Raw genomic sequence first — 52048 nt, forward strand, 5'->3', positions numbered from 1 at the left:
CGCCGGTGATGTCCAGGTGAGCCGCTGCGCCCATGCTTTCCTCCGGGCAATAAAAAACCGCCCTTAGGCGGTGTATGTGTGCTGAGCTGGCCCTAGGCCTTGTCTTGAGCTTCGATGGAGATCGAGATGATCGCCCCGCCCCAGCGTCGCTTACCGATGCAGATCGGGACTGGATTGCCGCTGGCGGTGGTGTTCCTGGCGCTACCGAAAGCGTATGAGGGCTTGTTCTCTGCTGCTGCGCTCAATGATAGACCCTGAGCCTGGGGACTGAGCAGCTGGATCACGCCACCAATAGCCATGGATGCACCAACGGCAGCGGCGACACCCCATCCTCCTGCGCCAGCCGCAAATGCGGCACCGACGCCACCGGAAGCTACTGTCGCAGCAACAACCAGAGCGACTCCAATGACGGTCTGCAGTAGGCCCCCTCGCTTGCTGCCACTGATGATCGGAACAATTCGAACTTCACGTGTACCGGCGCGGGAAAACTCGTCCAGCCCAACATTCTTCCTGTTGCGAAAAACCGCAAATCTGAGGCCAAGCCTGTCCAACCTCTTGATTTCATCCTCAAACCCTTGAAGCGTGGCTTTGAGGGCCTGAAAGACCTCCCAGGTAGATCCGGAGTCAATCATTCGACGATGCAGGCGCCCAAACTTCTGGGCAAGTGAGCCCGAAAGCTTGATTGTGGTCATGGGCGTGTAGGAAATGGAACTCGCAGTCATGCTTTTCTCCAGGGAATAAAAAACCGCCCGTAGGCGGTCTATTCACAGGCAGCTGTTGACTGCCTCGATTCGTCGATTTTTCCGCCAATCCATTAGGCCTGATTGGAAGTACAAACCCACTTCAGTTCCAGAGTTTGAGCCACGGAAGTCGGCAAACTCGACTTCACCAGTGCTGATAACTGTCCTGCCTCCATCTGCAAGAGGCTGTATCGACGCGCCGTAGTGGGCTCCCATCAGCGACTGGTTTTGCCAGGCAAAAAGGACGCACTCAGCGAGGCTGTCGACAGGCTTTGCACTACTGAATGACCTGGCAGGCCCATCGGCCCGCTTCTCATTCATCGAGGCGCACCCGGCCAGCAAAGCCAGACCCAGAGCACCGATCAGAATTCGCATGTGATCCCTCCTTGTTGATGGCGGAAATCTACCACAGCCGAGCCTGGTCACCATTAGACGCAACAAGCCCGACCCGCAGTCATACCCAACAATTATTACTTCCGATAGTAGCGACGGAAGTTTGTCCTGCCGTGGTAATAGCTCTTGCAAACCTTCCGCGCGCCATATCCGGTCGCGAGGAAAACTGCTCCAAAGACTATCCAAAGTACAGTTGAGTTGGTTGTGATGAAGGTATGAACGCCTTTTGCAGCCCACCACCCCGCGACCACGCATACGATCAGGAAGAATACAGCGACACCGCGGGGAGTACCGTAGCTAATCTCGGCCTGACATCCCCTACACACACTAGCTCCCCATGGGACAGCGTTCATGCAGTGGGGACAGGTAACGGTCGATCCTGTTGTCATGAAGTCACTCCTTTGAAACATGAGCAGAAAAGCGCGGAGTCTAAGGCAAACCTTCCTGTCTTACACTCCTGGGCAAGTCATTTCGCGTCTCGATGACGCAACACAAGGCGCATCCGGTCGAGCCAAGGCCCGCCGAACACAACAATTTCTGATGGCCGCCCAAGCAAGTGGTGCAGCATGAATGGGCCGGATCCGAAGACCTCAACCGCCTCCTCTGGCAGCCGGGCGTCAGCGCCGAGGTAGATGCCGGCGTGGTTCGGGTGAGCCGTGCGGCCTACGGCCATGACGATCATGTCGCCGCGTTGCGGCTGGCTGACTTGGTAGAAGCCCGCGACCTCATAGGCCTGCTCGTAAAGACTTGGGCCGTCCACCTGCTCCCACCAGCCCTCTTCCCGGGTATAGGCCGGGAAATCCAGGCCCCACTCCCGTTTGTACCAGTCTGCGCAGACCTGCCAGCAGTCCCAGGCACCGTGCACGAACGGCCGCTCCAACAGCGGTGCGTGACCGGTGGGCGTGACGGTGCGCAGGTCACCCTCCGGCCAGGACAGGATGTACCAGGGCAACCCAGTGGCCTCGCACATGGCCAGGTCGCGAGCCGAAGGCCTGCTGGTGGCATCTGGATGCGAGTGCACGATGCCGATCACCTCACCCTGATCTTCGGCTGCGGCGTACTGCTCCGGCGAGATGCGGAACTCCTCTGCAGGATCGGTAGCCGTGTTGCCGCACGGGACATACCGCTGGCCGCGCCCCACAGCGATGAGCAGCCCGCAGCACTCCCGAGGGTATTCCGCCGCAGCGTGCGCTTGCACGGCGGCCAGGATGTGTTTGCGCATGTTCAGCTCCGTGCGATGAGGGAAACGGCCGGGAAGCCGCCAAAGGGCAGTTGGTTGCCTTGGCCAAAGCGGACGGTGCAGCCTGAGTCCAGGCAACCGTTGCACTGGTCCTTGGCTGGGTCATCCGTGGAGTTGCCGTCCAAGTCGTAGTAGGGGCCGGTGTAGCCGCAGTTCGGACCACGGTACCCGGCGGTCATCGCCCAGTGGCATAGCTGGGTCATCTGCCGGCCGATCGTCTCACCGCCCACATCGCCCGGGCTGGCCAGTTCCCAGGAGACAGTGGTGCCGTTCTCGGACACCTTCTGGTCGATGTACCAGACCTCGATGGCTTCCTCGGTCGGATCAGCCTCTGGGTTGCCTGCCGGAAAATTGACCGCATCCAGGTACCGCGCCATCGTGTGACGCATGGTCAGCTTGAACTCGAGCAGGTTGTCGAAGGCCAGGCACAGCGCCGTGATCCGGCCGTTGACGTTGCCTACGGTCAGAGTGGGCCGAACCGCCGTGCCATCCGAGTTCGCTTCGATGCCCTCGATCTGCATGGGCCAGGCGCCATACTCGTTGCCCTGCCACCAGATCGACTTGGCCGGCAGCTGATCGGCGTTCGCGCCAGCCGCTGCAAGCTCCTGAGGCGTGTGCGGTATCGCGTGCCCATGGAATCGCAGCGTGTCCGCTCCGAAATCGGAGCCGTCCAGCTCGAACAACAGGATTTCTGCGCCGGGCTCCAGCTTCTGCAGCTGAGTGATCAAAGTCATGGATGAAATGCTCGTTCAAAAGTGGCTGTCAGAACCGCCACACCGCCCGGCTTTCGCTGCTGCCGGAACGTCTCGCACCGGTACAGCCCTAGGACACCCTCAGGGTTCGTCCACAGAAATGACATGGCGCCCCGGTGCCGCCGGATGAACGCCAGGATAGGTGCGACCTCGTCAGCCAGACCGCCGAACGACAACGCCCAGCTGTCAGACTCGGCGTTCAGGCCATCGGTGGACACCTGGGCGTAGTTATCACCGAACTGTGATTTCCGGGTGCGCAAGGTGCTATCACCGCTGGCCTCGTCGTCTGGCGTCCAGGTGAAGGTTTCGATTGCCATCAGCGTCTCCCATTACTGTTTCGATAGCTCACGCCACCTGCCCGCCACGAAGCGGCAATGGCACGCTCAGCCACCCCTTGCATCTGCTGCTGGAGGTTTTGCTGAAGCGCGGTGCTGTCCAACTCCATGCCGTCTGCGCTGCGGTCTTCAACGCTTACCGAAACCGGTACGTTGAGCTGAACCACCGTGGACCCGCCGCCGCTGCCGCCAATCACCTGAACCCCGAGCGATCCGTCCGCGCCCCTGGCCAACGGCATGATTGCCTCAGGCCCAGCCTCGCCGGCCACGCCCAGACCGCCATTCGCCATACCGAAGGCAGTCGGGCGGCTCAACACGCTGTTGGTGAATGCGCCGCCCTTGGCGAACAACTGCACGCCTCCAGACCAAGCGCCGCCCAACGCCTGAGGGAAGTACGCGCTGCCGTAGCCAGCCTGCGACGCACCGAGGTTCGACGAGATGGCGCCTGCAGAACCGGGCGTCAGGCCGTTACCGGAGCCGCCGCCGAAGTAGCTGCCCACCGCAGAGACGCCCAGGCCGACCAGCCCACTCAGCAGCGAGCTTGCGGCCTGCTGGCTGGCGATCCTGGCCATATCCGAAATCACACTGCTGGCGAAGTCCTTGAAGTTGGCCTTCCCCGTCATCGCGAACTCGGCCACGGCGTCCCGAGCCGTATTGAACCCGGTGGTGAGCATGTCATCGGTTGCACCGGCGACGTTCGCGGCATCGGCCTGGATGTTGGCCCAGGCTCTTTTGGCGCCATTGCGGTAGTCCCGCTGCGCCTGCAGCCTTGCCTCAAAGCCGTCGACTTCCATCTGCAGCTCGCGGGCTTGGTAATCAGCGAGGTCGGCCAGCCGTTCCTCATAGGCGCTCTGGCTGAGGCGCCGAGAAACGTCCTCCTGTTGCTCTTCCAGCTGGCGTCGAGACTCTGCGTACTTCTGCCGTACGGCATTCAGCCTGTCTGCCTGCTCGCGATCATCGTCCCCCATTCCAACGCCCGCTACATCGGCATTGATGGCGTCCTGCCGGGTCTGGAGCACCACCTCCATGGCCTTGCGGTAGGCCTCAGCGCTGTTGCGCCGAATATCCGCCAGCTTCTTCTCCTCGTCCGTCCGCTTCTGGATGGTCGTATCGGCGTAGGCCGTGTTCAGATTCTTGATGCCGAGTTCCATCTCGGCGGCGGTGATCTTGCCGGCAGCCTGAGCTTTACGCAGACCCTGCACGCCTTCTGCCAGGTCAGCGAGTCTCTTCCTCTCCGGCAGCGCCCGGTCGATGATCGCGTCGAGGGCCTTGATCTCGTCCTTCAGGGCCTTGGTTCGGTCCTTCGTGCCTTCGGTGGCATCCTTGTTGGCCTTCTTTTGCGCCTCGATCGCGCTCGCAGCCGACAGGATGGCCAGGCGATCGCTTTCGGTGAGATCCGTATTTTCCGCAATGTAGCGGTTGGCGATCTTGGTGGCATCGCCGTTGTCCTGGAGGCCAGCCAGTTGCTTCTGCAGCGTCTCCAGATAGGTCTGGCCTGCCGTGCTCATGCCGGCTTTGGCGGCGTTGTTTGCCTCGGTGGCCGACGTGTTTTCGTCGGTTACACCGGTGAGCACCCGCAGAGTTTCCGCGATCAGGCCCGAGCGCTGATCGGCGTCGCTCACCGCGCCAGCCTGGGTAATCCACTGCTGCACCGTGCCGGCCGGCAGTTGGAGGCGGTTACCGACCTCTTGCAGGACGGGCGAAAGCCCTTGTCCTGCTGTGCGCGCTTCGTTGAGCCGATCAATCAGCCCCTGGTACTCAGCCAACTGCCGGTTGTACTGGCCGCCGGAGTCGCGCGCCGGAGCAGTGACCACGGCAGAACGGATGGACTGGGCGAGGTCACCGTAGGCGTCCTTCACCTTGTCGGTCGCGGTGACCTGCTCCTGCTGCCATTTGACCAGGGACGCTTCCCGCTGGTCCTTGTTGAGCTTGGCGAACTCGTCCCGCAGCTGCGCCACGGGCTTGTGCAGATCCTCAAGGCTGACGCCTGCCTGATCAGCGTTGTTGCTCAGCAGGAGGAAGCTGGCAGCTGCGGTGCCGGCCAACAGGGCAAGCCCCATGGGGCCGCCCAAGACGCTGAGCAGTCCTGCACTTACAGTGCGAAGGCCGGCCTGGGCTGTTGCTACTGCAACGGTCGCGGCTGCTTCGCGCTGCCGCGCTTGGGCAAGCTGGATGGACATCTGCGTCTGCACCGCCGTGCCGCGCGCCGCAGCAGCCTCCCGAGCGGCAAGGATGGTCAACGTTTCAGCCTTGCGCTGATCGGCGAGGGCCGCTTGCACCACAGCCTCGGCCTGGGCGATGCGTGCGGACCGATCGGCCAGTGCGGCCTTCACGGCCAGCCCCGACTTCGCCACGTAGTTGGTCAACGCCGCGACGCCCACGCCGCCCATGGCCACGGCCACTAGGGAGACGTTATCGGCCAAGGCAATCAGGATACTCGACAGTCCTGCAACGGCGCCGGTCTGCTCCTCCATACCCCCAAGGAAGCTCTGGACGGCGTTGCCGATGTTCACCATCGCATCCTGCACGCTGGTGGACATGTCAGCGGCAGCCTGGCGGTTGGCTTCGACAGTGCTGAGCAAGCCAGTGTTCAGATCATCCAGCGACAGCTTGCCCTGGACGCCCAGCTTGCGAATTTCCTCGGCGCTCTTGCCCGTGGCGGTCGCGATCGCCGTGACGATGGTGGGCATAGCGTCCTGAATGGACACCCAGCCATCCGCCTCAACCTTGCCGGTCTGCAAAGCCTTCGAGTAAGCGTCTAGAGCAGAGCCCGCCTTGTCGGCGGCCGCGGCGTTGGTCACCAGCAGGAAGCTGAAGCTATCGGTGATGTCGAGCGTCTGCTGGGTGTTGAAGCCCAGGCTACGCATCACGTCTGCGGTGCGGATGTACAGCTCTTGCGCCTCAGCCAGTGGCCGGTAGGTTTCCTGAGCGGTCCGGAGCAGATGTTCCTGCACCGTCTGGTATTCACCCGCGCTGCCGGCGGCGGCCTTCATGCGGTCGGACATCTGCCCGTAAGCGTCGACCTGCTGGATGATGCCGCCAATCAAGCCAGCACCTGCGACGGCGGCAAATGCGCCGCGCATCAGCAAACCGGCTTTCTCAGCGGCAACCCCGGCGCTATCGAACGCGGAGTCAACTTGCGCCAGGTTGCTGTCGATAGATTGAGTGGTGCGCGCCACCACCTGGTCAGCGCTGGCCAGCTCGCGCCGCAGCTGTGCCGTGGTGGCCTCAATCTGGACCAGCATCCCCTGGACTTGTTGGTCGGCCATGCAAATCTCCAAGCACAAAAAACCGCCCGGAGGCGGCAGGCTGTCTACTGTTTGGGCCGCCCTCGCAGGAAGCTCTTCAATTTATCCGCGACGCTTTCACGCTTCTGCGGGGTGGCCGGGGTTTGTCCCTGTCCTTGGCCCTGACCTCTTCCGGTCCAGTCGATCCGAGCATCGAGAGCGAGCATGATTTGCGGAATGGGGGTGTGCCACGCGGTGGCAGGCGGCCAGCCAAGCCAGCCGGTGGCCACGCCGAACAGATAATCGACGTAGCTGCCGTTCTTCACTGCGCTGTGCTGACCGCCTCGTCCTTTCCCCGGGCGGCCACGCTCGGTGGCACAGGGTTGAGCAGGACGGTTATGAACTCGGTCAGCTTGCCGGACACCTGGGCGACGCCGGTATGAAAGACCTCGCCGGCGATGATCGGATGCTGATCCGGCTTCAAGTCGGCGCCCGCGACAACAATGTCAGCACAAGCGGCGATGCTCATGAGGCGCATGGCCTCAAGTGCCCCGCGCAGCCCGCCGAAGCGGGCCTCAATGCGCAACGCGGCGTCCAGTGTTGGTTTCAAGGTGTAACTGCGTGCACCGATCAACAGCGTGACGGTGCCGTGCAAGGCTTCGCTCATGGGGGTTCTCGCTGAAATGGATGGGGCTTAGCCCCGTCACAGTCACGGAGTGGCTGGACCGGCAGGGATCTCGATGATGTCGGTGTTGATCCCGAGCGTGATGTTGCGGCGCACCACGTTGTCAGCAGCACCTGGAGCCACGGTGTTGTTCATCACCTTCACGCCGTAATAGAAAGTGGTCGGCAGGATCGCTGGAGTGGCACCTGGGTCACCGTCGTTGAGCGTGACCTTGATGTTGTAGTTGCCCTTGGAGCGATCCTTGTGCGCCACCGCTACGGCCTTCTGGCCAGCATCGCCGTTGTCGAGGCCCACAGTCACGGTCATGTTGCCCGCATCAGCAGTGCCCTTGTACTTGCGCACCCGACCATTAGCCAAGGAGGTGAAGTTGACAGGGTTGAAGGTGTCGCCGAACTCGCCCAGGTCTTCAATTTCGCCAACATCCACATAGGTGTCAGCTTCGTACTCGGTGAGGGTGCTCGCACCGGTTTTGCCGCCGATGGAGAGGCGGCAGCCGGCGGCTGTATTGAGGTTGTCGTCGGCCATGGGGGGTCCTCCAAAGGCACATTGGATAAAGGCCGCAGCGCGGCCGTGGGTGATTCAGTGGGTAGTGATCACGCGGACAGTGATCGAGCCCTGGTAAGTGATGCCGTCTGCGTCACGCTGGGAGTCGGCCTGCTCGACCCGGACGGAAACGGCGCGGCCAATCTCCAGCGGAAGCCGTCGTTCGTCCAGGGCGGCAATGACCTCGCCGTTGATGCGCTTGACCTCCGCTTGGCCAACGGCGTCGGACCAGACAGACAGGTACAGCAAGCGCGTTTCGCGCTTGCGGCCCGAAATGGGGCTGCTGTTGACCGAGGCCTCACGGTCGATGGAGACGTACGGCATGGCCGCATTCAGCGGCGCACCGTCGTAGATCGGGCAGCTCACCTCAGCCTGAAGCCTGGCAAAGATGGCTTCCTGCAAGGCCAGCGATGGATCAGTCATTCCCTACCCCCTGGCTTGCCTTGCGCAGCGTGCGTTGCACGGCGGCTTCGATGTCGGCCATTACATACTCCCGGTTGACGTCGATGGATGGACGAAGCCACGGATGCGCCGGTCTGGCTGGTATGTCTGGGTATTTGCCAAAGAAGTTCGTACCGTCGCTTTTGTTAGTGACACGTCGGTTTCGGTCACCAGCCCGTTTGCCACCGGTGTAACCCTTGGTGCCGTACTCGATGAAGCGCAAGTAGAAGAACCGCCGATTGTCGCGCTTGCCTCGAATCCCAATCTGGGCGTCCAGGCCACTGGGCGAGACGTACACCCGCAGCGCTGCAGCGGCCGCGCCGGTATCCTTGGGCATCAACTGCCTCTGGGCCTCCAAGATGCGGTTTGCCGCCTCCAGCATCGCCGGTTGCAGCTCGTTGTCCATCGTCTTGTGGATGTTGCGCAGCGTCCGACGCAGCCGGATATCGCCGCGAATGCTGGACCGGCGCGCCATAGCCTACTCCTTGGCCGGGGCCGGGGCCTTCGCTGGCTTTTCAGCAGAAGCGCTTTCGTCTTTGATCTCCACGGCATAGCCACGAGCGATCAGGCCTTCGCCATACTCCTTCTTTACCTCGAAGATATCGCCTTTCTCACGCTCGCCAGACGCTCCGGTCAGCGGGCCCAGTGCTTGAATTTTCATGGTTCACCTCATGGATTCGGTACCGATGAGCAAAGCAGCCTCATCAGGGTGTTCTCGTTGTCCGGTAACACTGCCTCGACCTGGTAGGTGACCCCGCGCCGCGTCAGTCGAGTCCCGGAAATGATGTCCAAGCGCGGCCTGGCAATGATTTCTGCCGTAACAACTGCACTCAGCTTTTCCGCGACTGCCGTTACGCGCCCTGTAGGGGTGCGGACTTCGCCCCACATTTCAGGGCGAGCTGCAGGAAGCCACGTCACGGTGGCTCCGCCGGACTTATTGCGCTCTTCATGTCGGTGGGTCACCTCGAGCCGGTGACGTAGAGGCCCGGCTCTCATACACCCCACCCGATACGGTGTGGGGTCAGGAGCGCCTTCGACCCTTGCGGCAGTTCGGTGGCAATGGTCCCGATCACAACGTCCTCACGGTTGGCGTAAAGGTGGCCGAGGATCAGCAAGCATGCAGCCTTGATCTGCTTGTTGCTGACCATGGGCGAGTCGCCTGCATCCCCGGCGGCAACAGCCTCATCAAGCGCCTGCTGATCCACATAGAAGCGGCGGTTCAGATAGTCCATCGCCTGACCTTCGGCCGCCTCGATCAGTAACTCCAGGTATGCGTCATCGTCGTCGGGATCCCGCAGATGATGCCGGGCGATGGTCATGCTGATGACCGGCATATCGCTACTCCTCCAGCGGCTCGAACGATGCCAGCTTCCGCTCCACCAACTCCTCTGCATGCCGACGTGGCACCACGTAGGCGGGGCCGCCGCGGCGACGCAGTTCGCCCCCATCCATGTAGGACCGCATCGGGTAGATCTGAAGAGTGGCTGGATTGGGGTTAGCCGCAATCTCACCCTCTCCAGCAGACTGATCGGCTTCGTCAGTGCTGTCGGTCACGCCTTGCCCGTTCTGATCTGCGACTTCCGATGCGACCGTGTCCGTACCGGGGGCTTCGGCAATGGTGCCCAGGTCGCTTGCGGTACCCGAGTCTGCCGGTGTTTCCGGCAGCGCCTGCTCTGCGCTCTCAGCCGAGGCTGGAGCTGTTGCGGGAGCGCCCGACTCGCCAGGATTTGGCGAGGCTGAATCACCAGGCGAAGGGGGCAAAGCCCCATCCACGGCCTGGCCTCCGCTTGTTTCAGTGGTCGATACAGGTTCCTTCGGCTCAACCGTGGACTCTGGTTTTTCCTGTTTACGTGCCATGGGAGTACTCCAATCGGGCGTCATTGCTGACGCCCCTAGTCAGAGAAATCAAGGAGTGATCAGCGGACCGGTGACGAACGCCTCATCGCGATAAATCGCAAAGGCCAGACGCTCTTCAGCACGGATCGTGGCCATGTTGTTCTCGAAGTCCTTGTCGTTCTCGGTCGAGATCAGCACTTCGATTTCCATGCGGTCGAAAATCTGAGCGCCGAGCTTGAATGCTCCGACCAGGAAGTCGTTCTGTGTCATGGCTTGGGTGGAAACCACTGGGCGATTCCAGAGTTTCGCGTTGGTGCCCTCCTGAGGCTGGCCGATGATGTAACGGCCTTCACCGTCCTTGGTCAGCTCGATGGCCGCCCAGTCGATCGGGTTGAGCACGATGCCATCCGAAGGGAACTCCGCCAGTTCGGCTTGCAGCAGCGCCAGGCGCAGGCGGTCAATCCGCTGCTCGCCCACCACCGTCACGCCAGCCGGCTGGGCGTACAGCTGAGCGACTGTCATCAGGCCTTGCAGGTTCGCGCCAGTGCCACTGCCGTAGAGAAGCTGGGCTTCTTCAGCCATGTTCAGGCCGTAGCGTGCGCGAGCGTCGATGTAGCTCTGCAGTGCCTTGGCGTCATCGAGCATCTGGCGGCTCGCTTTGAACAGGTGAGCGATGGTACGGACGTTTGCGGTCGCCAAGGCGAAGGTGATATCGGAGTACGGCTTGGCGGTGCCCTCCGCAACCGTACGCGCGTTGTTGGTGTAGCCGGTTTCACGGATGTACTCGATCGAGTTCGACTCCGTCTCACCCGGCGCCACCAGGTCGCGGATCGTCAGTCGGCGCTGCGGCGGCGCGACGACACCGGGCAAACGCTGGGCGGGAACCAGGTCGCCGCCGGTAGCAGTGGTGATAGCCGCGCGCGGCACAGAGACGCGACGCGAGCCGCGGAAGGACGAGTTCATGTCCTGCATTTCTTCGCTGCCGATCACCAGGGCACCCACCGACTTTTGCGGTTCTTCCTGATGAGTGCGGTCACGGCTCGCATTCACGAGCTTCTGCTCAGCCTCGCCCAGGCGAGCCTGCAGTTCGCCCTGCTTGGTCAACATATCATCGACCTTGGCGCGGGTTTCGGTGTTCATCTCGCCGCTGGCCTTGATCTGTTTCTCGACCGCCTCGGCCTGGCTTTTGATCTGGTCGCCAATGCCCTTGAGGCTGGCGTTGAGTTCCTTGACTTGGGCTTCAAAGTCCATGGTCACTTTCCTTTCAGAGAATTGAGGAGATTGGTTGCCGCGCTCAGAGAGACGGAGAGGTCTGGCGCGACAGCGCGGGGCTTATCGGTCGGGGCAGCGTTATGCGTGCCCCCGCCGGCAGCGCGAGGCATACCGGACTTAAAACTGGCGAACAGTTCGCGGCGCTCGGAGCGAGGCATGCCGCCCTTGGCCAGGGCTACGTCCATCGCCTTGAGCGCATTGGCCTGGGCGGCGTCTTCGGTTTCGCGCTCGGTGACCTCAGTGGACGACAACAGCCCAGTGGCCAGGCCGAGTTCCACAGCACGCTTGCCGCGGATGTAGGTTTCGTCGTCCATCAGTTCAGCCATGTCTTCAGCCGACTGCCCGCTGGTCTCGGCATAGAGGTCAGCCATGGCGGCATCGAACTCCTCCATATCGTCGGCGATATCGCGGAGGTAGTTGCGGTTGCCGGCAAGCCAGGTCCAGCAGTTGTGGATCATGAGGAAGGCGCTGCTGGCCACCTCTCGCTTCTTCCCCGCGAGGAAGACAATCGAAGCAGCGCTCGCCGCCATGCCGAGCACCTTGGTGGTGACCTCGTGGCTGTGCTCTTGCAGGCGGTTGTAAATGGCGATGCCTTCGAACATGTCGCCACCTGGGGAATTGATGTAGACGGTGACATCACGCTCGCCGATCGCCCGCAAGGCGGCGTCGATTCGTTTCAGCGTGACGCCCTCGCCATACCAGTCTTCACCGATCACGCCGTACACCGTGATGGTGTCCGAGGTGCTCTCGACGGCCGCCTGGATCGCGGGGTTCCATTTATCGAGCGCGCGCGGGCTCATCTCGCTGCGCAGGCCGCGAGACTGGATCTTGTGTTTCATGGATTACTCCCGAGATTTACTTTTCCGGCTGTTGAAGCCAGTTCATCAGTGCGGCCCTTGCGGCCTGACCATCATCTTGCTTGCCCAACTGGTCCAGCGGCACCAGGTTCGACTGAACCGTCAGCACGTCACCGCCTGGCATGTGAGGCATGTTGTCTTTTCGCCGCCCTTCGTTGCGGGTGATGAAGCCGTTCTGGGCCATCGTGCTGAGGTACGCCGCGCGCCCAGAGCTGTCGGCCCGCAGGAACGCTTCGAGCGAGAACTCCGAATAGAAGTTGATCCGGTCTACCGCCGTCATGCACCACTTGTTCACGCACTGCTCGATCGGCGCCGTGAAGGACATGATGCAGTAGGTGAGAAATGCGATCTGCTGTTGTTCCAGGCCGGTGCCCCAGTTACTGCCCTTGTCGGTCTTCATCACCATCCAGGGCGGGACGCCGAACCATCGACAAATCTCCTCGATGCTGTGCCCTCTCGACTCCAGAAGCTGCGCGTCAGCGGGGTTGATGCCGATCATCTCCGGCTTCACGCCTTGCTCAAGCACAGGGCTCTTGCCAGCGTTCAGCGCCCCGGAGATGGTCTTGACGTACTCACGAAACTCTACGCGCTGGGCCGGGTTCAGTGTCTTGTCCACCGAAAACGCGACCGTAGGCATCATGCCGTTGCGGAAAGTGCTGTTGGCCGCGTCGTCTGCCGACATCGCCGAGCCAAACACATCCGCGCCGTAGCGAATGGCCGAAAGGCCAACCCGGCCGTCCAAAGTAAAGGCCGGGATGTGCAGCACGTTCTGCCGCACAATCTCCCGGCGCGCGCCCTTGCGTGGCCTGAAGAAGTATCTCAGCCGGCCATCATCATCGAACTCGAGGTCGACTCGAGACGGCATCAGGAAGTCCAGCGCAATGACGCGACCTGCTGATCGGTGAATCTCGCAGTAGGCATTCCCCCACAGCAGCATAGAGGCAACGACTGCCTGCCAGAAGTGGAAGGCGGCCATGTCCTCGTTGGGGCTGGTGTGCACCACGTCGTACAGCGGGAAGTCCCGTGCACTCTCACGACTACCATCAGGCATCCTCCGGTAGATGCTCAGGGGCAAGCCCGCAACCGAGGTTGAGATGATGCGGACGCAGGCCCACACCGTGGAAAGCCGCATCGCCTTGTCGACGCTGACCGATTTTCCGCTACTGGACTGAGCCCCGAGAAAAGCACCCCAGAAGCCGCCATCCGACAGCTTGATGCTCTTGCCCAACCATTCGCTCATGCTGGCTGATGGCTTGGCGGCCGCAGCCCCCAATGCCTGGGATAGGGTTTTAATCACTGGTCAGCCCTCGGCGAAGGAAGCCAGCGATGCAGAAGAAGCTCACAGCCCCTGCAATCAAAGCCCAGCCAGTACCGGCCAGCACCCATACCCCAGCACATGCCAGGGAGAAAGCCACCAGAGCGCAGGCGATGAAAATGTGAAGTGCGTTCATGCGATCAGTGGGTCCCGAATGCCAGCCATGAAGTTGTCCATTCCCCCGCGCCCCTCAGGATTGAGGCTGATCAGAGAAACAGCGTTGAATGTAGCCATCAGCGGGTCGATCTTCGCCGTGCCCGAGGCTTGCTTGGTAATCAAGAAGGCGTTGGCCGACGGCACCCCTTTGGCGTTTCCGCAGGACCAGGCCATGAGCGGCTGGCCGCAGTGCAGCAGCGTGCCCTCGGCAAGTTTGCGCTCTGTCGTCTTGATCGCGCCGGTGAGCTTCCAGCCTTGAGAAATACCAACGATCTTGTCTTCCTCGACACCGGCATCGGCCAAGGCGTCGAGAACAGAACCGATTCCCGCGGGGTCGAGACCGACCTTGTCGAGCAGGCCCGTCTCGTTGATGCGCTTGACGATGGCAGCGAATTGCTCAACGTCGTCACCGATCCGCTTGACGAGGGTCAGGTCACCAATCGCCTCAAGATCCTTGAGACGCGGGGCTTCGGACTTGCGCCGTTCAAGCACTGAAGGGTGCGCCCAGGCGTGGGCCCAGTGGAACCAGCGACGGGTGCCGGCTTCTCGGCCGACAACAGCAAGTCCAAGCAAGTCATCCAGCCCGCCACCATCACCGCCGACATCGATGACTTCGCATCGATCAAGGATTTCGTCCAGGCTCAACCAGGTTGCCGCCTGGGGTTCCCAGAATTCGGCACCGACCCAAGCGTCAGACATGAGCGCCAAGCCGATTTCAATGTTGAGGTGCTTAGCCAGGAAGCCGCGCAGCTCCCCCTCCCCGTCGATCTCTGCCTGCATGAACAAACGCTCAAGCGTCGGGCGGTCGACCGAGAACCCCATGTTGGGGTTCACCAGGTGGAAGTTCTCTGGCTTGCGCGCATCACCGCTGTCGATCATCTCCTTGGAGAATTCGTAGATGATCGGCAGGAAGCGATTGTCGTTGATGCGTCCATCACGGACGCCGCGCGCGTAGTTAAGCTTCGACCGGAATACCCCAGCCGGCGGTTCGTTCGATTGCGTGGTCAACCAGATGACAAAACCTTCTGGCCTGGACAACAGGCCACCGGTCGCCTCGCGAATCATGTCAGCCGCTTTCGGGTTCTTGCCAAACAGCCAGGCCTCGTCGATCAACACGCCGACGGCCTTCTTGCCGCCGACCACATCACTGTCAGCCGCGACAACCTTCAGCGTGGCGCCGGTTTCCCGGTGAGTGATCAACCGAAGGTGCGGCTGCACATGCAACAGATCCTTCAGTTCCTCATCGTTATTGACCATGTCCTTGGCCGGCACGAAGGCGTTGTCGGCAATCTCTTTGGTCGGCGCAAGGATGATGAACTCGGCCGACATCCGCCAGTTGCGGACAAGGGCCGTCAGCATGATCGCCGCTGCAATGGTCGACTTGCTGTTCTTCTTCGGGATGCAGAGCATGAACTCCCGAATCAGGCGTTCGCCGGTCTCGCTGTTGTAACTTCCAAACACAGCGCCTGCAAAAGCCAGCACCCATGGGGCACATGCACTCTCGATAGTTGGGCTGCCTGGGGCATCGACAATGCGAAGCCCCTTGAACACCTCGAGGCTTTCTTCTGCCTCCTGAGGAAAGAGCGGCTCTGGAATAATGGATTCGCTGGCAGCCAGCCGCCGCCACCAGTCAGGGCAGGCCGTGGTCCAAAGCATGTGTCACCCCTTAACGACAGTGAGGGGCGGCTTGCTTTGGGAATACCTGCCCTTGCCCGCTACCTTCGCGGCCTCCGCCTTCTGTTCTTTCTTTCCAGCCTCAGCTTTCTTCCCGTGAATGTAGGGAACAGCCGTCTGCGCAGCGTTGCGCCGGTCGAAGACTTTCGCCCTGGGCTCGTTCATCAGCGCAAGCAACCAAACCAACGGATCATCAGTGGACGGCAAGCAGCTCAGGAATTCGCCATCGGCTTCATTGAACTCGGCTGGGTCATCCGCGAGCTCATCATCCTTCGGTTTGCCTCTGCGTTTTTTCGGTTCAGGGTTAACACTGAGCTCTGCCCGGCGAGCCAGAATTGCGGATGCGATCTTCGGATCTTTGGACCAGCGCGAACCAGCTGCAGCAGCCGTCGAAGGCTTGCTGCCTGCGGCTTCCGCCGCTTCTTTGTTTGACGCGCCCCGGGCCTTAGCGTCAACAAACTGTCGCTGTTTGTCTGTTAACACCATTAACAAAAACCTTTAGGGGGGAGAAAAATGTCTACGTGGGGTCGGAGGCGGTCTAGCTAGATGAGAATCCTTAGCTTTTGACCCCCTACCCCCTTAGCAGCACGTCATTGGCGTGCCTCTTTGCCGTTCGGATGGATTTCGACGATCCGCGGATGCCTCAGCCGCCCAGGCCGGCTGCCTCCTCGGCCTGCTTGACCGAGTCGTGGCAAGGCTTGCAGAGGCTCTGCCAGTTGGCCTGGTCCCAGAAGAGAGTCATGTCTCCACGGTGAGCAATGATGTGGTCGACCACCTTTGCGGCCGTGGTGCGGCCGTTCCGATCGCAGAAGACGCAGAGCGGGTGATCATTGAGGTACCGCTCACGCGCCTTCTGCCATCTGTAGTCGTAGCCACGCTGGGAGCTGGTCATGCCGCTACGCCAGCTGCCAGGCGTGACCACCTTGACCCTTGAACCTGCGCTCTCCTTGATGCGGGAGCCGAGCGTCTTGAGCCTTGCCATCAGTCAACCCGAACGATCTTGGCCACGTTGCCCTTGGCCCGGCAAACTAGGATGGCTACCAGCAGGTAGAACGCAGTGTTGAACCAGGATGCATCAGCAAAGTCATCGTGCAGCACCATGCGGCCGATGAGGCTGACACACTGCATGCCGGTCACGGCGCAGGCAGCCCAGGCCATGAGCGACACGCTAAGCTTGTAGCGAGCCTCGGGGTATGGCCGGTAGCGCAATCCAATCATCACGAAGATGATGGCGCAGAGCGCGGCCTGGATAACGGCAACCATTCAACTCTCCTTCCTGGCGCGCAGACGGAAGACCCATTGCAGCCAGGTAGGCATACGACCAGTCTGCATCCACTCTAACAAGCCAGAGAATGTGACGACGCAGAGCACGCCGCATACGAATGCACTGAAGCCTGCGGTCTGGGTCCAGGCCCGGCCCATAAGCTCAGCTGCACCGAAGTAGCCACCAATCCAGCCAGCCAGCAGGTAGCCGACACGGCGCCAGGTGCTGATGTCCTTGGCAAACACCACGTAAAAGAAAGCCCCACCGAACGCGCCGACCAGTGCGGCTAGATCCAGTTGAGGGAATGCAGCACCCAGGCCGACGCTGGCAAGTACGCCGGTCACTGCAAGGGCGCCGGTACTTGGCTCGGCCATAAGCACTACTCCATAAAAAACCCGCCAGATGGCGGGTTAATAATTACATTTCGGGTTCTTAACCGGGCTGCAACTCAGCGGCGCGAAGGATGAATGCGCGCCCGGAGTATCGCCTGAATCTGATCAAGGCTCAAAAGCCCCGGCTGATAGACATCAACCTGTTGATCTTTCTCTTCGAGCATCCGTTGATAAAGATCGGTAGTCGGCATGTGCGAGTTGTGAATCCGGTCTTTAAAATTCGGCCACTTGTTCAGCTCATCAGTGAGCACGTGAGCAATCGAAGAGAGTTCGTACTCGTTGTTGCCGTCGAACCCAGGGAACGTCGCGGCTCCGGCTGACAGATCAAGCTGAGATCGCTCTTCATCGCTGAGATCTGCAATAGACGCTTCTAGAAGCTCCCACAAATCCAATACATCCATGACGTACTTCACTTCCGCAGGAGTTTCGGACTGACGGAAATGGTTTGGGTATTTGTGCGAAATAGCCCAAGCATTATCTCCAAGCGCCATGCGCCTGATGAAACCCGCATCGAACGAGTCCTCTATCCCAAGGGCTCCGTGAATGTCAGCGAGCAGCGTGAGCTGCAGCAGCTCTTTGTCAGTAAATTCCATCTCATCATCTCAAAAAGTACATGGCATCAAATGGCCACGCTCAATCCTAGCGGATTGAAATGACGAGAACAAAAAAGCCCGACTCATTGGCCGGGCTTTCGAGTGTCAGTCCTCAACGTGCGCAGGAATGACAGGATGGGGATAATTTCTCTCACTCTCTCACTGATGTCAATAGGCAATTATGCGGCGTCTTTGACCAGCAGGCCTTCTACCTCAAGAATCGCCCGAACCTCCCTCAGAGAGTCATTGATCATGCCGTCCAGCTTCTCCTTGATCCCTGAACGCCAGCGGTAGCGCGTAGGCTCGGATATGGCATCCATATCCCAGGTGTTCATGTCGTAGAAGCTGTCCGGAAGAATGATCAGATCCTCAGCCAGAGCCTCTGCCTTTTTGCGTTCAGCCTGGCCAGCTGCTAAGGCAGCGTTGACCAAGTTCTCGCGCCGCCATTCAGGAGCATCAAGCGGGATATCAACCGAAACCGAGCGAGGGGCCTTTCGACGCGCCCCTTTGAGCTTCGGGATGGCCCAGGTGGTCACGGCCTTGTAGATGAACAGCTGAGGCGCCGGGCTGGCGATCAGCGGCGCGATCGCCGTGATGCCCTGCAGGCGCTTTGCCTTGTTGGTGGCGTACTTCGCATTTAGGGCGTTCCAGTGGCGAGGTATCAGCAAGTGGTGAAGGCGCGCGGCCAGCCAGTAATCAACCTGAGTACGATCGAAGCCACCTGACTGGCCTCCCAGCGAAGCCAGGCAACCACCCTCCTCCTCCGCCGATTTGTAGAGCTTCTGCCATGCCTGGCCTTTCGCAGCGCCTTTCTCTCCTGCCGCCAGAGCGGCAACTACTGCACCCGATACGCTGTTGTAGATCATGTCCTTCCCCCCTCAATCACCGGTGTAGTTGGTGCCGCCGGCGCCGCGCCGGTTGCTTCCCTGATATGTTGCCTCAGGCCCGGATGCCTGAGGGTTCTTCAACTGCTCGATCTGCCGGAGCGCTGCCCGAAGCCTCATGCTGAGCTGGGTCACCAGTTCATCAAGGGCCAGAGCCTCGCCGGTTGCAGCCGCCACAAAGCCCGAGGCATGGCAGTGGCCGCATGGCAGTTCGTGAAACAAACCCTTGGTGACCGCTCTCCCACGGCACAAAGGGCACTGAGCCAGCTCGATCACAGCCTTCTTGAAGGCTGGGCCGTGGCTCTTCCTCATGCGTTGGACGCCTTTACCCAGCGCCGCACCGACAGCTCACACCCCATCTTCAAGCAGACCCCGTTGGCCATTCCCCGATGGGTTGCCCGGCGCCCGCAGCCGCAGTTGCAGCGCCGTCGCGACTTCGATTCAACCTGTTCCTGATAGCAGATCTGCCCAGGCAGCCCGCCGACAAAACCCCAACCCTCCATCCCGCCGCGCATTGCCGCCGAGCGGGCCGCTGGAGACATCGTGTTCAAGTCGGCCATGGCTGGCCCTGGACGCTTCTCAGTCATTTCGAATCCTCGCTTATGGTGGATACCGGAAGTCCCTCGAAGCCCGCGCGCTGTGCGGCCTTGCTGAGAATCCATGAATCCGTTGATCTATCACCGGTCAAGCCGTGAACCGAGGCGAAACCCTTCTGGTCAAGGTGTGCATGCCACTTCTCCAGCGCCTCACGCTTGCGGGCCATGATGTCGGACTGGATGTACACCTTCACGTTGAGGCCCATGGCGTGGTTGATCAGGAGCTCGCCCACCAGGTGGTCAACGCCCAGGTCAGCCCAACCGGTGCGGGCCAGCTTGCGCAGGTCGTGGCTGGTCCATTCGCCCTGCCCCATGATCGCGAACACCGCCGAGGCCTTCGACTCGCTCATGGGCTTGCCCTGCCGGCCCGGGAACAAGAACTCACCCTCGTAACCCTGGTTGAGCTGGATCTCTCGGCAGGCCATCAGCAGGAAGCGCACCTGGTCGGTCAGTGGCAGGCGGTGCTGCACGCCAGTCTTGGTGTGTTCGGCGGGGATGAACCACTCCCGTTCGGCCAGGCTGATATGGCTCCAACGGGCCATGCGGGTCTCGCCCAGGCGGGTACCGTGGCACAGCATCATCAGGGCCAGCAGCCCATGCTGCGGGTTGTTGGCCAGCGTGCTCTTCATGCGCGCCATCAGGTCTTCAAGGTGCACGCCACGGAGGCGCGAAGGCTTGACCGTGACCTTGGCCTTGGAGAAGTCACGAAAGCGGATGCCGGCCATGGGGTTGGTACTGATCAGGCCGAGCTTGGCGGCCTGCCGGAAGGCCAGGGCCAGCAGCTGGAACACCAGGCGCACGTAGTCGATCGACAACGACTCTTGCAGCGGCCACATCAGCTCGCGGTCGAGCAGCGCCTTGTCGATCTGGGCCAGTGGAGTTTCGCCGAGGCGCGGCGCCAGGTGCTGCTTGATCGCCGAGGCCGCCGTGCTCTTGCGCTTGGCCGACAGGCTGCGGTCACGGGACATGCGCTCAGCGAACCAGGCCAGCAGCTCTCCGGTCAGCACCCAGCTCGACAGGCTCGACCCCTCACCTGCTTCTATGCGCAAGCGGATGTCAGGCAGTGCGGCCGCCACCTTGGCAGCGCTCAGCTCAGGATAGGAGCCGATCAGGTTCCACACGCCCTTGTGGATCAAGTACCACGACCCGCGTTCGCGGGAGCGGTGAAACCGGAAGTACAGGCCTTTGTTTCCCAAGGCGCGCAGGTCACGCACCTGGCCGGCGGCCTGCCGGCGAATCTCTGCATCGCTGATTTTTACAGCGGCGGTATTGGTCATGCTGCAACCTCCGTTCTTGGCAACAGCAGGTAGGCCCGCAGCTGCTCCATGGCGTCGAAGTGCCCTTGGCACACGATGGCGAGATAACCCTGCCCGTTCAGGCGGCGAATACATGCCTGCTGGCTGGGAGAGACGGGCGCCGGGTCAACGGTCGCCTTGAATTCGATGTACAGGCCGAAGTAGCCGCCGCGGGCCATCGGCAGGACCAGGTCGGGAATGCCCGCCTTCACGCCTTGAGCCTTCAGCTTCACAGCGACAGCCTTCACTCGGTGGCCACCGTTCGGGACGTGGTAAATCAGCTCGAAGACTTCGGGATAGCGCAGCTCAATCTCCTGCATGAGCGCAGCCTGCTCCTGCCCCTCGCGGTCGACAGGCTTGGCTCTTGGCTTCTTGGGCTTCACGGGCTTCGTGGTAACGGACTTCATTGCTCCACCTGCCCAAGCTGGCCCCGGATCTTCGCAATGCCCTCAGGTGACATGAACGCCTGGCCGCCGAACATGATCATTTCGTGGCAAGGGATCTCCTTGGCGCACCAGCGATAGCGTCGGGCAGGTGCGTTCTTCCAATGGCACCATTTGCGCTCAGTCTTCCAGCGGATGGTTTTGGTATTGGCCAGCAGGTCGCTGGCATAAACCGGGATCCCGCCGAACATCAGGGCTGGGCTTCTCATGCGGCCACCTTCCCTTCGTTCACTAGGATATCGAGCGTTCGCACCACGCCCTCCAGATGCATGAACCGCAGCTCTTCGTGGCTGAACGTGGTTTTGCTGCGCGAATCGACGGCGTCATGGCAGGAGCTGCAAGCCCAGGCCCCCTGCAGGTCATTCGGCTTGATGCCAACGCCGCAGGTGCCGGCCAGTCGGTAGTGCGCGAGGACGGTGGTCTCGGGGTTGCCGTTGCAAACGCCTGGGATGCGCACCTGGCACTCCTGGCCGCGGGCGGCCTTTGTCAATTTGGTTTGCCGCATGGGGTCTAGCCTCCTTGCAGGTGGGGTGGTTATCGGCCGGCCAAGCGATCTCGCATGGCTGCCAATGCGGACTGGCCGACTTCGGGGGTGCGCCGGGCGGCAACTTCGGCAGGAAGTGCCAATGGCATGGCTTGCAGCGGCTCGCCAGCGACCAGTCGGCGCACAGCGATCGCGTAGTTGCGCTCGAACAGCTTCGAGCTGGCATCTGAAGGGAGCTTGTTGAGGTTCTCGAACCCACACTCCTTGGCGGCATGCCAGACAGCGTCGTGACTCCACCTGCCCTTCCCCGCCATGGCCGGGTGGGCGTTGCGGCAAGCCTCACGAAAGGCCATCGCCAGCGATGGGAGCCCAAGCATTTCCGGCGACGGCTGGCACCACTGGATGAATTCTCCAGGTGGCGGGATGAACGGTGCTCCTGCCTGGCGGCAGCGCATCAGGCCAAACTGCAGCTGCTCAGGGCTGCAGATGCCTGCTTCGAGAAAGGCGGTCAGCCATTGCTGCTTGGATGCGTTGTAGGTGGCTTGGTCTGGCCATGCCTGTTTCCAGGCTGTACAAATCGAGCGAAGGTCGCGGAACAGGTCGTTGATCACCTCCGCTGTCTTCCGATTGAGCTCGGCCTTGACGTCATCGGGCAGCTTGTAGCCTGCAGGGATGTGCTGGCCGGATTGAACCTTGGCCCACAGCCCGTGCGCGACTACTGAAACAGGGTTCATTGGGCACCCCCATTATCGATCCAGGAAGTGTCGTCATCGTCGAGCCCGCCAGACTGTTGCCCTGAGCGGCCGGAGACCGAGCCTGCTGCACGTGCCAGATCACGCCTCACCCAGCCCACCAGCGCTGCGATCCACTGCTTCTCGGTTTGCACAGTGCCTTTGGCATCGTGGTGGATGACGAACCCGGAGATGGCTTCGGCCGAGAAGTTCTTCAGGGTAAGGCCAGCCATCACCGCATAGGCCTGCAACTGATCTTGATCTGGAACCCACTCGAGGAACATTTCGAATGGCTCACGCGTAGAGTGAGTAGATTGGTTCAATGACGGATTGGGTGCAGCTGCTGCACCCCGTTCTGCCTTTTCCTGCACCCCGTTCTGCTGTGAGCTGCACCCCGTGCGGTTTCCTGCACCCCGTTCAGAACGAGGTGCAGCAGATGCACCCCGCTTAAGCTGCAGGTCGTAAACGACCGGACGTCGATCACGACGATCGATGTATGCAGCAGCGATTGCCTGGTTGCCTTCGGCGATCCAGCCAGCGGCTGCCAACTCGTCCAACTTGAGGCGCACTGTGCGCTCAGACAGGCCTGTGTCTTCAGATAGAGTCCCTGCAGATGGGAAGGCGCCGCGCCCATCGCTACCCGCATAATTGGCCAGGCAGAGCAGCACATGGCGAGCAGCTGGGTTCTCCAGCGACGACTTTGGAATCGCCAGGGCCCAGGTCATAGCTTGAACACTCACAGCGATCCTCCGGCCTTCAGCTCAGCCAGCCGCGCCAGCCCCTTGGGCGTCACCAGAGGATCGAATGCAGCGCGCTCAACACCGGTCTCGGGGTCAGGCTTCAACGCGGTTACCTTGTGCTTCATGTGCCCCGCAGCGATGCGCGGCTGATAAGCAATCCAGCGTTTCGAGCCGCGCCGACGGTAAATCCACCGGTTCTGCTCAAGCCACTCGAACAGTTTCGAGGGCTGAACCTGTAGTTGCTTGGCCGCGTCCGTGATGCAAATTGCACCACCGGCAGCTGCCAAACGCTCAATGGCGGCAACCTTCGGGGCCTGCTTCTCGATTACTTGCTGAAGCTGTAGGTTCTGCTCAGCCTGATCTGCTGCAAGGCGCAGCGCCTCAGCGAAGGTTTGTGGGATCTGCACTTGGCCGACCACTCGCGCTTCAAGCTCTTGCCAGCGATCAATGATCTTGGCCCGGAGCCGGGAGCTGTATCCGGAGACCAGCACCAACGAGTCGCGCTGGCTCAGCAGGAACTCTGGGTAGGACTGGCCGTTCTGTGGATGCTGATAGGGGGTCTCCTCAGATTTGAGGACACCCTCTGCAACCAGCCGGCGGGCATCACGGAGCACATTGTCGTGCCCCTTCCCGGTCAGTTTCGCCACCTCCCGGGTAGACATGACCTGACGCGACAGATTTGGCGAATTGCCAATAACTGACGCGACAGCCCTGGTGTTGCTAGCATCGATTGCGGAGTGCATAATCGACCTCGATGTGTTGTTGAAGAAGCCGGGCTGCCACCCGGTTTTTTTATGCCTGCGATTCAGGTACTGGATGGATCAGCAGGTGTTTTGGTCATCTACTGGCGCAATGCCAGGCGAGTGAAAATGTGCTCAGCCAGTGACAGACGCTTTGGCCTCTACCAGGAGCTTTCCGTTTGAAAGAATCTGGAGCTGGTACTGGCGAGAGATCGGCACGAACTCTCCCCACATGGTCACGGCGCTGGGTTGAATGCCCAGGGCCTCAGCCAGCTTCTTCTTGCTGCCGAAGTGATTTGCGGCGTCACGCGTTTTCATTGCGCTTCCTCGATGGTGCGTTCTCGAATTTCAGCATGCTGAAGCTCTTGAGTCAACGACACCGTTAAGCGAACTGCATACTTAAATTCAGTTAACTTAAACTCATCGCATGGAAAGACACGAGCGAATTGCCAAGGCCATCGCGGTCAGCGGCCTAAAGAAGGGCGAGATTGCAGCCGCGTGCGGTGTAGCAAACTCAGCCGTTACCCAGTGGATTTCGGGCGAAAGCAAAAGCCTGAGACCAGAGAACCTCTATGCCCTTGCCAAAGCCACGGGCTTTAGAGCCGAATGGCTTGCCATCGGCGAGGGCCCCGAGACACAAGAGAGCAATGTTGCGACCGTACCTCAGCCTAATTTTCGGTACCCGGTGATCAGCTGGGTGGCTGCGGGGGCGTGGGCAGAAGCTGTTGAGCCTTTCCCGCCGGGGTTCTCAGATCGCTACGAGGTGTCTGATTACGACTCCAAGGGCGTTGCGTTTTGGCTCGAAGTCAAAGGCGACTCTATGACATCCCCGGTGGGCACCAGCATCACTGAGGGCATGATGATCCTGGTTGACACCGAGGCAGAAGCGATCTCAGGGAAGCTGGTTGTGGCCAAGCTCGCTGACAGCAATGAAGCGACGTTCAAGAAACTAGTTGAGGATGGCGGTCGACGCTTCCTCAAGCCTCTAAACCCCGCCTACCCTGTTGAAGTATGTGCCGAAGGTTGTCGCATTGTCGGCGTTGTCGTGCGCGCGATGATGAAGCTGTAAGCCTCTACGCAAGATAAGCCCGGCGATTGCCGGGCTTTTTTTTTGCCCGCGCGAGGCCGGATCTGCTGCGAATATTTACCCGTAATGCATTTTTACAGGTAGCGGCCACTTGAAAAGATCCTCAACACAGGATAACTGTATGGATATACAGCACAAGGAATTATCTCATGCTCGCCCTTGCCTTTTCTCACTCCCCCTCTCGCTCATATGAACGCCTCGGTTATCGCATCCAGCAAGCTATAGCCTCTCCTCATGTTCAGAAGCGACAGTTCGTGGAGTTAAGGCCCGCTCCTGGAGAATCGCCGGCTGACTGGCAGCGGATACTGCATGACCTCGAAGACACCTCAGGGGTGAAGGTAGAGCGAATGGATACCGGTGCTGTCCGCATCGCGTGGTGCGATTTCTCAGAACTGTGAAGGATCTCAAGCCCGCCTCAAGCGGGCATTTTTTTGCACCTCAATTTCAGATTGCTGAAAATATTTATTAAGCATGCTTGACCTATTAATTTCAGATTGCTTAAATTCACCCCATGCCGACACACATCGGCCAGCAACAAAGGCAGCTACGGCAGCCACCGCTCTTTACACATCGTCGGGAACCTCGCGGATCGATCCCCGGTAACGGGAAGCCCCTTGCGGGCATCGCTGAAAAGCGAACAGCGCGAGCAACAAATTCGATCCCCATGCCAGCTCTGGAACTGGCCAGCTCAAAGCCATGCGGCGCGCTCCCTCACTGAAAGCGTCAAGCGGGCCAAGGGTTGAGCTGCAAACGCTCCCTGCCGGGTAGCCCTCAGAACGGGCTGGTGCACTGGTACAGCGGGCCACGCCGGGGAACCGGTGGAGGCTGCAGCAAGCAAGACCACGTATTCACTGAAGCACCTGGGCGACCGGGTGCTTTGGGAATCCACCGGAGGAGCACGACATGAACCGCAAGCAATTCCGCAAAGCCCGAGTCGCCGTGAAGTCCGACCGCATCAACAACACCTGCAACTGCCTCGTTCCCGGTTACGAGAAGGCGCTGATCCTCGAGCTGATGCACCGCGACCGCACCTGACGATTTCACTGGCTGGCCTTGGCGACAGGGCCAGACGGGAAATCAACCGAGGAACCCAGCATGCAGATCAACCAACAGAAAACGGTTCAGGTCGACGTGACCGAGCTTCGCCTTCACATCAAGGTACGCGACGGCTTTGCGGCTGGCATTCAGGACGCGCAGGGCGACGAGGTGGGCAGCTATGAAGGCTACGTGCCCGACTTCTTCCCGGGCGATCACTACGGCGACTACCTGATCCCGAACATCGACTTGGAGACCGGCCAGATCAAGAACTGGAAGAAGCCGGGCGCCGCTGACATCGAGAAGATGCTGGCCCAGGGCGAGGACGACTGAACAACCAGCGCCACGTCAGCCTGACGATAACTGCCCGATCTACCTGGTTCCCCATCACCAGGCTGCATCGGTGTGTGATCTGAATGCGCAGGCTGATGCGCGGACGCGTTTCAAACAAGCCGGGAGTTTGAGCGCTGGGCTGATACCCAGCGCAGGCGGACACCCTGCGCCGGAGATCAGCACCGGCCAGATCACACACCAATGTAGCCCACCGAGGACACTTCATGGAAACGATCACTCGCGGCAAATGGACTGGCCACCTCGGCATGCTTCTGGCTCCTCGCGAGCTGGAAGCTCTGCTTTGGGTTGCCCAAGACCTCACCACAAAAGAAATCGCTCGACTGATGGAAGTCTCACCCGGGACCGTAGCCAACGGCATCGAGCGGGTAATCCACAAGCTGAAGGCAAAGCGTCGCATGGACGCCGTTATGAAGGCCTGGGATCAGAAAATAATCAGCCCCCTTGCATTGCCCTTGCCTGCCTTATCGCCATGCATGCTGTGATCGACGACAGCGACCCGATGCGCCGTGATCGCCGGGCGCCCGAGCGGCGCACTGCCCAAGTTCGAATCGTTCGCCGGGCTGAGGCCCTAGAACTCCATGCCTGACCAACACAAGGACCACCTCATGAACGCAGCCATTCGCAACAGCCAGTTGCAGTACGCGCAGACGCAGCAGCTGGCAGAAGCCGCCGCAGCCCAGTTCCGCAGCAACTCCCGCTTCTTCGTCCAGCAGGGCGAGAACAACAGCTGGGCCATCGTCGGATCCGATGACAACCGCCTGTACGGTCAGCGTCGTCGTTACTTCGACGCAGTGACTTACGCCCAGAGCCTGGAGCGCGCGGTCGAAGCGAAGAGCCTGCCGGTGATCACCGTCAAGCAAGCCAGCGACAAGGTCACACGGTGGGGCTCGCTGCTGGCCCTGCTGCTGATCATCAGCGCAGCGGTGGCACAGTCATGAGTCGCGGGGTAAACAAGGTCATCCTAGTCGGCACGCTTGGCCAGGACCCGGAGGTGCGCTACCTGCCCAACGGCAACGCTGTGACCAACCTCAGCTTGGCTACCAGTGAGCAGTGGACTGACAAACAGTCAGGTCAGAAGGTCGAGCGCACTGAATGGCACCGGGTGTCGTTGTTCGGGAAAGTGGCGGAGATCGCCGGTGAGTACGCCCGCAAGGGCTCCCAGCTCTATATCGAGGGCAAGCTTCAGACCCGCGAGTGGGAGAAGGACGGCATCAAGCGCTATACCACCGAGGTGCACGTCGACATGCGCGGCACGATGCAGCTGCTCGGCAGCCGGCCACAAGGACAGCAGCCTGGGCAAGTGCCAGATCGGCAACCCAGCCAGCAGCGGCCGGCGCGCCAGCAGCAGAACCAGCAGGCGGCGCCACCTGATCACGACAATTTCGACGACGACATACCGTTCGCGCCCCTCCATCACCTCGCCGGTGCGTAGCCATGAGGCGCCGGCAGCGTGTTCACCCGCCCGCGTACTACCTCGGTCGCGCCTGCCGCGACAACAGCCAATCTCGCGATGCTCAGCCTTACGACTGGCTCACGGTGAACTGCGGCTGGTGGCTTGCTGGCTGGTACGACCGAGACATGGAGCTATCCGCTTGAAACGCATCACCACGCGCGTCCGGCACGGCCGGCGCCAGCAGCACATCAATTTGCCGCCCAGCGGCTTGGGAGGTATCGGTCATGGCCGAGAAGAAGACCGGATCGAAGAAACACTCTGCGGACTACCGGGAGCGCCAGAAGGAGGAAGCCGAGAAGCTGGGTATCGAAAAAGTCTTCTTCAACATGCCTGAGGGCATCAAGAGGGCTATGGCTGCAGAGCTCAAGCGGCTCGGCTACAAGCAGGTGCAGGAACTCTGGCAAGACCTTGCTTTGTCATGGATCCATCAGGACCCGATAGAGCGAGGACGTCGACTGAAGAGGCCTGACGCGCCAGCTTTTTACATCTCTCGAAAACTAGCGCGTCAGTTCGAAGAAAAGAGCTTGCGCGACATCCGCCGCGACCCCGGCGACGAAATCGTCAGTCCAGACCTGTAACCCCCTTATCGACACCATGCCGAATCCGGCCACGGAGGAACCCCCATGCCCATTCGCCACGCAGTCATGCACTTCATCGACAAAAAGCCGGATGGAAGCCCGGCGGCCTTACACCTGGCCAGCAGCGACCTGCCCGTAACCGGCGCCGTCGAGAACCTGGTGTACGACGTGAACAGCGCCTACAACAGCAAGGCGGGCAAGGTCTGGGGATTCTTCCACGGAGAGTCCGGCGCCTACCCGCTCAGCGGCTGGCTGGCCAAGGTCGTCAGCGGCGAGATGAATTTCATCGACTTCACCCGCATCGCGGCCGAACACCTCTGCAAGCTGATGGAGGAATCGAATCTCGCTGTGGGCGGCCACGTGCTGTTTGCCCTCCAGTCGAATGGGCCGACTGACTACCTGACGGTGGCTGTGCTGCAGCAGGTCGAAGCCGTGGCAGTGGCATCCGATCTGACGGTGGCGACTTCGCGCCAGCTCGACGTTGGCTCGATCCATATGGGCGCACGCATCAACCTGAGCGAGTGGAAGAACAACCCCGCATCTCGCCAGTACATCTCATTCATCAAGGGCAAGAGCGGCAAGAAGATCTCAGCCTACTTCCAGGACTTCGTCGGCTGCCAGCAAGGCATCGACGGCGCAGGCGAGACGCGCACCCTGCTCAAGGCCTTCAGCGACTTCGTGGAGAGCGAGGATCTGCCGACAGACGCCGCCCGCGAGAAGGCGCAAACCCTAGCCGATTACGCCACCGCCCAGATCAAGCTGGGCGAGCCGGTGACTCTGCAAGAGCTGTCCGAGCTGCTCGACGAGGATCGCCCCCGGCACTTCGCCGACTTCATCCGAAACGCCGACTATGGCCTGTCACCAGAGATCCCGGCAGACAAGCGCACCCTCAAGCAATACCGCCGCTTCACCGGGCGCGCCGAAGGCATGTCGATCAGCTTCGAGGCACACCTACTCGGCGAGCGTGTCGAGTTCGATCAGGCCAGCGCCAGCTTGACCATCAAGAACCTGCCGACGCAGCTGGTTGATCAGCTCAAGCGTTCCGCAGCGGCCTGAGAAAGGAGAAAGCCATGATCGGCACCCCCTGCCACTACGTCCAGCAGTACTACCAGGTCCCGGCGTGCATCGGCCGCCGCGTGATCGCCTACGGCAAGCCAGGCGTCATCGCAGCCGACCACGGGCACTACATCGGCGTAGTGCTCGATGGCGACGCGAAACGCCAGGTCCGCAACCATCATCCCGAGGACGGCATCGTCTACGGAGAAATGGCGGACAAGCTGCCCAGGGCGCCCAAGCGCTCAAACTACGACCGCTTCAACGACGAGGAGTGGAACTGCGACTTTGTCGAGTATCTGGAGATCAATCACCCGCAGTTCCAGCGACGCATGGAAGACATGCCTAGTCCGCATGGTTCGCTACTACCGTGGCACGCACTACAGCAACTACCCGAAACGCGACCGGCTCTGCATTTACAGGCCTGACTGTGACGTCGAGGTGGCCGGCGAGTGGCTGGACAACAAGGCCGACGCCAAAGCCAGCTACAAGGCCGCCCTGTACAAGCACCTTGCCGAGCAACGCACCGAGAAGAAGCGCCTCGGTTACTAGTCAATTGCCGCGCACCGCTGGGGCGCCAGGGAAAAGAAGTGAAACAACAAGACCGCGACCAGCTGATCGCCCGGATCACTGAGTGGATGAAAGACCACACCTACACCCAGGTGGTCGATTCGAATGGCGTCGAGGTATGGCGCTGCAAGAAGCCCGACACCAATCACCTGGCTTTCGATATCTGCGTCACTCCGTCGTTTATGGCGATTGCCGGCGACATCGGCGACCTGCTTTTCCGCGTCGGCTCCGGCTACGGCATCAACTTCCTGCGCCACCAGTGCGATGGCTATATGCACGAAAAGCTGGCCGAGGCCTATCGCCAGGTCAAAGAGTTCGACCGGGAAAGCTTCCTAGACGATGTCGTTGATGCTGTTTGCGAACGCATCAGCACCGATGTTCCCGAGGATCTGTTGCCTGATTGGGCGGAAGAAGGGAAGCGCGATGTCAGCGCTGACGACGTGATCGAATGGCTACGGGAGCGCGCTGATGACGACGAGCCAGCTGACTTTCCGTTCGATGATGTAGCAAGTGCGCTTGAGCGCGCCCAGGAGATCGTCGGCTACGGTCGAGAGGCTGACAGCGTAATCGCGCACGACTTCCTGAGAGAGAACGAAAGTGTGCTGGGCATCAGCGACACCTTTGAATGGCACCTGGATAAGCCCACCGTCAGCATCTGGCGCCGCCTGTTCTACGTCCGCCACGCAGCCAACGCGATTATGGCCATCAAGGAGCAGCAGCAGACGGAGGTCGCATGACCGATTTCTACCTGCAGGACAGTCGCAGCCATGTCGGCGACGGCATGATGTTCTGGGCGAAGGAAGGTCGCGGCTACGTGACCGATCTAGACCAGGCCGAGCTGTTCACCTTTGAAGAGGCATGCCGCCACCGTGACACTGATATCCCCTGGCCGAAAGAGTACATCGACGCCAGGGCGCACTACGGCGTCGACTGCCAGCTGATGGAAGACGACAAGCGCATCGTGGGGCTACAGGCCGGCGCCCGCGTCTACGTGCACGTGCCAGGGGACTGGAACGGAAACGATGTTTACTGGGTCAGCGAACAGCGCGGTAAGGTGACCGAGAACCTGCAACAGGCCATGAGCATGGACCTGGAAAATGCTCAGTTCACTTATGCCAACCACGCCGGCCAAGGCACAAGAGTCTTCTGGCCGGCGACCTATATCGACGAGATCAGCAGGCGCCTGGTGCATCGCCAGAACGTGGACCATAAGTTGGCCCTGCGCGTGGCCGGCGTGAAGATGCCCAGGCTGCCCAAGGTCGCCAAGCGCCGCGAGCCGATGCTCAATTGCTGCGGCTGCGGACGCTTCATCAGCTGGCATGGCCGATTCCTCAACAACTGCCGGAACTGCGGCGCGAACAACTGCCCGTGACCCTCCGGCGCTGCCCGCCAGCGCCTTCCCCTATTCAACAATAATGCCGACTTGAATTTTCAATCTTCAGGCCCGTGTATCTCTTCAGTAGATGGGCGAGGAGCACCACTGGCAGCTGCCGATTCAAATCGACGCACTGCGATCTGGAGATGATCTTTTATTTCAGATGCAGAATCGGACCATTTTTTGTAACTCTGCCGCTTGATCCTCGCCTCGTTGTCATTCCATGACACCTGAGTGAGCCTGTATTTCACCTCAGCGGCAAATATGTGTATCAAGCCAAGAGCACGTGCAAGTCGTTTCGCTGCATGACCTGGCAATCCTAAGACCTGATAGAGATCCTCATTCGTAATTTTCAATGCAGCTGAGTCTATCTCGTCCACCAAAGCGAACAATTGGGGATCACTACTCTCGTAATCGTCATCATTAAAAATAAGCCAAGCGTGAAGTAGCGAGACTTGGGTTTCCAAGAAGCTCACAGGCCCATGCATTCTCGCAGCAGCTAGATCCGCACGATCCTTCTCGATTTTGCGGCTGTCAACAACCGCCCGGTACGAAAAACCTAATGCCACTACCACAGCGGCACACGTACCGATAGCTGAAGCAGCTTCCCAAAACTCACTCATCACTTGAGCCTCGTTTATCCTAAACCAGCTTTATCCAGATGATCAGGTCGAGCAAAACTTAGTCTGCCCTCCTAATTCGGAATGGCCGCCGCTTTACTTGGCGTACGGTAACGCTCCACATGTCTTCCTGCTTTCCAGTTGAAAGTACAATTCTTTCGTCATGACTGCACACGTACCGCACGCGGTCCTCTGTGAGATTGTTATGGCTGGCTATGACACGAGTAGATCTAAACGGTGGGCTATCTGGAATTTTCGACTGTTCGAGCATCCATGAATAGACCTTATCGGAGTCGCACCTGTCCCTGATAAAGCCATGTAGCAACTGGACACCATAGAGTGTAAGACCTGCAAAAGCCCCACCGAATGACGTTGAAATGATGTCGGCCCAGATCTGCTCCATGCAGTAACTCCCAAAATTCTAACCTTCTCACGAGCGCCACCACTGCGCCATCACTTATTGAGCGGAGGTATCCCCATGCCCACAGAAAACCGATCCAGCAACACCGAGATGGTCAGCGTGCCCGAAGGATTCATGCTGGTTGAGCGCAGCATCTGGACAGAGCAGCAGGTCGAGGCCGCTACAGCGTGCATTACGCGCCTAAAGGGCGTGCACGGCATGCGCGACCGAGACTTGGCAATGGCTGCCATAGATGCCGCCCAGTGCAAAGCGCCCGATATCGCCCTGGCCGACATTCTTCCAGTCCCTCTGCCCTACCCCGAGCCAATAGCCTGGATGGTTGGTACTGCCTTCTGGTGGACCAAAGAAGAGGCAGAGAGGGATGCGGCGGCGACTGGTCTGCAGATTCTTGGGCTGGGTCCGATGACTGGCTCCATCCCTACCGATCAGAGCCAGGACATTCCGGTGGGCGAAGTCGTGGCATTCGGCATAGGCCTGCATGAAATCGCTTGGGCAGCCGGGCGCATGCCGAATCTTAGCGCCAAGCTCTACACCAGCGCCGACCCTGGCGAGGTTGAGCGACTGAAGTCCATTGAAAGGTCATATGGTCTGCGCGAAGCGCTATTGGAACAGGTGAAGGGCGAGCGTGACCGAATGATCGCTCGCACCATGGAGCTGGCCGACCAACTGGCCGATCGGGATGCGCTGCTGGCGGAGATCGCGAAGCGGCACTGGTCCGGCGTTGATTTCGATCTGCCCGCAGATCTCGCCGCCCGGATCAAAGCCCTATCCGCCAGCGCCTAGCAAGCCAGCACGCACAAGGGCATCGATCAGAAAAACGAAAGCAGTCACCAGGTGGATCACTTCGGTTGTTCGCTTCATGGCTCGCTCCGAGCAGTTGTTTGACGCTCGAAGTCGACGATGCGCTTGCGGTAGTACTCGATGGTCTGAACAGTCAGCACGCCGCACTGGTCGTCAAATCGAACAGAGCACATTTGTACTCCTGACGCTGCAACCCCTCTCCCCTCTATTCACTGCCGCGATACTGCGGCGATGTACCCCATGCCCACAGGAAACGGTCTACCAGTACCTATACGGCGGCCACACGCAGAAACGGGCCCGTTTCAGTGAAAGGGGATGCCCGAAGATGGGTGTTACGGTTTGTGCCTGAAATAGAAAGCCAAGGCCACCACATCAACTGCCAGCACGACTGCAATCGCGAGGAGCATTAAAAAGTGGTCGCCCGGAAGCATCTAAGCATTCCCCGATTTGAGCAGTCCACTAGGTAGTAGCAATTCCTATTCCAATCACCAAGGTCTTAAGCGTTTAAAAATTTTCTTCGAGGCGGAACGATTTGATAGCACAATGATTCAGATAGCTTGCTAACAAACAAAATCAGGTTTTTAGGACACCGTGATCATGAAGAAAATCATCGCAGCGTCGGTGCTTTCCTTAGCAGCATTCTCTGCAGGAGCAACTGAATTATCAGGTGCCGTGGGAGCAACCTCCCAAGGAGGGATGACTGCCCGAGCGGGAGTAGGATTTGCCTGGGACAAAACGTGGTGGGAGTCAAATACCGGTCGACTGACAGGCTATTGGGACGCTGCATACACGTACTGGGAAGCGGGCGATGCCTCAGGTGGCGCCCATTCCCTCTCGTTCGCTCCAGTGTTCGTCTACGAGTTCGGGAGTGGCAACATCAAACCATTCATCGAGGCGGGCATCGGTTTGGCGGTGTTCTCCGGAACTTCGGCCGGGGATCAAGAGCTGGGCTCTGCCTTCAATTTTGAAGATCGCATCGGGGCGGGCCTGAAGATCGGAGAGACTCAAAGGATCGGCATTCGTGCGATGCACTACTCCAATGCCGGGATCAAACAACCGAATGATGGTATCGAATCCTACGCGTTGTTTTACAGCCATCAAATCTGATGCCGATGAGCCCGCATGCGTGCGGGCTCATCGAAAAGGCGAACGCGCTTCACCCTTGTCACCCTTCTGTACTCAGTACATCACTCCGCTTGGGAAAGCTTTCCCGCGGGGCAACCGATGAAGTATTTCGCCGACACGTTAAGCTCCCGTATCGAACCATCTACGTGCGTGCAGCTCACCCACCAGTCAGGCGTCTCTTTCGTAAGTACACCAACGGCGGTCAGCCTCAGCAATTCGGGATCTACGCCCAACTGCTCAGCTGCAGCCATCAGAGATAGAAGTGCCTGACGAATTTGAATGTCAGCTTCTCTCGCGGACGTCATGGATATGCCCTTAATCTCGTTCAGCACCCTCTAGCTGCCAAAACTCCCTCTTCCTGAGCTTTGGTAGCCAACTTTCTTGCGTAGCCGACGCCCCAGGCCAACGCCCTAGTCATCGACTCACCAGGCCGAGAGTCGAAGGCCTCCTCGTGGATGGCAATGCCACTCGCCACGTACACGCCAATGAACATCTGCGTGTTGCCTGTTCGAGACAATCGTACTTGCACATCAATGAATGTCCCGTCACTCAGCGTTTCGTCGTGAATGCGATGGTGAAGCGTCGGGTCAGCCCAAGTCCAGAAAACATCGCCACGTATTCGCATGCAGCCCTCCTGCAACTGTTGTGGAGTGGTCATTTATTCAACTTAGCCAAAGCCAAACGGGTCGCAAGCGCATTCAGCCCTACTGTGAGCTGTATCGGACAACTGGCCCCAGAGCAACCCTACCCTCTATTCACTGCCGTGATATGGCGGCCAGGGGATCAGCTTCGCACGCGCTTTACTGCTCCAGCAGCCATGAGGGCGGCGCCTGGTATCCAAAGGCCCGGCATTGAGGTGCCCAAGCCGACAGCAAGCAGTGCGATACCAACAGCAAACATAGCGTTCTCCTTAACCAAAAGATCCATTTCGAAACCACGCCAATTTAAGCACAAGCAGGTCGCAGGAGCGGCCAAGGACGAAGTCATGCCTGAAGAAAAGCAATTGATCCAGCCGGCCGCTGTCGCGCGCGATGGAAACGGGTGGTGGTGCCACCTAGGCATCCCTGACTTTGGTGGAACGGAAGACCCGGCCCCCTTCAAGGCCTGGGCGGCTGAGCAAGGCCTGGAGCTGAAGACATGGGATATGGATTCAGACCTGGTTGAGCACCCGTACTTCGACGGAGCCGGCCACTGCAACGGCTGGGAGCCTGAATCGCCTGGCCCTGAGTGGTTCCTGATGGCCATCTTCGACACGGAAGACGGCCCGCATGTGCAGTGGGCTCGCCGCGAGATGAAGCCATGAGGCTGAAACAGTATCCGCTGGACGTTCAGAGCGTCGGCAGCGACACCTACATCGCGATGAGCAAGGGTCACCACGACCTCGATGTGTTCATGGCTGAAGCTGTGAAGGAGTGCCCAGGCTGGTTCCTAGGCGGCCCGCAGCACAAATGGTGCAAGACGGTGCCGGATCGCTCGGGCGAGTTTGCGCACCGATACGTATTCGTCGAGGAAGGCACGCCAGGCGCATGGCCAGCGACCTACTGCTGGGAGTTCGGCGAAGACTACAAGCGCTACAACGCCGAGGTGCAGCCATGACCCGCCTCGCCCTCTGCCTCCTGATGCTGGCCACCGGCGCCAGCGCAGCCGAGAACGTCATCGACGTGCAGCACGACAGCCAGCGCGGCGTCACCTGCTACCTGCTCAATGGGGCCGGCATCAGTTGCATCCCCGACAGCCAGCTGCAGGCCGGCAACCAGCGCCAGCTCTCCCCGCACGAAACCCAACCCGAACCTACACCCGCTCTGGCGCCTGGGCGCTGGATTGATGAGAGGTATCAGCTGTGAAAGCACTTTCAATTCGACAACCGTGGGCCTGGCTGATCATCCATGGCGACAAGGACATCGAGAACAGGTCGTGGCACACCAAGTTTCGTGGTCGATTTCTGGTGCACGCCGCCCAGGGCATGACCCGCAGGGAATGGAGCGATGCCGTGGTGTTCTGCAACGAGCACCGACTGGCCCTCCCCCCACACTGGAGTCAGCTTCAGCGCGGCGGAATTATCGGATCGGTTGAGCTGACCGATAGCGTCGATACCAGCACGTCGCCTTGGTACATGGGCGAGAAGGGTTTCGTCCTGTGCGATCCAAGGCCCTGGGCATTCACTCCACTCAAGGGGCGCCTTGGGTTCTTTGATGTTCCTGCAGGAGTTTCGCCATGACCGATCTGACCCAAGCGAAGAACTCCACCTACTTCCTGCAAGCCGCCATCGATGTGCAGGCCGAGCGCGGGAAGCAGTACGACGCACCCGGCGGCGAGCGCAGCATGGGCCGCACCGTCCAGGCCTTCAACGCCATCACCGGCCGTGACCTCACCGAAGCCGAGGGGTGGCTGCTGCTCCAGGTGCTGAAGGACGTTCGCCAGTGGCAGAACCCCGACAAGTTCCACGAGGATAGCGCGCTGGATGGGGTGGCGTACTCGTCGCTGAAGGCTGAGGCCCTGGCCGCCGGTGGCCAGCCATGAGAACTCTCGGCGAAATCATCGAAGCAGCCAAATCCGGCGAGCGACCAGATTACGACGAGCTGCGGCTGGCCGTTTGCGCCCTGGACGGGCTCATGACCTTCGACCGTCAAGCCATCTGGAAACTGGCCGAAGGCGAGGAGAAAGGCAAGAAGCCGTTCTTGACCTGGAGCAGCGTCTGGCAGCGTGACGAGCAGTTCCAGCGCATCAAGCGCGCCATGGCAACTGACCCGAAGTCCTACCTCGGCGCCAGCTACGACCCCGACAGCCCGGAAGTACAAGAGCGCCGACGCAGGTCGATCGCCATCCTGGAAGGCGTTGCCCGCCGCTCACAGGAGAAGAAGCCATGATCCTGCCCCTGATGTACATGGCCTACCTGATATACAGGGGGCCGCGATGAGCGCCGAAGTCTTCAAGTTTCCAGCCAAGCGCCGGGCCCACAACAACCAGGTGACCACCAACCAAGCTGAACGCAAGAAGCTGGCCGACTGGTTTCGGGAAGTTGCCAGCCACATCGAGGCCAACGAGGTAGAGCGTGAGCCGCTGGCAGCCTTGATCGTGCTCAGCAGCGCAGCCGGTGACGAGGTTCTGCATGCCGGCTACTCAACCGATGCCACCTCACTCGTCCAGGCCGGCAACGCAGCCCGGCAATGGGCTCACCTGACTTTCCAACGCCGGGCCGGCAACTTCTTCGACCGCCAGCGCTAACCCCTCCCCCTACTACTCAAGCCCGCCATCCAGCGGCGCCATACCGGTGACCACACCGAAATGGTTATCCTCAATCATCATTCAAGCCCGCCGGGAGCCGCGCGGGCGAGGACCATCTATGTCTGAACGCAAAACGATGTGCATCTACCACGGGAACTGTGCTGACGGCTTCGGGGCCGCATGGGTTGTCCGTAAAGCCATGGGTACCCGGGTTGAGTTCGTGGCCGGCGTGTACGGCCTGGAACCACCGGACGTAACCGACAAGGACGTAATCATCGTGGACTTCAGCTACAAGTCCGAAGTGATGGTCGCCATGAGCTTCAAAGCCAACAGCATCATCGTCCTCGACCATCACAAATCGGCGGCTGAGGACTTGGGTAAGTTTCCGCCATTCCATGCCGGTGTTCGCCTCGATGGGCGACACGCCGACGGCTCGGTCGCGCTGGGATGGGAAAGCGCTTTCACCCTCATGTACTCGCAGAACTCCCCGCGCATTGCCTGCTGTTTCGACATGCATCGCAGTGGCGCCATGCTCGCCTGGGATCACTTCTTCCCCGGGAAAGAGCCACCAAAGCTGCTGCGCCACATTCAGGACCGCGACCTTTGGTTGTTCGAACTGGACGGCACCCGCGAAATCCAGGCCAACCTGTTCAGCTACCCCTACGACTTTGAAGTCTGGGACAAGCTCATGTCCGCCGAGGTGGAGACCCTGCGTTCGGACGGCGCCGCCATCGAGCGCAAGCACCACAAGGACATTGCCGAACTGGTCGCCGTTATGAAGCGCCGCCTGGTCATCGGGGGGCATGATGTGCCGGCAGCCAGCCTGCCGTACACGCTCACCAGTGATGCGGGGCACCTAATGGCTCAAGGCGAGCCATTCGCCGCTTGTTACTGGGACACCCCGGATGGCCGCGTATTTAGCCTCCGCAGCACTGACGAAGGCCTCGACGTCTCAGAGATCGCAAAACAGTACGGCGGCGGAGGCCACCGCAATGCCTCTGGTTTCCGGGTGCCATTTGGCCACGAACTGACTCAATAACCCGGAAGACACCATAGCAGCCCGTCGGCTTAGACCCGCGGGCACGGAGAGCTATTGCCATGATCATCGACGATGTGATGACCGACAAGATCACGCTCCACGGCCTGGGCTTCGTTCAGGTTCAACTGCAGGGCGAGCAGCGCCTGCACGTGTGGCACCCCGAACTGCCGCGCCGCAGCTGCTTCGAGCATTCGGCCATCCACGATCACCGCTTCAACTTTATTTCACGGGTGCTGGTCGGCACGCAGATCAACCACTGCTACTGGATGATGAGCAATCCGGAAGGCGAATTTGTGCTGTACCTGCACGAAGGTAAGCGCACCGCCGGCGGCGGACGCCCTTGGACACCGGACGGTCGTGCCGACCTGGTGCATGAGACCACCTTCAAGATCGATGTCGGTAACGACTACAACACCCAGGCCTATGCGTACCACCGCACAGAGCCAGGCGGTGACGGTCGGGTGGCCACCATCATGCAGAAACGCGGCGAATACCCGGCCGGCGCCCACTCCACCTGCCGCTACGGCGTCCAGCCGGACACCGACTTCGACCGTTACCAATGGCCCGCAGCCCGACTCTGGGAAGTCGTGCGCGACGTGCTGCTGGCCTGACCCCTACCCCTTTCTCAAACAAACGGCCCGGCGGCGATCGCTGCCGGGCGAGGATGACCTATGTCCGCAGTAAACCGATTCCACGAAGTAGCCAACGATGCGCTGGTGAAGATCAGCGACCAATTGACACCAGAAGCCAAGCTGACCTTGGTGGTCTACATCCCCGGCGAGCCAGAGCAAGACATCGTCTTCAAGGGGCCAGGCGTCGATGCCGACGAGGTCGTGAACACCCTGCGCCGGCGCGGCGGGCTGAGCCTCGATGGCGCAACCCTGTACAAGCGCTTGATCTGCGATGCCGCTATCGGAGCGTTGGGGTATGGGACGCAGAACAACAACTTTCCACCATCTGGTCACTGGCTGCAGGAGTTCTGGGATATCGGCCGAGGCGAGGGTCAGCACCAGGCAAAGCTGATCGAGGCCTTGCAGCAGGTAACTGACTGCCTGAGCAAGGCCCTGACTGGCGGATCGGTACCGGCTGCCGAGGCTGGTCGGGCCCTAGTCGTCGCAGGCGAGCTCCTGCAGCCACACCGAACCTGACCACCAACCTGCCGCCACCGGCGGCGTGGAGCCCATCCCATGGAACATGCAAGCGAGTTTCTCGATGAGGAAGAGGTGGTGCGGGTGACCGGCTACCAGCTCCCGAGCAAACAGATCGCGTGGCTGGCCAACAATGGCTGGCAGTACACGCTCACCCGGGCCAGGCGGCCTATTGTCGGCCGGGTATACGCCCGGCTCAAAATGGCAGGCGTCAAGCCAACGGCAACGAATGCCACGGCTGAAACATGGACATTGGACTTATCGCGCGTGGGGTAGAAAGTGCGCCATAGAAAAAAGGAAAACCGTGACCTGCCGGAGCGCATGCTTCGGCGTGCCCGGAAAAGGAAAGGCGGGAAAGTTTGGGTGGCGTACTACTACTGCGGTAGGGACGCGGACGGGAAGAGGATCGAAATCCCTTTGGGGCAAGACTTGGCGGAGGCCAAGCTGGAGTGGGCGCGCCTGGAGCAGAAGGCCAGGCCGAAGGTTATGGCAACGATGGGGGAGCTGTTCGAACGGTATGAGCGGGACATTATCCCGACGAAAGCGTCCCGCACTCAAAAAGACAACAAGTACGAACTGGAACGCCTGCGCAAGGCGTTCGGTGACGCGCCGATCGAGGCCATCAGCCCGCCGGTCGTTGCCCAGTACCGGGACGCCCGCACCGCGAAGACTCGGGCAAACCGGGAGATCGCCCTGCTGTCGCACGTTTTCACCATGGCCATGGAGTGGGGCTTTGTGGAGCGCAACCCCTGCCTGGCGGTTCGCCGCAACAAAGAGAAGGTCCGCGACTTCTACGCGGCCGACGAGATCTGGGATGCGGTGTACGCCGAAGGCGACCAGGGTCTCAAGGACGCCATGGACCTGGCCTACTTGGCCGGCCAGCGCCCAGCCGACACGCTGAAGTTCAGCACGGTCGACCTCGACGAGGACTACTTGTGGGTCGACCAGAACAAGACCGATAAGAAGTTGCGAATTCGACGGCATGTGAATGGCGTGCTGACCGGCCTAGGCCTATTCATCGAGGCGCTGCTTGAACGGCGCAAGCTGCAGGGCGTGCGCAATTCACGCCTGATTACCAACGACGCCGGCCTACGGATGAGCTGGGAGATGCTGAGGAATCGCTTCAGTGAGGCGCGGGACAAGGCTGCTCGCAAGCTGATCGGCGACGGCAACACAGACCTGGCCGCCAAAGTTCGGCAGTTCCAGTTCCGCGATATCCGCCCGAAGGCTGCATCGGAGATCGAGGATATCAGCCACGCCAGCCGGCTGCTGGGGCACTCGAAAGAGGAGATCACCAAGCGGGTCTATCGCCGCGTTGGCGAGGTTGTGAGCCCAACGAAATAGTCAGGGGTTGCGGAACACATGCCAAAAGTTGCGGAACACTTTGCTTTTTTGACTCGCAAAGAGAAACCCCGCAGACGTTAATCTGCGGGGCTTTCGAATGTGGAGGCCGAGGTCGGAATCGAACCGGCGTAGACGGATTTGCAATCCGGAGCATAACCACTTTGCTACTCGGCCTCAAAGTTCGGATCTAGCTGCTTGCGCTTTGCTATCTCCTTGAAACACTGAACCTTTTTCAAAGTTCGCTGCGTTTCGATGGGCGCATTATGTCTGCATTCCGCAGACCTTGCAACCCCCTGATCAAAAAAAATATTCAAGGGGTTCAAGGGTTTAGCGCAAGCGGCCGAGTTTACTCCACAAACCCACCAGGGTGTTCTCCACCGTGCCGCTGGCTGCCATGCCGATGCGCTCCTGCAAACTCTTGCGTTCGGCGTAGTGCAGGTGGAACAGGTTGGCGTTGCGGGCGCGGTCGCTGAGGTATTCGTCGCTGGTCTGCAACTGGTCTACCAGCTTGCGGTTCAGGGCGGCGACGCCCAGCCAGACCTCACCGGTGGCCACCTCGTCGATATGCAGCTGCGGGCGGTAGCGGGCGACAAAGTCCTTGAACAGCTGGTGGGTGATGTCCAGGTCTTCCTGGAACTTCTCCCGGCCCTTCTCGGTGTTCTCGCCGAACACGGTCAGGGTGCGTTTGTATTCCCCGGCGGTGAGTACCTCAAAATCGATGTCATGCTTTTTCAGCAGGCGGTTGACGTTTGGCAACTGCGCCACCACACCGATCGACCCGAGGACGGCAAAGGGCGCACTGACAATCTTCTCGCCGATGCAGGCCATCATGTAACCGCCACTGGCGGCCACCTTGTCGATGCACACGGTCAGCGGGATGCCGGCTTCGCGAATGCGCGCCAGTTGCGAGGCGGCCAGGCCATAGCTGTGCACCAGGCCACCGCCGCTTTCCAGGCGCAGGACCACTTCGTCACGCGAGGTGGCGAGGGTCAACAGCGCAGTGATCTCGTTACGCAGGCTTTCAGTGGCGGAGGCCTTGATATCGCCATCGAAATCGAGCACGAATACTCGGCCCTTTTCTTCGGCCTTGGCCTTTTTCTTCTGTTTTTCGGTCTTCGCCTGCTGCTTACGCAAGGCCTTGAGCTGGGCCTTGTCGAGCAGGCCGGACTCCAGCCGCTCGCGCAATTCTTTATAGAACTCGTTGAGGCGGGTGACCTGCAGTTGGCCACCGGCCTTGCGCCGCCCTTTGCCGCGCAAACCGGCAATGGCGGACAACACCACCAGGATGGCAATCACCAGGGTGGCGGTTTTAGCGAGAAAGCTTGCGTATTCGGCAAGAAACTCCACGTTGACTCCTTATGAACCAGCGCCTGAACGGCGCGAAACTGTAGCTAGCATACCGGTGCTCTGGTAGTGCTGCCAGCCGAGGTAAAGGCCGGCAACACAGTTCAAACAACCTTTTCAAACGCTTGTATGTTTTTTCGTTGACAGCCCGTGTGGCGCATCCTAACCTCGCAGCAACCTTCAAGCGGCCGGATACCTTCGTGGGCAACCTCTACCTGATCCGACATGGCCAAGCCTCCTTCGGTGCCGATGACTATGACGTCCTGTCGCCGGTAGGCATTCGCCAGAGCCAAGCACTGGGCGAACACATGGCCCAGCTTGGCCTGCGCCTGGATCGCTGTGTGGCGGGTGACCTGCGCCGCCAGCAGGATACTGCCCGGCTGGCGCTGGAAACATTACACGGCAACGGCTGCGCAACACCGGCCATTGAGACAGACCCGGCATTCAATGAGTTCGACGCCGATGGAGTAATCCGTGCGTTGCTGCCCAGCCTGCTGGCCGAAGAGCCGAACGCCCGCGATATCCTGCGCAATGGCGCGCATAACCGCAGCGAGTTCCAGCGCCTGTTCGCCCTGATGGTACAGCGCTGGCACGCTGGCGAGCATGCCGATGACGGCTTGGAGACCTGGCAGGCATTTACCTCGCGGGTCGAGGCCGGCTTGCAGCGTGTGCTGGACAGTGCTGGCAGTGGCGACAACATCGCCGTGTTCACCTCGGGAGGTACCATTGCCGCCCTGCTCCACCTGGTTACCGGAATTACCCCCAGCCAAGCCTTCGCACTGAACTGGCAGATCATCAACACGTCGCTCAGCCAACTGAAGTTTCGCGGCCGCGACGTGGCACTGGCCTCCTTCAACAGCCAAGCCCATGTGCAACTGTTGAAGGTGCCGGAACTCATCACCTATAGATGAGCCCGGCCTGTTGTGCCCCTGCGGGCACTCATAATTACTTAACAAGGAATACACCATGAGCGATGTAGCTAAAGCCGTCGAAGCGATGAAAGCAAAGTTCAATCCCGCCGCTGCTGCCGGCCTGGACCTGGTGTTCGGCTTCAACATCACCGACGAAAACAAGCACTACTCCCTGATCGTCAAGGACGGCACCTGCGACCTGCAGGAAGGTGAAAACCCGGATGCCAACTGCACCCTGGTCATGGACAGCGAAACCCTCAAGGGCATCGTCAGCGGCGAAACCGACGGCATGCAGGCCTTCATGGGCGGCAAGCTGCGCGTTGAAGGCGACATGATGCTGTCGATGAAACTCAGCGAGCTGTTCCCTTCCTGAGTGACGGGTACACCGAGCGAGACGAAAACCGAAGCCTGAACGGCTTCGGTTTTTTTTTGCCTGCACACGGCATTCGGTGCAGTGATCGGCCAGCAACACCCATACCTATATGGCACCTGGCACGCTTGTTCCAGCGCACCAAGGCCATTAAATTAGCCAATAGTCCTTGCGCTAGAAAATAAGGAAAACGCATGACGCTCACCGACCAGTCCACCCAGGTACGCCCCGGCGAAGAACTCGACGCGGCCGTCATCGATCCTTACCTCAAGGCCCACATCCCAGGCCTTGACGGCACGCCGAGCATCAGCCAGTTCCCAGGTGGTGCCTCCAACCTGACCTACCTGGTGGCCTACCCGGGCCGCGAGTTCGTGCTGCGTCGCCCGCCGTTCGGCCAGAAAGCCAAGTCGGCCCACGACATGGGGCGCGAGTTCCGCATCCTCAATCAGCTCAACAGCGGCTTCCCCTACTGCCCAAAAGCGTATGTGCACTGCACCGACGAAACCCTGATCGGCGGCGAGTTCTACGTGATGGAACGGGTCAAGGGCATCATCCTGCGCTCGGACATCCCGGCCGAGCTGGGCCTGGATGCCACGCGCACCGAAGCCCTGTGCAAGAGCTTCATCGACCGCCTGGTAGAACTGCACCAGGTCGACTACAACGCCTGCGGCCTGGCTGACCTGGGCAAGCCGGAAGGCTACGTGCAACGCCAGATCGAGGGCTGGACCAGCCGCTACGAAAAAGCCCTGACCCCCGACGCGCCGCGCTGGGAACAGGTCATCGCCTGGCTGCGCGACAAGATGCCCGCCGACCACCCGCGCCCAGGCATCGTTCACAACGACTACCGCTTCGACAACGTGATCCTCGACGCCGACAACCCGATGCGCATCATCGGCGTGCTCGACTGGGAAATGACCACCCTCGGAGACCCGCTGATGGACCTGGGCAACAGCCTGGCCTACTGGATCGAGGCCAGCGACCCGGCGCCGGTGCAATTGATGCGTCGCCAGCCGAGCAACGCCCCGGGCATGCTCACCCGCCGCCAGTTCGTCGACTATTACGCCGAGCGCGCCGGCATTCGCCTGGACAACTTCGATTACTACTATTGCTACGGCCTGTTCCGCCTGGCCGGCATCGTGCAGCAGATCTACTACCGCTTCTACCACGGCCAGACCCAGGACAAACGCTTCGCCCAGTTCATCCACATGAACCGGTTGCTGGAGCAGATGAGCCTGCAGGTCATCGGCAAGTCCACCCTCTGACGACAGACAACAAGGAAAACAGCATGTCCAAGACTCACCTGTTCGACCTCGACGGCAAGGTCGCTTTCGTCTCCGGTGCCAGCCGTGGCATCGGCGAGGCCATTGCCCACCTGCTGGCCCAGCAAGGTGCCCATGTGATCGTCTCCAGCCGCAAGCTCGAAGGCTGCCAGCAAGTGGCCGACGCGATCATTGCCGCCGGCGGCAAGGCCACGGCGATTGCCTGCCACATTGGTGAGCTGGAGCAGATCCAGCAGGCGTTTGCCGCCATCCGCGAACAGTTCGGGCGCCTGGACGTGCTGGTCAACAACGCCGCCACCAACCCGCAGTTCTGCAACGTGCTGGACACCGACGCCGGCGCCTTCCAGAAGACCGTCGACGTCAACATCCGCGGTTACTTCTTCATGTCGGTGGAAGCCGGCAAGCTGATGCGCGAAAACGGCGGCGGCAGCATCATCAACGTAGCCTCGATCAACGGGGTTTCACCGGGCCACTTCCAGGGCATCTATTCGGTGACCAAGGCGGCGGTGATCAACATGACCAAGGTCTTCGCCAAGGAGTGCGCAGCGTTCGGCATCCGCTGCAACGCCCTGCTGCCGGGCCTGACCGACACCAAGTTCGCTTCTGCATTGGTGAAGAACGACGCCATCCTCAACGCAGCATTGCAGCAGATTCCGCTCAAGCGCGTGGCCGACCCCAAGGAAATGGCCGGCGCCGTGCTGTACCTGGCCAGCGATGCGTCCAGCTACACCACCGGCACCGCCCTCAACGTCGACGGTGGCTACCTGTCCTGATCAGGCCTTGATTGCCTGCAGGGTGTAGCTCAGCGGCAGGCGCTGGGGCGCATGGCGCAACCGCCATTCGCCATCGGCGCCCTTGTCCATCTGCCCCGGCAACGCCTCCCAGGGTAGGCTCTGGTGCTCGACCAGGCCGGTCAGTTGCAGGCCGTGGGCGAGCAAGGCGCTGATGACCTCACCCAACCCGTGGTTCCATTCGTGGGTTTCGGTCCGGGTCAGGCGTTGGTCGCTGTCGACGTAGGTCTGGTCGGTGTGCCATACCGTCGGTGCTTCGTGCTCGAAGTACGGATACTCCAGTTGCAGCCGGTCCTGGTGGTCTTCATTGACGGCCATCAGCATCGGGTGCCCATCGCGCAGGAACAAGCGGCCACCCGGTTTGAGCAAGGCTGCCACGGCGCGGGCCCAGGGCTCGATGCCCGGCAGCCAGCACAGCGCGCCGATGCCGGTGTAGACCAGGTCGAAACTACCGGCGGGCAAGACTCGGTCAGCTTCGTAGACGTCGGCCTGCACATAATCGATAGCCGTGCCGCAGCGCTCGGCCAGACGCCTGGCTTCGAGCAGCGAGGCGGCGGAGTAGTCCAGGCCGCAGACCTGGGCGCCCAGCCGCGCCAGCGACAGGGTGTCGGTGCCGATGTGGCATTGCAGATGGACCGTGCGCAGGCCCTGAATGTCGCCAAGACGCGGCAGGTCGAAACGGACGGTTTCGGACAGGTGCTCAGGCTGGCCGACCAGGCGCTCGACTTCATAGTCCTTCGAAGCCGCGTGCAGCGGCGCCCGCTCATCCCAACTGTCACGGTTCAGTTGCTGTGATCGATCCATGGTAGCCATCCTTGCTCTGATCTTGAAATCTACCAGCAACCTCGGCCCGCCTTACAGGCAGGTGGCCGCTGCAGCCCGGCGCTGCAGGGCAACGCCATCATTTTTCTGCGCATAGTAATCCACCCGAGTGCCACCCGCCTGCGGGTACACATCGACGAACGACTCGGCTTCACGGGTATATACCGTCAGGCCACCTTGCTTGCGCGGCTCCAGGTAACCACTGGCGTCATCCCCGAACACGTCTTCCTTCTGCCAGCTGAACTGGATGCACTGCGCCACCAGCTCCGGTGCCTTCTGCGAATTGAGCTGCGCAGTCGGCTGGCCGCCACGTGCCGCGTCCATGGTCGCGGAAGCGCAACCGACCAACACCAGTGCCGCAGCCATCGGCAAAATTGCTCGCATGTTCCATCCTCGGGGCAAAAAAGAAAGCGACTCTAGCACTTCATCCGGCCCCGACCAACGCCGCCATGCGCACCGCATTGCGTCCTGCCGCCTTGGCCTGGTAGAGCGCCGCATCAGCCTGGGCCAGCAGGCTCGAGGTGCTGTCGTGGGGGCCAGGCACACCGCACCACAGCCCCACACTGAAACGCAGTGCAATCTCGTCACCGGCGAAATGCGCAGGGCTCGTGGCGATGGCCTCGCGCAAGGCATGCAGCGCCTGCAGGGCGCAGTCCCGGTCGGCGTGGGGCAACAGCAATAGAAACTCCTCGCCACCGTAACGGCCCATGCTGTCGCCCTCGCGCATGCGCTGCTGCAGCTGGCGCACGCAATGGCACAGCACCTCGTCACCGGCTAAGTGGCCGTACACATCGTTGATGCGCTTGAAGTGGTCGATGTCGATCATGGCCACGGCCAGGTGGCTCTGCTCACCACGGGCACAGTCCAGTGCCACGGCAAAGCGTTCGAGAATCGCCCGACGGTTGAAGGTGCCGGTCAGCACGTCGCGCAAAGCCAGGTGCTGCAGGCGCGTTTCGCTGCGTTCCTTGGCCATCAGCACCAGGCCGATGGAGTACATCATCACCGTGACCGTGCCGATGGCCACGGAAATGCTCTGCTTGAGGTTGCTGGTGTCGTAACGCATCTCCACCGCGGTACCGCCGAGCACCGCCACGGCGCGCATACCCAGGCCGACCAGGCTGATCAAGGCGCCGATCTCCAGCAGCAGGTGCGCCCTGCCCGGCCGCTCCACGTGGCGCCGCGCCCAGTACAGGATCATCGCGCACTGCAGCATCAGCACCAGGCTGGCCAGCAGCATGCGCGGCTCCAGGGTATCGAGCAGCAGCATCAGGCCCACCAGCATGAACGCCGGCATGATGAAAATCAGCCGCCAGGGCATGGCCTGCTCGCGCACCCGGAACAGGCTCGCCGTATAAAATGCCAGCGCCAGCGACAACAGGCTGTTGCCCACGCCATAGCTGAGCCACAGCGGTGCATGGCCATACAGGGTGTAGCAGACGTAGGCCAAGGCATGGGCAAGCAGCCCGCAGCCGGTCAGCCACACGTCGTTGCGGCGATTGGACGGGCCAACCAGCAACAGGCAGAAGGCGAGGATGGTCGCCACCAGGGCAACGGCGGCGAACAGTGTGGGGGTATGGGCGATCATCGTGATTCACCGTGTGGCAGCTAGCCGTCTTCATTGCGGCCTGCCTAGCAGTTTATGGGCCGAGCCGCGCTCCGGCCATGACCGAACGGGACAGAACAGCAGCCGACAGGCACGCCGTTCATCGCCGGCGCAACAAAAAAATCACCGCCCAGGAAACAAAATGGACCGTTCCCAGTCTCAGGAAGTGTCCCGTAAACCTTTGCGGATCAAGGACCTATATCGTGATGACCCGCTTTGCAAGCTGTTCGCTGATCGCCGCATTCCTGCTGGTTGCCGGCTGCCACCACCATCACTACCACGATGACGATGATGGCTGGCGTGATGGCGATCGCGATCACCGTCACCACCAGCGTTACGACCGCGATGATGATCGCCGCTACCGTGACCGCGACTACCGCTAAGACGTCTTCTCAATCCACCCACAACCTGATGATTCTTCCGAGGCTTCTATCATGCGTCTGACTTTGCCTTCCATTGCCCTTGGCCTGCTGCTGTGCCAGGGCGCTTTCGCCGGTGACGGCAGCGCCGCCATTGGCGGTGGCCTGGGGGGTGCCCTGGGTAACGTGGTCGGCCAACAAATCGGTGGCAGCACCGGCGCAACCATCGGTGCCGGCTTGGGTGGCGCGGCAGCCGGTGCGGTAGGTGCCAACAAAGGCAGCCGTACCGAAGCGGCCATTGGCGGTGGCCTGGGTTCGGCCGGCGGCTCGGTCATCGGCCGCAAGGTCGGTGGTTCGAGCGGCTCGACCATCGGTGCTGGCCTGGGCGGCGCAGCCGGTAGCGCCCTGGGCAACCACATGGGCACCAGCAGCAAGAAACACCACCGTCACCACTGATGGCCGTACGCTCGGGGCCGCCTTGCGGCCCTGATGCTCATCAATATCACCTTCACCACGACCTGCCACACTGACTGCTACTGTCTACTGTGCCTCTTGTGTGAAGGAACATCCCCGCCTCATGAACCAGGAATTGCTCTGGGTCCTCGGCCTGCTGGCCGTCGTCGTCGTCCTCTTCGTCATCAATCGCCCGCGCATGGACGTGGTCGCCCTGATGGTCATCCTCGCCCTGCCCTTGTCGGGCATCCTTACCATCGAACAAGCCCTGGCTGGCTTCAGCGACCCCAACGTGGTGCTGATCGCCGCGCTGTTCGTGATCGGCGAAGGGCTGGTGCGCACCGGCATCGCCTACCGCATCGGCGAATGGATGAGTGAACGTGCCGGCAACAGCGAGGCACGCCTGCTGGTATTGCTGATGGTGTCGGTGGCCGGGCTGGGCTCGGTGATGAGCTCCACCGGTGTGGTGGCAATCTTCATTCCGGTGGTCCTGAGCATCGCCGCGCGCCTGAAGATTCCCCCCAGCCGGCTGATGATGCCCTTGAGCTTCGCCGGCCTGATCAGCGGCATGCTCAGCCTGGTGGCAACACCGCCCAACGTGGTGGTGCACAGCGAACTGGTGCGCCATGGCTTGCCAGGTTTCAGCTTCTTCAGTTTCACCCCGTTCGGCCTGGTGGTGCTGGTACTGGGCGTCGGCTACATGCTCCTGACCCGCAATTGGCTCAACGGCGAAGTGCGCAAGGACGGCCGCGTGGAAACCCGCCGCACCCTGCTGGACCTGGTGCTCGCCTACAAACTCAATGGCCGCGAGCGGCGCCTGCGTATCCGCCCGCAGTCGCCCCTGATCGGCCATACCCTCGGCGAGCTGGAGCTGCGCACCCGGCATGGCGCCAACGTGATCGGCATCGAGCGCCAGCACAAGTTCACCACCCGGGTGATCGCTGCCGACTCCAGCACCGTGCTACACCAGGGCGATGTACTGCTGCTCGACCTGTTCGCCAATCGCGACGACTTGCGCAGCCTGTGCCAGACCATGCAACTGGAGCCGCTGCACTTCAAGGCGGCCTACTTCATCGACCAGTCCCAGGAGCTGGGCATGGCGGAAGTTTCGCTGCCGCCGGGCTCCAAGCTGATCGGCAAGAGCATCCTCGAAATAGCCTTCCGCACGCGCTATGACCTCAACGTGGTCGGCCTGCGCCGAGACCAGGCAGCCATCGAGGAGCAACTGGTGGAAGAGAAACTGCGCCTGGGTGACACCCTGCTGGTGGTCGGCCCGTGGAAGGCGGTGCGCCTGCTGCAAAGCCAGCCCAAAGACTTCCTGGTACTGAGCCTGCCCGCCGAGATCGACCAGGTCGCCCCAGCCCGTACCCGCGCGCCCTATGCCTTGATCAGCCTGGCGGTGATGGTCGGGCTGATGGTCAGCGGCGCGGTGCCCAATGTCATCGCCGCGCTGATCGGCTGCCTGTTGATGGGCGCCGGGCGCTGCATCGACATGAACAGTGCCTACCGCGCCATCCACTGGCAGAGCCTGGTGCTGATCGTGGGCATGCTGCCCTTCGCCCAGGCCCTGCAGAAGACCGGAGGCATCGACCTGGCAGTAGGGGGCCTGGTCAGCCTGCTGGGCGGCGCCGGGCCGATCGCCATGCTGGCCTGCCTGTTCATGGTCACGGCGGTGATCGGCCTGTTCATCTCCAATACCGCCACCGCCGTACTGATGGCACCGGTGGCGATCAGCACCGCGACACAACTTGGCCTGTCGCCCTACCCGTTCGCCATGACCGTGGCCCTGGCAGCATCGGCGGCGTTCATGACACCGGTGTCTTCCCCCGTGAACACCTTGGTGCTGGGCCCTGGGCAGTACCGCTTTGCCGACTTCGTCAAGGTGGGCGTGCCGTTCACCTTGCTGGTGATGGTGGTGACCGTACTGATGGTGCCGTGGTTCTTCGGCTTGTAGGAGAATGTCGCGATCAATAGTGGCATTAAGATATTATCCCTACAGATCGCGGCAGATTGACATCAAGTACCCTGTGCAAACACACTGAGGCGTCATTGCCCCAGGTGCCTACAGCCGTTGTCCTGGATTTCGTCTCCGCTTGTCGGTCGAGCCTATGGTTTTTCCAGCACAATCGCGCCTGTTGCCCTACCTTGCACTGTTCGGGCTAACCTTTGCCCTGACGTTGGCCGGTATCCTGGCCCGGCCAATCGAGTCCCTGTCTCTGTTCTGGCCCGTGAATGCGGTGCTGGCCGGTGTTCTGTTGCGCTATCCGCGGCAGGCCGGGGTCGTCGGCTTCAGCCTGGTCTGGCTGGCCATGGTCACTGCCGACCTGGCCTGCGGCAGCGCCTGGGCGCCTGCCTTATGGTTCAACCTGTGCAACCTGGGGGTGGTGGTAACGGTATGGCTGCTGCTGGCGCGCTTGCCCCGCCTGCACCGGCGCATGCGCAGCCCATATGGCGTGCTCAGCGTCTTCGGCGCCTGCGCCGCGGGTGCCACGGTAGCGGCCAGCCTGGCCTGCGTGATGGCCGCACCGTGGTTCGAACAATCGCTGCGCGCGACCTGGCTGGCCTGGTTCAGCGAACAGTTCTCGACCAGCGTGCTCGTGCTGCCGGTGATGCTAACGGCCCCTTCAGCCCGCGCACTGCTGCGCAGCAACCAGGCGATCCGCCTGGCGCCGTTGCTGGTGCTACTGGTCTCGCTGGCACTGAGTATCGGCTTTGGCGGGCCCGGCGCCATTGCCTTCCCGATCGCCGCCCTGCTCTGGTGCGCCTGGACCTACTCCCCCTTTCTGGTCTCGCTGCTCACACTCACCGCCGGCAGCACACTGATCGTCGCCGTGGCACAGAATCTCATGCACTTCAGCGTGCCGCAGAGCGAGCCGGGGGTCACCACGCTGATGTCGGCGCGCCTGGGCATTGCCATGCTGGTGCTCGGCCCGCTGGTGGTCGCGTGCGTCAGCCAGGCCAACCGCAGCCTGTTGGCGCGCCTGGCGCACCAGGCCACCGTCGACCACCTGACCGGCGTGCTCACCCGCAGCGCCTTTACCCGCCGCGCCAACGCCCTGCTCGACAGCCGTCAGCAGCATGCCCAAGCCGTACCGCTGACCCTGATGATGCTCGACATCGACCATTTCAAATCGATCAACGATCGCCACGGCCATGCCGTGGGCGACCAGGTGCTGCGCCAATTTGCCCGCACCCTGCAAGACCAGCTGCACGAGGGCGAGCTGCTGGCGCGCATGGGCGGTGAAGAATTCGTGGTGAT

At 61.0% G+C, this 52048-nt stretch carries 74 protein-coding genes, 1 tRNA gene and 1 pseudogene (2 of these 76 cut by a window edge); 34 read left to right on the top strand and 42 right to left on the bottom strand.

Annotated elements, in window-relative coordinates; translation table 11 throughout:
- The 35 genes from KU43P_RS17025 to KU43P_RS17195 form a co-directional block, all read right to left on the bottom strand.
- Positions 1 to 34, bottom strand: partial view of a phage tail protein gene (locus KU43P_RS17025; RefSeq protein ID WP_317658560.1) — the beginning only. The gene continues 3971 nt to the left of window position 1, outside the view; the window shows 34 of its 4005 coding nt (coding positions 1-34); it begins with the start codon at positions 32 to 34; its stop codon lies off the left edge, out of view.
- 58 nt (positions 35 to 92) lie between these two features.
- Positions 93 to 722 carry a tail assembly protein gene (locus KU43P_RS17030; protein WP_317658562.1) on the bottom strand — a complete coding sequence of 210 codons (630 nt, stop codon included), beginning with the start codon at positions 720 to 722 and terminating at the stop codon, positions 93 to 95.
- A gap of 42 nt (positions 723 to 764) precedes the next feature.
- Complete coding sequence (locus tag KU43P_RS17035; RefSeq protein ID WP_317658564.1) at positions 765 to 1115, bottom strand: hypothetical protein; 351 nt, start codon at positions 1113 to 1115, stop codon at positions 765 to 767.
- A 484-nt stretch (positions 1116 to 1599) separates the two neighbouring features.
- Positions 1600 to 2355 carry a C40 family peptidase gene (locus KU43P_RS17040; RefSeq protein WP_317658565.1) on the bottom strand — a complete coding sequence of 252 codons (756 nt, stop codon included), beginning with the start codon at positions 2353 to 2355 and terminating at the stop codon, positions 1600 to 1602.
- Between the two features lie 2 nt (positions 2356 to 2357).
- Complete coding sequence (locus KU43P_RS17045) at positions 2358 to 3107, bottom strand: phage minor tail protein L (RefSeq protein ID WP_317658566.1); 750 nt, start codon at positions 3105 to 3107, stop codon at positions 2358 to 2360.
- Positions 3104 to 3442 (bottom strand): phage tail protein, encoded by a 339-nt coding sequence (locus KU43P_RS17050; protein WP_317658568.1) that lies wholly within the window; start codon positions 3440 to 3442, stop codon positions 3104 to 3106. The genes KU43P_RS17045 and KU43P_RS17050 overlap by 4 nt, the downstream gene beginning before the upstream one ends.
- The gene (locus tag KU43P_RS17055) at positions 3442 to 6729 is read right to left on the bottom strand and encodes a phage tail tape measure protein (protein WP_317658570.1); all 3288 of its coding nucleotides are present in this window, start codon (positions 6727 to 6729) and stop codon (positions 3442 to 3444) included. Before KU43P_RS17055 ends, KU43P_RS17050 begins: the two co-directional genes overlap by 1 nt.
- A 44-nt stretch (positions 6730 to 6773) precedes the next feature.
- Positions 6774 to 7013, bottom strand: a complete 240-nt coding sequence (locus tag KU43P_RS17060) for a hypothetical protein (protein ID WP_317658572.1) — start codon at positions 7011 to 7013, stop codon at positions 6774 to 6776.
- A complete protein-coding gene (locus KU43P_RS17065) occupies positions 7010 to 7354 on the bottom strand; it encodes a hypothetical protein (RefSeq protein WP_317658574.1) in 345 nt (114 codons plus the stop codon). Before KU43P_RS17065 ends, KU43P_RS17060 begins: the two co-directional genes overlap by 4 nt.
- Before the next feature lie 42 nt (positions 7355 to 7396).
- Complete coding sequence (locus KU43P_RS17070; RefSeq protein WP_317658576.1) at positions 7397 to 7897, bottom strand: hypothetical protein; 501 nt, start codon at positions 7895 to 7897, stop codon at positions 7397 to 7399.
- A gap of 54 nt (positions 7898 to 7951) precedes the next feature.
- On the bottom strand, positions 7952 to 8338 hold the full coding sequence (locus tag KU43P_RS17075; protein WP_317658578.1) for a DUF3168 domain-containing protein: 387 nt from the start codon (positions 8336 to 8338) through the stop codon (positions 7952 to 7954).
- Positions 8331 to 8831, bottom strand: coding sequence for an HK97 gp10 family phage protein (locus KU43P_RS17080; protein WP_317658579.1), 501 nt, complete (start codon positions 8829 to 8831; stop codon positions 8331 to 8333). The genes KU43P_RS17075 and KU43P_RS17080 overlap by 8 nt, the downstream gene beginning before the upstream one ends.
- 3 nt (positions 8832 to 8834) lie before the next feature.
- Positions 8835 to 9017: a hypothetical protein gene (locus KU43P_RS17085; RefSeq protein ID WP_176509440.1), complete on the bottom strand. Its 183-nt coding sequence runs from the start codon at positions 9015 to 9017 to the stop codon at positions 8835 to 8837.
- Between the two features lie 8 nt (positions 9018 to 9025).
- On the bottom strand, positions 9026 to 9352 hold the full coding sequence (locus KU43P_RS17090) for a phage head closure protein (RefSeq protein ID WP_317658582.1): 327 nt from the start codon (positions 9350 to 9352) through the stop codon (positions 9026 to 9028).
- Entirely contained in the window at positions 9349 to 9690 is a 342-nt protein-coding gene (locus KU43P_RS17095) for a head-tail connector protein (RefSeq protein ID WP_317658584.1), read from the bottom strand. The genes KU43P_RS17090 and KU43P_RS17095 overlap by 4 nt, the downstream gene beginning before the upstream one ends.
- A gap of 4 nt (positions 9691 to 9694) precedes the next feature.
- Positions 9695 to 10213, bottom strand: a complete 519-nt coding sequence (locus KU43P_RS17100; protein WP_317658586.1) for a hypothetical protein — start codon at positions 10211 to 10213, stop codon at positions 9695 to 9697.
- Between the two features lie 48 nt (positions 10214 to 10261).
- The gene (locus KU43P_RS17105) at positions 10262 to 11443 is read right to left on the bottom strand and encodes a phage major capsid protein (protein ID WP_317658588.1); all 1182 of its coding nucleotides are present in this window, start codon (positions 11441 to 11443) and stop codon (positions 10262 to 10264) included.
- A gap of 2 nt (positions 11444 to 11445) precedes the next feature.
- Positions 11446 to 12303 (bottom strand): head maturation protease, ClpP-related, encoded by an 858-nt coding sequence (locus KU43P_RS17110; RefSeq protein WP_317658590.1) that lies wholly within the window; start codon positions 12301 to 12303, stop codon positions 11446 to 11448.
- Positions 12304 to 12319: 16 nt separating this feature from the next.
- Entirely contained in the window at positions 12320 to 13618 is a 1299-nt protein-coding gene (locus tag KU43P_RS17115; protein ID WP_317658592.1) for a phage portal protein, read from the bottom strand.
- Positions 13619 to 13768: 150 nt separating this feature from the next.
- Positions 13769 to 15448: a terminase large subunit gene (locus KU43P_RS17120; protein WP_317658593.1), complete on the bottom strand. Its 1680-nt coding sequence runs from the start codon at positions 15446 to 15448 to the stop codon at positions 13769 to 13771.
- Between the two features lie 3 nt (positions 15449 to 15451).
- Positions 15452 to 15952, bottom strand: a complete 501-nt coding sequence (locus tag KU43P_RS17125) for a terminase small subunit (protein ID WP_317658594.1) — start codon at positions 15950 to 15952, stop codon at positions 15452 to 15454.
- A 157-nt stretch (positions 15953 to 16109) separates the two neighbouring features.
- On the bottom strand, positions 16110 to 16448 hold the full coding sequence (locus KU43P_RS17130) for an HNH endonuclease (RefSeq protein ID WP_317658596.1): 339 nt from the start codon (positions 16446 to 16448) through the stop codon (positions 16110 to 16112).
- Positions 16448 to 16729, bottom strand: a complete 282-nt coding sequence (locus tag KU43P_RS17135) for a phage holin family protein (protein ID WP_317658597.1) — start codon at positions 16727 to 16729, stop codon at positions 16448 to 16450. The genes KU43P_RS17130 and KU43P_RS17135 overlap by 1 nt, the downstream gene beginning before the upstream one ends.
- The gene (locus KU43P_RS17140; RefSeq protein WP_317658599.1) at positions 16730 to 17104 is read right to left on the bottom strand and encodes a putative holin; all 375 of its coding nucleotides are present in this window, start codon (positions 17102 to 17104) and stop codon (positions 16730 to 16732) included.
- Positions 17105 to 17178: 74 nt separating this feature from the next.
- Positions 17179 to 17715, bottom strand: a complete 537-nt coding sequence (locus tag KU43P_RS17145; protein ID WP_317658601.1) for a YfbU family protein — start codon at positions 17713 to 17715, stop codon at positions 17179 to 17181.
- Between the two features lie 179 nt (positions 17716 to 17894).
- Entirely contained in the window at positions 17895 to 18581 is a 687-nt protein-coding gene (locus KU43P_RS17150) for a hypothetical protein (protein WP_317658603.1), read from the bottom strand.
- Positions 18582 to 18593: 12 nt separating this feature from the next.
- Positions 18594 to 18911 carry a hypothetical protein gene (locus tag KU43P_RS17155; protein WP_317658605.1) on the bottom strand — a complete coding sequence of 106 codons (318 nt, stop codon included), beginning with the start codon at positions 18909 to 18911 and terminating at the stop codon, positions 18594 to 18596.
- Between the two features lie 271 nt (positions 18912 to 19182).
- Positions 19183 to 20472, bottom strand: coding sequence for a tyrosine-type recombinase/integrase (locus KU43P_RS17160; protein ID WP_317658607.1), 1290 nt, complete (start codon positions 20470 to 20472; stop codon positions 19183 to 19185).
- Positions 20469 to 20897, bottom strand: coding sequence for a VRR-NUC domain-containing protein (locus KU43P_RS17165; protein ID WP_317658609.1), 429 nt, complete (start codon positions 20895 to 20897; stop codon positions 20469 to 20471). Before KU43P_RS17165 ends, KU43P_RS17160 begins: the two co-directional genes overlap by 4 nt.
- Positions 20894 to 21142 (bottom strand): hypothetical protein, encoded by a 249-nt coding sequence (locus tag KU43P_RS17170; protein WP_317658611.1) that lies wholly within the window; start codon positions 21140 to 21142, stop codon positions 20894 to 20896. The genes KU43P_RS17165 and KU43P_RS17170 overlap by 4 nt, the downstream gene beginning before the upstream one ends.
- Entirely contained in the window at positions 21139 to 21438 is a 300-nt protein-coding gene (locus KU43P_RS17175; RefSeq protein WP_317658613.1) for a DUF1364 domain-containing protein, read from the bottom strand. The genes KU43P_RS17170 and KU43P_RS17175 overlap by 4 nt, the downstream gene beginning before the upstream one ends.
- Positions 21439 to 21467: 29 nt before the next feature.
- Complete coding sequence (locus KU43P_RS17180) at positions 21468 to 22151, bottom strand: replication protein P (RefSeq protein ID WP_317658615.1); 684 nt, start codon at positions 22149 to 22151, stop codon at positions 21468 to 21470.
- Positions 22148 to 22873 carry a helix-turn-helix domain-containing protein gene (locus tag KU43P_RS17185; protein ID WP_317663852.1) on the bottom strand — a complete coding sequence of 242 codons (726 nt, stop codon included), beginning with the start codon at positions 22871 to 22873 and terminating at the stop codon, positions 22148 to 22150. Before KU43P_RS17185 ends, KU43P_RS17180 begins: the two co-directional genes overlap by 4 nt.
- Positions 22874 to 22884: 11 nt before the next feature.
- Complete coding sequence (locus KU43P_RS17190; protein WP_317663854.1) at positions 22885 to 23550, bottom strand: phage regulatory protein/antirepressor Ant; 666 nt, start codon at positions 23548 to 23550, stop codon at positions 22885 to 22887.
- Between the two features lie 213 nt (positions 23551 to 23763).
- Positions 23764 to 23946: a Cro/CI family transcriptional regulator gene (locus KU43P_RS17195; RefSeq protein ID WP_317658617.1), complete on the bottom strand. Its 183-nt coding sequence runs from the start codon at positions 23944 to 23946 to the stop codon at positions 23764 to 23766.
- A 109-nt stretch (positions 23947 to 24055) separates the two neighbouring features.
- Between KU43P_RS17195 and KU43P_RS17200 the strand changes: the two genes are divergently transcribed.
- The 12 genes and pseudogenes from KU43P_RS17200 (at position 24056) to KU43P_RS17255 (ending at position 31130) form a co-directional block, all read left to right on the top strand.
- Positions 24056 to 24697: a LexA family protein gene (locus KU43P_RS17200; protein WP_317658618.1), complete on the top strand. Its 642-nt coding sequence runs from the start codon at positions 24056 to 24058 to the stop codon at positions 24695 to 24697.
- 167 nt (positions 24698 to 24864) lie between these two features.
- Positions 24865 to 25113 carry a DUF1654 domain-containing protein gene (locus tag KU43P_RS17205; protein ID WP_317658619.1) on the top strand — a complete coding sequence of 83 codons (249 nt, stop codon included), beginning with the start codon at positions 24865 to 24867 and terminating at the stop codon, positions 25111 to 25113.
- 505 nt (positions 25114 to 25618) lie between these two features.
- Complete coding sequence (locus KU43P_RS17210) at positions 25619 to 25750, top strand: hypothetical protein (RefSeq protein WP_317658620.1); 132 nt, start codon at positions 25619 to 25621, stop codon at positions 25748 to 25750.
- A 60-nt stretch (positions 25751 to 25810) separates the two neighbouring features.
- Entirely contained in the window at positions 25811 to 26083 is a 273-nt protein-coding gene (locus KU43P_RS17215) for a hypothetical protein (RefSeq protein WP_317658621.1), read from the top strand.
- A 224-nt stretch (positions 26084 to 26307) separates the two neighbouring features.
- Positions 26308 to 26690, top strand: a pseudogene (locus KU43P_RS17220) (response regulator transcription factor).
- A gap of 19 nt (positions 26691 to 26709) precedes the next feature.
- A complete protein-coding gene (locus KU43P_RS17225; RefSeq protein WP_317658622.1) occupies positions 26710 to 27042 on the top strand; it encodes a hypothetical protein in 333 nt (110 codons plus the stop codon).
- The gene (locus tag KU43P_RS17230) at positions 27039 to 27536 is read left to right on the top strand and encodes a single-stranded DNA-binding protein (RefSeq protein WP_317658624.1); all 498 of its coding nucleotides are present in this window, start codon (positions 27039 to 27041) and stop codon (positions 27534 to 27536) included. Before KU43P_RS17225 ends, KU43P_RS17230 begins: the two co-directional genes overlap by 4 nt.
- A 245-nt stretch (positions 27537 to 27781) precedes the next feature.
- Complete coding sequence (locus tag KU43P_RS17235; RefSeq protein WP_317658625.1) at positions 27782 to 28135, top strand: hypothetical protein; 354 nt, start codon at positions 27782 to 27784, stop codon at positions 28133 to 28135.
- Between the two features lie 45 nt (positions 28136 to 28180).
- Positions 28181 to 29191: a nucleoid-associated protein YejK gene (gene yejK, locus KU43P_RS17240; RefSeq protein WP_317658626.1), complete on the top strand. Its 1011-nt coding sequence runs from the start codon at positions 28181 to 28183 to the stop codon at positions 29189 to 29191.
- A gap of 14 nt (positions 29192 to 29205) precedes the next feature.
- Positions 29206 to 29616 carry a hypothetical protein gene (locus KU43P_RS17245; protein ID WP_317658627.1) on the top strand — a complete coding sequence of 137 codons (411 nt, stop codon included), beginning with the start codon at positions 29206 to 29208 and terminating at the stop codon, positions 29614 to 29616.
- A gap of 162 nt (positions 29617 to 29778) precedes the next feature.
- Positions 29779 to 30495 carry a hypothetical protein gene (locus tag KU43P_RS17250; RefSeq protein WP_317658628.1) on the top strand — a complete coding sequence of 239 codons (717 nt, stop codon included), beginning with the start codon at positions 29779 to 29781 and terminating at the stop codon, positions 30493 to 30495.
- Positions 30492 to 31130 carry a hypothetical protein gene (locus KU43P_RS17255; RefSeq protein WP_317658629.1) on the top strand — a complete coding sequence of 213 codons (639 nt, stop codon included), beginning with the start codon at positions 30492 to 30494 and terminating at the stop codon, positions 31128 to 31130. Before KU43P_RS17250 ends, KU43P_RS17255 begins: the two co-directional genes overlap by 4 nt.
- A gap of 59 nt (positions 31131 to 31189) precedes the next feature.
- Here the strand turns inward: KU43P_RS17255 and KU43P_RS17260 are convergent, their stop codons facing one another.
- Positions 31190 to 31756, bottom strand: a complete 567-nt coding sequence (locus tag KU43P_RS17260) for a hypothetical protein (RefSeq protein ID WP_317658630.1) — start codon at positions 31754 to 31756, stop codon at positions 31190 to 31192.
- A 475-nt stretch (positions 31757 to 32231) separates the two neighbouring features.
- Here KU43P_RS17260 and KU43P_RS17265 point away from each other — a divergent pair, with 475 nt between their 5' ends.
- Complete coding sequence (locus KU43P_RS17265) at positions 32232 to 32957, top strand: hypothetical protein (protein ID WP_317658631.1); 726 nt, start codon at positions 32232 to 32234, stop codon at positions 32955 to 32957.
- A gap of 615 nt (positions 32958 to 33572) precedes the next feature.
- A complete protein-coding gene (locus KU43P_RS17270; protein WP_317658632.1) occupies positions 33573 to 34082 on the top strand; it encodes an acyloxyacyl hydrolase in 510 nt (169 codons plus the stop codon).
- A 343-nt stretch (positions 34083 to 34425) separates the two neighbouring features.
- Here KU43P_RS17270 and KU43P_RS17275 read toward each other — a convergent pair whose 3' ends face one another.
- Entirely contained in the window at positions 34426 to 34725 is a 300-nt protein-coding gene (locus KU43P_RS17275) for a hypothetical protein (RefSeq protein WP_317658633.1), read from the bottom strand.
- 360 nt (positions 34726 to 35085) lie between these two features.
- On the opposite strand from KU43P_RS17275, the gene KU43P_RS17280 reads away from it, so the two are divergent.
- From KU43P_RS17280 to KU43P_RS17335, 12 genes are all read left to right on the top strand, one after another.
- The gene (locus KU43P_RS17280; protein WP_317658635.1) at positions 35086 to 35403 is read left to right on the top strand and encodes a hypothetical protein; all 318 of its coding nucleotides are present in this window, start codon (positions 35086 to 35088) and stop codon (positions 35401 to 35403) included.
- Entirely contained in the window at positions 35400 to 35696 is a 297-nt protein-coding gene (locus KU43P_RS17285) for a hypothetical protein (protein ID WP_317658636.1), read from the top strand. The genes KU43P_RS17280 and KU43P_RS17285 overlap by 4 nt, the downstream gene beginning before the upstream one ends.
- On the top strand, positions 35693 to 35944 hold the full coding sequence (locus KU43P_RS17290) for a hypothetical protein (protein ID WP_317658637.1): 252 nt from the start codon (positions 35693 to 35695) through the stop codon (positions 35942 to 35944). Before KU43P_RS17285 ends, KU43P_RS17290 begins: the two co-directional genes overlap by 4 nt.
- Positions 35941 to 36318 carry an ASCH domain-containing protein gene (locus tag KU43P_RS17295; RefSeq protein WP_317658639.1) on the top strand — a complete coding sequence of 126 codons (378 nt, stop codon included), beginning with the start codon at positions 35941 to 35943 and terminating at the stop codon, positions 36316 to 36318. Before KU43P_RS17290 ends, KU43P_RS17295 begins: the two co-directional genes overlap by 4 nt.
- The gene (locus tag KU43P_RS17300; RefSeq protein ID WP_317658640.1) at positions 36315 to 36620 is read left to right on the top strand and encodes a hypothetical protein; all 306 of its coding nucleotides are present in this window, start codon (positions 36315 to 36317) and stop codon (positions 36618 to 36620) included. Before KU43P_RS17295 ends, KU43P_RS17300 begins: the two co-directional genes overlap by 4 nt.
- Complete coding sequence (locus KU43P_RS17305) at positions 36617 to 36967, top strand: hypothetical protein (protein ID WP_317658641.1); 351 nt, start codon at positions 36617 to 36619, stop codon at positions 36965 to 36967. Before KU43P_RS17300 ends, KU43P_RS17305 begins: the two co-directional genes overlap by 4 nt.
- A gap of 46 nt (positions 36968 to 37013) precedes the next feature.
- Positions 37014 to 37325, top strand: coding sequence for a hypothetical protein (locus KU43P_RS17310; RefSeq protein WP_317658642.1), 312 nt, complete (start codon positions 37014 to 37016; stop codon positions 37323 to 37325).
- 118 nt (positions 37326 to 37443) lie between these two features.
- Entirely contained in the window at positions 37444 to 38364 is a 921-nt protein-coding gene (locus KU43P_RS17315) for a DHHA1 domain-containing protein (RefSeq protein ID WP_317658643.1), read from the top strand.
- A gap of 59 nt (positions 38365 to 38423) precedes the next feature.
- Entirely contained in the window at positions 38424 to 38975 is a 552-nt protein-coding gene (locus KU43P_RS17320) for a hypothetical protein (RefSeq protein ID WP_317658644.1), read from the top strand.
- A 60-nt stretch (positions 38976 to 39035) separates the two neighbouring features.
- Positions 39036 to 39512, top strand: a complete 477-nt coding sequence (locus KU43P_RS17325; protein ID WP_317658645.1) for a hypothetical protein — start codon at positions 39036 to 39038, stop codon at positions 39510 to 39512.
- Positions 39513 to 39551: 39 nt separating this feature from the next.
- On the top strand, positions 39552 to 39788 hold the full coding sequence (locus KU43P_RS17330; protein ID WP_054903680.1) for a DUF4224 domain-containing protein: 237 nt from the start codon (positions 39552 to 39554) through the stop codon (positions 39786 to 39788).
- A 3-nt stretch (positions 39789 to 39791) separates the two neighbouring features.
- The gene (locus KU43P_RS17335) at positions 39792 to 40856 is read left to right on the top strand and encodes a tyrosine-type recombinase/integrase (protein ID WP_317658646.1); all 1065 of its coding nucleotides are present in this window, start codon (positions 39792 to 39794) and stop codon (positions 40854 to 40856) included.
- Between the two features lie 100 nt (positions 40857 to 40956).
- On the opposite strand, the gene KU43P_RS17340 is transcribed toward KU43P_RS17335, so the two are convergent.
- A tRNA-Cys gene (locus KU43P_RS17340) sits at positions 40957 to 41030 on the bottom strand.
- 153 nt (positions 41031 to 41183) lie between these two features.
- A complete protein-coding gene (gene sohB, locus KU43P_RS17345) occupies positions 41184 to 42203 on the bottom strand; it encodes a protease SohB (RefSeq protein WP_317658647.1) in 1020 nt (339 codons plus the stop codon).
- Between the two features lie 197 nt (positions 42204 to 42400).
- Between sohB and KU43P_RS17350 the strand changes: the two genes are divergently transcribed.
- The 4 genes from KU43P_RS17350 (at position 42401) to KU43P_RS17365 (ending at position 45534) form a co-directional block, all read left to right on the top strand.
- Positions 42401 to 43111 carry a histidine phosphatase family protein gene (locus KU43P_RS17350; protein WP_317658649.1) on the top strand — a complete coding sequence of 237 codons (711 nt, stop codon included), beginning with the start codon at positions 42401 to 42403 and terminating at the stop codon, positions 43109 to 43111.
- A 55-nt stretch (positions 43112 to 43166) separates the two neighbouring features.
- Positions 43167 to 43484 carry an SCP2 sterol-binding domain-containing protein gene (locus KU43P_RS17355; protein ID WP_317658650.1) on the top strand — a complete coding sequence of 106 codons (318 nt, stop codon included), beginning with the start codon at positions 43167 to 43169 and terminating at the stop codon, positions 43482 to 43484.
- A 191-nt stretch (positions 43485 to 43675) separates the two neighbouring features.
- Entirely contained in the window at positions 43676 to 44743 is a 1068-nt protein-coding gene (locus KU43P_RS17360; RefSeq protein ID WP_317658651.1) for a phosphotransferase family protein, read from the top strand.
- Between the two features lie 23 nt (positions 44744 to 44766).
- Entirely contained in the window at positions 44767 to 45534 is a 768-nt protein-coding gene (locus tag KU43P_RS17365) for an SDR family oxidoreductase (protein WP_317658652.1), read from the top strand.
- Here the strand turns inward: KU43P_RS17365 and KU43P_RS17370 are convergent, their stop codons facing one another.
- From KU43P_RS17370 to KU43P_RS17380, 3 genes are read right to left on the bottom strand one after another with little or no spacing between them, the layout of a single operon-like run.
- Entirely contained in the window at positions 45535 to 46356 is an 822-nt protein-coding gene (locus tag KU43P_RS17370) for a class I SAM-dependent methyltransferase (protein WP_317658653.1), read from the bottom strand.
- Positions 46357 to 46407: 51 nt separating this feature from the next.
- Entirely contained in the window at positions 46408 to 46758 is a 351-nt protein-coding gene (locus KU43P_RS17375) for a hypothetical protein (RefSeq protein ID WP_317658654.1), read from the bottom strand.
- Between the two features lie 40 nt (positions 46759 to 46798).
- A complete protein-coding gene (locus KU43P_RS17380; RefSeq protein WP_317658655.1) occupies positions 46799 to 47959 on the bottom strand; it encodes a GGDEF domain-containing protein in 1161 nt (386 codons plus the stop codon).
- Positions 47960 to 48183: 224 nt separating this feature from the next.
- Between KU43P_RS17380 and KU43P_RS17385 the strand changes: the two genes are divergently transcribed.
- The 4 genes from KU43P_RS17385 to KU43P_RS17400 all read left to right on the top strand — a co-directional run.
- Complete coding sequence (locus KU43P_RS17385; protein WP_317658656.1) at positions 48184 to 48360, top strand: hypothetical protein; 177 nt, start codon at positions 48184 to 48186, stop codon at positions 48358 to 48360.
- A 51-nt stretch (positions 48361 to 48411) separates the two neighbouring features.
- Positions 48412 to 48792, top strand: coding sequence for a glycine zipper domain-containing protein (locus tag KU43P_RS17390; protein ID WP_317658657.1), 381 nt, complete (start codon positions 48412 to 48414; stop codon positions 48790 to 48792).
- 100 nt (positions 48793 to 48892) lie between these two features.
- Positions 48893 to 50743, top strand: coding sequence for an SLC13 family permease (locus tag KU43P_RS17395; protein ID WP_411567222.1), 1851 nt, complete (start codon positions 48893 to 48895; stop codon positions 50741 to 50743).
- 139 nt (positions 50744 to 50882) lie between these two features.
- A protein-coding gene (locus KU43P_RS17400; RefSeq protein ID WP_317658660.1) for a diguanylate cyclase crosses the window boundary here: on the top strand, positions 50883 to 52048 show its 5' portion. It continues 256 nt past the right edge of the window; 1166 of the gene's 1422 nt are visible here — the first part of the coding sequence; it begins with the start codon at positions 50883 to 50885; its stop codon lies beyond the right edge, outside the window.

The organism is Pseudomonas sp. KU43P (assembly GCF_033095865.1).
In the GTDB taxonomy this organism is placed as follows: domain Bacteria; phylum Pseudomonadota; class Gammaproteobacteria; order Pseudomonadales; family Pseudomonadaceae; genus Aquipseudomonas.

Excerpts from the sequence above, each read along its gene's own strand:
- KU43P_RS17200 (WP_317658618.1), top strand. The coding sequence starts at position 24,056 with ATGGAAAGACACGAGCGAATTGCCAAGGCCATCGCGGTCAGCGGCCTA.
- KU43P_RS17320 (WP_317658644.1), top strand. The coding sequence starts at position 38,424 with ATGATCATCGACGATGTGATGACCGACAAGATCACGCTCCACGGCCTG.
- KU43P_RS17375 (WP_317658654.1), bottom strand. The coding sequence starts at position 46,758 with ATGCGAGCAATTTTGCCGATGGCTGCGGCACTGGTGTTGGTCGGTTGC.
- KU43P_RS17140 (WP_317658599.1), bottom strand. The coding sequence starts at position 17,104 with ATGGCCGAGCCAAGTACCGGCGCCCTTGCAGTGACCGGCGTACTTGCC.
- KU43P_RS17380 (WP_317658655.1), bottom strand. The coding sequence starts at position 47,959 with ATGATCGCCCATACCCCCACACTGTTCGCCGCCGTTGCCCTGGTGGCG.
- KU43P_RS17165 (WP_317658609.1), bottom strand. The coding sequence starts at position 20,897 with ATGAAGTCCGTTACCACGAAGCCCGTGAAGCCCAAGAAGCCAAGAGCC.
- KU43P_RS17330 (WP_054903680.1), top strand. The coding sequence starts at position 39,552 with ATGGAACATGCAAGCGAGTTTCTCGATGAGGAAGAGGTGGTGCGGGTG.
- KU43P_RS17385 (WP_317658656.1), top strand. The coding sequence starts at position 48,184 with ATGACCCGCTTTGCAAGCTGTTCGCTGATCGCCGCATTCCTGCTGGTT.
- KU43P_RS17280 (WP_317658635.1), top strand. The coding sequence starts at position 35,086 with ATGCCTGAAGAAAAGCAATTGATCCAGCCGGCCGCTGTCGCGCGCGAT.
- KU43P_RS17205 (WP_317658619.1), top strand. The coding sequence starts at position 24,865 with ATGCTCGCCCTTGCCTTTTCTCACTCCCCCTCTCGCTCATATGAACGC.
- KU43P_RS17105 (WP_317658588.1), bottom strand. The coding sequence starts at position 11,443 with ATGGACTTTGAAGCCCAAGTCAAGGAACTCAACGCCAGCCTCAAGGGC.
- KU43P_RS17360 (WP_317658651.1), top strand. The coding sequence starts at position 43,676 with ATGACGCTCACCGACCAGTCCACCCAGGTACGCCCCGGCGAAGAACTC.
- KU43P_RS17120 (WP_317658593.1), bottom strand. The coding sequence starts at position 15,448 with ATGCTTTGGACCACGGCCTGCCCTGACTGGTGGCGGCGGCTGGCTGCC.
- KU43P_RS17270 (WP_317658632.1), top strand. The coding sequence starts at position 33,573 with ATGAAGAAAATCATCGCAGCGTCGGTGCTTTCCTTAGCAGCATTCTCT.
- KU43P_RS17315 (WP_317658643.1), top strand. The coding sequence starts at position 37,444 with ATGTCTGAACGCAAAACGATGTGCATCTACCACGGGAACTGTGCTGAC.
- KU43P_RS17155 (WP_317658605.1), bottom strand. The coding sequence starts at position 18,911 with ATGAGGAAGAGCCACGGCCCAGCCTTCAAGAAGGCTGTGATCGAGCTG.
- KU43P_RS17065 (WP_317658574.1), bottom strand. The coding sequence starts at position 7,354 with ATGAGCGAAGCCTTGCACGGCACCGTCACGCTGTTGATCGGTGCACGC.
- KU43P_RS17160 (WP_317658607.1), bottom strand. The coding sequence starts at position 20,472 with ATGACCAATACCGCCGCTGTAAAAATCAGCGATGCAGAGATTCGCCGG.
- KU43P_RS17170 (WP_317658611.1), bottom strand. The coding sequence starts at position 21,142 with ATGAGAAGCCCAGCCCTGATGTTCGGCGGGATCCCGGTTTATGCCAGC.
- KU43P_RS17055 (WP_317658570.1), bottom strand. The coding sequence starts at position 6,729 with ATGGCCGACCAACAAGTCCAGGGGATGCTGGTCCAGATTGAGGCCACC.
- KU43P_RS17125 (WP_317658594.1), bottom strand. The coding sequence starts at position 15,952 with ATGGTGTTAACAGACAAACAGCGACAGTTTGTTGACGCTAAGGCCCGG.
- KU43P_RS17300 (WP_317658640.1), top strand. The coding sequence starts at position 36,315 with ATGACCGATCTGACCCAAGCGAAGAACTCCACCTACTTCCTGCAAGCC.
- KU43P_RS17230 (WP_317658624.1), top strand. The coding sequence starts at position 27,039 with ATGAGTCGCGGGGTAAACAAGGTCATCCTAGTCGGCACGCTTGGCCAG.
- KU43P_RS17365 (WP_317658652.1), top strand. The coding sequence starts at position 44,767 with ATGTCCAAGACTCACCTGTTCGACCTCGACGGCAAGGTCGCTTTCGTC.
- KU43P_RS17135 (WP_317658597.1), bottom strand. The coding sequence starts at position 16,729 with ATGGTTGCCGTTATCCAGGCCGCGCTCTGCGCCATCATCTTCGTGATG.
- KU43P_RS17215 (WP_317658621.1), top strand. The coding sequence starts at position 25,811 with ATGCAGATCAACCAACAGAAAACGGTTCAGGTCGACGTGACCGAGCTT.
- KU43P_RS17390 (WP_317658657.1), top strand. The coding sequence starts at position 48,412 with ATGCGTCTGACTTTGCCTTCCATTGCCCTTGGCCTGCTGCTGTGCCAG.
- KU43P_RS17225 (WP_317658622.1), top strand. The coding sequence starts at position 26,710 with ATGAACGCAGCCATTCGCAACAGCCAGTTGCAGTACGCGCAGACGCAG.
- KU43P_RS17145 (WP_317658601.1), bottom strand. The coding sequence starts at position 17,715 with ATGGAATTTACTGACAAAGAGCTGCTGCAGCTCACGCTGCTCGCTGAC.
- KU43P_RS17290 (WP_317658637.1), top strand. The coding sequence starts at position 35,693 with ATGACCCGCCTCGCCCTCTGCCTCCTGATGCTGGCCACCGGCGCCAGC.
- KU43P_RS17255 (WP_317658629.1), top strand. The coding sequence starts at position 30,492 with ATGACCGATTTCTACCTGCAGGACAGTCGCAGCCATGTCGGCGACGGC.
- KU43P_RS17050 (WP_317658568.1), bottom strand. The coding sequence starts at position 3,442 with ATGGCAATCGAAACCTTCACCTGGACGCCAGACGACGAGGCCAGCGGT.
- KU43P_RS17070 (WP_317658576.1), bottom strand. The coding sequence starts at position 7,897 with ATGGCCGACGACAACCTCAATACAGCCGCCGGCTGCCGCCTCTCCATC.
- KU43P_RS17100 (WP_317658586.1), bottom strand. The coding sequence starts at position 10,213 with ATGGCACGTAAACAGGAAAAACCAGAGTCCACGGTTGAGCCGAAGGAA.
- KU43P_RS17180 (WP_317658615.1), bottom strand. The coding sequence starts at position 22,151 with ATGAACCCTGTTTCAGTAGTCGCGCACGGGCTGTGGGCCAAGGTTCAA.
- KU43P_RS17095 (WP_317658584.1), bottom strand. The coding sequence starts at position 9,690 with ATGCCGGTCATCAGCATGACCATCGCCCGGCATCATCTGCGGGATCCC.
- KU43P_RS17260 (WP_317658630.1), bottom strand. The coding sequence starts at position 31,756 with ATGAGTGAGTTTTGGGAAGCTGCTTCAGCTATCGGTACGTGTGCCGCT.
- KU43P_RS17195 (WP_317658617.1), bottom strand. The coding sequence starts at position 23,946 with ATGAAAACGCGTGACGCCGCAAATCACTTCGGCAGCAAGAAGAAGCTG.
- KU43P_RS17090 (WP_317658582.1), bottom strand. The coding sequence starts at position 9,352 with ATGAGAGCCGGGCCTCTACGTCACCGGCTCGAGGTGACCCACCGACAT.
- KU43P_RS17030 (WP_317658562.1), bottom strand. The coding sequence starts at position 722 with ATGACTGCGAGTTCCATTTCCTACACGCCCATGACCACAATCAAGCTT.
- yejK (WP_317658626.1), top strand. The coding sequence starts at position 28,181 with ATGCCCATTCGCCACGCAGTCATGCACTTCATCGACAAAAAGCCGGAT.
- KU43P_RS17245 (WP_317658627.1), top strand. The coding sequence starts at position 29,206 with ATGATCGGCACCCCCTGCCACTACGTCCAGCAGTACTACCAGGTCCCG.
- KU43P_RS17285 (WP_317658636.1), top strand. The coding sequence starts at position 35,400 with ATGAGGCTGAAACAGTATCCGCTGGACGTTCAGAGCGTCGGCAGCGAC.
- KU43P_RS17080 (WP_317658579.1), bottom strand. The coding sequence starts at position 8,831 with ATGGCGCGCCGGTCCAGCATTCGCGGCGATATCCGGCTGCGTCGGACG.
- KU43P_RS17275 (WP_317658633.1), bottom strand. The coding sequence starts at position 34,725 with ATGCGAATACGTGGCGATGTTTTCTGGACTTGGGCTGACCCGACGCTT.
- KU43P_RS17325 (WP_317658645.1), top strand. The coding sequence starts at position 39,036 with ATGTCCGCAGTAAACCGATTCCACGAAGTAGCCAACGATGCGCTGGTG.
- KU43P_RS17110 (WP_317658590.1), bottom strand. The coding sequence starts at position 12,303 with ATGAAACACAAGATCCAGTCTCGCGGCCTGCGCAGCGAGATGAGCCCG.
- KU43P_RS17370 (WP_317658653.1), bottom strand. The coding sequence starts at position 46,356 with ATGGATCGATCACAGCAACTGAACCGTGACAGTTGGGATGAGCGGGCG.
- KU43P_RS17130 (WP_317658596.1), bottom strand. The coding sequence starts at position 16,448 with ATGGCAAGGCTCAAGACGCTCGGCTCCCGCATCAAGGAGAGCGCAGGT.
- KU43P_RS17265 (WP_317658631.1), top strand. The coding sequence starts at position 32,232 with ATGCCCACAGAAAACCGATCCAGCAACACCGAGATGGTCAGCGTGCCC.
- KU43P_RS17035 (WP_317658564.1), bottom strand. The coding sequence starts at position 1,115 with ATGCGAATTCTGATCGGTGCTCTGGGTCTGGCTTTGCTGGCCGGGTGC.
- KU43P_RS17175 (WP_317658613.1), bottom strand. The coding sequence starts at position 21,438 with ATGCGGCAAACCAAATTGACAAAGGCCGCCCGCGGCCAGGAGTGCCAG.
- KU43P_RS17310 (WP_317658642.1), top strand. The coding sequence starts at position 37,014 with ATGAGCGCCGAAGTCTTCAAGTTTCCAGCCAAGCGCCGGGCCCACAAC.
- KU43P_RS17085 (WP_176509440.1), bottom strand. The coding sequence starts at position 9,017 with ATGAAAATTCAAGCACTGGGCCCGCTGACCGGAGCGTCTGGCGAGCGT.
- KU43P_RS17305 (WP_317658641.1), top strand. The coding sequence starts at position 36,617 with ATGAGAACTCTCGGCGAAATCATCGAAGCAGCCAAATCCGGCGAGCGA.
- KU43P_RS17150 (WP_317658603.1), bottom strand. The coding sequence starts at position 18,581 with ATGATCTACAACAGCGTATCGGGTGCAGTAGTTGCCGCTCTGGCGGCA.
- KU43P_RS17190 (WP_317663854.1), bottom strand. The coding sequence starts at position 23,550 with ATGTCTACCCGGGAGGTGGCGAAACTGACCGGGAAGGGGCACGACAAT.
- KU43P_RS17075 (WP_317658578.1), bottom strand. The coding sequence starts at position 8,338 with ATGACTGATCCATCGCTGGCCTTGCAGGAAGCCATCTTTGCCAGGCTT.
- KU43P_RS17235 (WP_317658625.1), top strand. The coding sequence starts at position 27,782 with ATGGCCGAGAAGAAGACCGGATCGAAGAAACACTCTGCGGACTACCGG.
- KU43P_RS17040 (WP_317658565.1), bottom strand. The coding sequence starts at position 2,355 with ATGCGCAAACACATCCTGGCCGCCGTGCAAGCGCACGCTGCGGCGGAA.
- KU43P_RS17185 (WP_317663852.1), bottom strand. The coding sequence starts at position 22,873 with ATGACCTGGGCCCTGGCGATTCCAAAGTCGTCGCTGGAGAACCCAGCT.
- KU43P_RS17355 (WP_317658650.1), top strand. The coding sequence starts at position 43,167 with ATGAGCGATGTAGCTAAAGCCGTCGAAGCGATGAAAGCAAAGTTCAAT.
- KU43P_RS17045 (WP_317658566.1), bottom strand. The coding sequence starts at position 3,107 with ATGACTTTGATCACTCAGCTGCAGAAGCTGGAGCCCGGCGCAGAAATC.
- KU43P_RS17210 (WP_317658620.1), top strand. The coding sequence starts at position 25,619 with ATGAACCGCAAGCAATTCCGCAAAGCCCGAGTCGCCGTGAAGTCCGAC.